The 57671-nt window shown below is 52.9% G+C and carries 44 protein-coding genes and 2 rRNA genes (2 of these 46 only partly in view); 21 read left to right on the top strand and 25 right to left on the bottom strand.

All coding sequences use genetic code 11. The features are described from left to right. Both HC248_RS02355 and rrf read left to right on the top strand, forming a co-directional pair. Positions 1 to 2610: ribosomal RNA gene (locus tag HC248_RS02355) — 23S ribosomal RNA — on the top strand; it begins 270 nt to the left of the window's first position. A gap of 224 nt (positions 2611 to 2834) precedes the next feature. Continuing rightward, positions 2835 to 2947, top strand: a 5S ribosomal RNA gene (rrf, locus tag HC248_RS02360). 152 nt (positions 2948 to 3099) lie between these two features. Here the strand turns inward: rrf and HC248_RS02365 are convergent. After that, positions 3100 to 4262, bottom strand: a protein-coding gene (locus tag HC248_RS02365) for an IS3 family transposase (RefSeq protein ID WP_168921100.1) whose coding sequence is annotated in 2 segments (ribosomal slippage) — positions 3100 to 4019 and positions 4019 to 4262 — 1164 coding nt in all. Because the reading frame shifts where the segments join, the coding sequence is not laid out codon by codon here. An 828-nt stretch (positions 4263 to 5090) separates the two neighbouring features. Here HC248_RS02365 and HC248_RS02370 point away from each other — a divergent pair. Continuing rightward, positions 5091 to 6071 (top strand): IS30 family transposase, encoded by a 981-nt coding sequence (locus HC248_RS02370; RefSeq protein ID WP_168920958.1) that lies wholly within the window; start codon positions 5091 to 5093, stop codon positions 6069 to 6071. 90 nt (positions 6072 to 6161) lie between these two features. Here the strand turns inward: HC248_RS02370 and HC248_RS02375 are convergent, their stop codons facing one another. The 7 genes from HC248_RS02375 to HC248_RS02405 all read right to left on the bottom strand — a co-directional run bounded on the left by HC248_RS02375 (position 6162) and on the right by HC248_RS02405 (position 12662). Further along, entirely contained in the window at positions 6162 to 6404 is a 243-nt protein-coding gene (locus HC248_RS02375; RefSeq protein ID WP_168921101.1) for a hypothetical protein, read from the bottom strand. A 13-nt stretch (positions 6405 to 6417) separates the two neighbouring features. Next, the gene (locus HC248_RS02380) at positions 6418 to 6633 is read right to left on the bottom strand and encodes a DUF6447 family protein (RefSeq protein WP_168921102.1); all 216 of its coding nucleotides are present in this window, start codon (positions 6631 to 6633) and stop codon (positions 6418 to 6420) included. Positions 6634 to 7029: 396 nt separating this feature from the next. Next, positions 7030 to 7233, bottom strand: a complete 204-nt coding sequence (locus HC248_RS02385; RefSeq protein WP_168921103.1) for a hypothetical protein — start codon at positions 7231 to 7233, stop codon at positions 7030 to 7032. Positions 7234 to 7240: 7 nt separating this feature from the next. Next, positions 7241 to 7462 (bottom strand): DUF6447 family protein, encoded by a 222-nt coding sequence (locus HC248_RS02390; protein WP_168921104.1) that lies wholly within the window; start codon positions 7460 to 7462, stop codon positions 7241 to 7243. Positions 7463 to 8021: 559 nt separating this feature from the next. Then, positions 8022 to 9932: a GGDEF domain-containing protein gene (locus tag HC248_RS02395; protein ID WP_238342695.1), complete on the bottom strand. Its 1911-nt coding sequence runs from the start codon at positions 9930 to 9932 to the stop codon at positions 8022 to 8024. 246 nt (positions 9933 to 10178) lie between these two features. Further along, positions 10179 to 11332 (bottom strand): IS3 family transposase gene (locus HC248_RS02400; protein WP_168921018.1). Its coding sequence is split into 2 segments (ribosomal slippage): positions 10179 to 11089 and positions 11089 to 11332, totalling 1155 coding nucleotides; the frame shifts between segments, so codons are not numbered across the junction. A 292-nt stretch (positions 11333 to 11624) separates the two neighbouring features. Further along, positions 11625 to 12662: a class I SAM-dependent methyltransferase gene (locus HC248_RS02405; protein WP_168921105.1), complete on the bottom strand. Its 1038-nt coding sequence runs from the start codon at positions 12660 to 12662 to the stop codon at positions 11625 to 11627. A 19-nt stretch (positions 12663 to 12681) separates the two neighbouring features. Here HC248_RS02405 and tnpA point away from each other — a divergent pair, with 19 nt between their 5' ends. The 3 genes from tnpA (at position 12682) to tnpC (ending at position 15239) form a co-directional block, all read left to right on the top strand. After that, positions 12682 to 13194 (top strand): IS66 family insertion sequence element accessory protein TnpA, encoded by a 513-nt coding sequence (gene tnpA / locus HC248_RS02410; RefSeq protein WP_168921106.1) that lies wholly within the window; start codon positions 12682 to 12684, stop codon positions 13192 to 13194. Continuing rightward, positions 13194 to 13550 (top strand): IS66 family insertion sequence element accessory protein TnpB, encoded by a 357-nt coding sequence (gene tnpB, locus HC248_RS02415; RefSeq protein ID WP_168921107.1) that lies wholly within the window; start codon positions 13194 to 13196, stop codon positions 13548 to 13550. Before tnpA ends, tnpB begins: the two co-directional genes overlap by 1 nt. A gap of 108 nt (positions 13551 to 13658) precedes the next feature. Beyond that, positions 13659 to 15239: an IS66 family transposase gene (gene tnpC, locus HC248_RS02420; protein WP_420372009.1), complete on the top strand. Its 1581-nt coding sequence runs from the start codon at positions 13659 to 13661 to the stop codon at positions 15237 to 15239. 22 nt (positions 15240 to 15261) lie between these two features. Here tnpC and HC248_RS02425 read toward each other — a convergent pair whose 3' ends face one another. From HC248_RS02425 to HC248_RS02475, 11 genes are all read right to left on the bottom strand, one after another. After that, the gene (locus HC248_RS02425) at positions 15262 to 16521 is read right to left on the bottom strand and encodes an O-linked N-acetylglucosamine transferase, SPINDLY family protein (RefSeq protein ID WP_202882406.1); all 1260 of its coding nucleotides are present in this window, start codon (positions 16519 to 16521) and stop codon (positions 15262 to 15264) included. 154 nt (positions 16522 to 16675) lie between these two features. Beyond that, entirely contained in the window at positions 16676 to 17776 is a 1101-nt protein-coding gene (locus HC248_RS02430; protein ID WP_202882407.1) for a transposase, read from the bottom strand. A gap of 420 nt (positions 17777 to 18196) precedes the next feature. After that, positions 18197 to 21193, bottom strand: coding sequence for a beta strand repeat-containing protein (locus tag HC248_RS02435; RefSeq protein ID WP_168921108.1), 2997 nt, complete (start codon positions 21191 to 21193; stop codon positions 18197 to 18199). Positions 21194 to 21369: 176 nt separating this feature from the next. Then, on the bottom strand, positions 21370 to 22686 hold the full coding sequence (locus tag HC248_RS02440; protein WP_168921109.1) for a tetratricopeptide repeat protein: 1317 nt from the start codon (positions 22684 to 22686) through the stop codon (positions 21370 to 21372). A gap of 50 nt (positions 22687 to 22736) precedes the next feature. Further along, positions 22737 to 24005: a FecR family protein gene (locus tag HC248_RS02445; RefSeq protein ID WP_168921110.1), complete on the bottom strand. Its 1269-nt coding sequence runs from the start codon at positions 24003 to 24005 to the stop codon at positions 22737 to 22739. 126 nt (positions 24006 to 24131) lie between these two features. Then, the gene (locus tag HC248_RS02450) at positions 24132 to 25106 is read right to left on the bottom strand and encodes an acyltransferase family protein (RefSeq protein ID WP_168921111.1); all 975 of its coding nucleotides are present in this window, start codon (positions 25104 to 25106) and stop codon (positions 24132 to 24134) included. Between the two features lie 57 nt (positions 25107 to 25163). After that, positions 25164 to 26543 (bottom strand): glycosyltransferase family 4 protein, encoded by a 1380-nt coding sequence (locus tag HC248_RS02455; RefSeq protein WP_168921112.1) that lies wholly within the window; start codon positions 26541 to 26543, stop codon positions 25164 to 25166. A 20-nt stretch (positions 26544 to 26563) separates the two neighbouring features. Next, positions 26564 to 27775 (bottom strand): glycosyltransferase, encoded by a 1212-nt coding sequence (locus tag HC248_RS02460; RefSeq protein ID WP_168921113.1) that lies wholly within the window; start codon positions 27773 to 27775, stop codon positions 26564 to 26566. A 78-nt stretch (positions 27776 to 27853) separates the two neighbouring features. Then, positions 27854 to 28963 carry a class I SAM-dependent methyltransferase gene (locus HC248_RS02465; RefSeq protein ID WP_168921114.1) on the bottom strand — a complete coding sequence of 370 codons (1110 nt, stop codon included), beginning with the start codon at positions 28961 to 28963 and terminating at the stop codon, positions 27854 to 27856. Further along, complete coding sequence (locus HC248_RS17780) at positions 28960 to 30183, bottom strand: ABC transporter ATP-binding protein (protein WP_168921115.1); 1224 nt, start codon at positions 30181 to 30183, stop codon at positions 28960 to 28962. Before HC248_RS17780 ends, HC248_RS02465 begins: the two co-directional genes overlap by 4 nt. A gap of 1 nt (position 30184) precedes the next feature. Then, entirely contained in the window at positions 30185 to 31024 is an 840-nt protein-coding gene (locus HC248_RS02475; protein WP_238342696.1) for an ABC transporter permease, read from the bottom strand. 412 nt (positions 31025 to 31436) lie between these two features. On the opposite strand from HC248_RS02475, the gene HC248_RS02480 reads away from it, so the two are divergent. The 11 genes from HC248_RS02480 to HC248_RS02530 all read left to right on the top strand — a co-directional run bounded on the left by HC248_RS02480 (position 31437) and on the right by HC248_RS02530 (position 45598). Further along, entirely contained in the window at positions 31437 to 32357 is a 921-nt protein-coding gene (locus HC248_RS02480) for a GDP-mannose 4,6-dehydratase (protein WP_168921116.1), read from the top strand. After that, on the top strand, positions 32341 to 33321 hold the full coding sequence (gene gmd, locus HC248_RS02485; RefSeq protein WP_420372010.1) for a GDP-mannose 4,6-dehydratase: 981 nt from the start codon (positions 32341 to 32343) through the stop codon (positions 33319 to 33321). The genes HC248_RS02480 and gmd overlap by 17 nt, the downstream gene beginning before the upstream one ends. 25 nt (positions 33322 to 33346) lie before the next feature. Continuing rightward, positions 33347 to 34117 (top strand): Crp/Fnr family transcriptional regulator, encoded by a 771-nt coding sequence (locus HC248_RS02490; protein ID WP_168921118.1) that lies wholly within the window; start codon positions 33347 to 33349, stop codon positions 34115 to 34117. A gap of 287 nt (positions 34118 to 34404) precedes the next feature. Beyond that, complete coding sequence (locus HC248_RS02495; protein ID WP_168921119.1) at positions 34405 to 35574, top strand: glycosyltransferase family 4 protein; 1170 nt, start codon at positions 34405 to 34407, stop codon at positions 35572 to 35574. Beyond that, the gene (locus tag HC248_RS02500) at positions 35571 to 36692 is read left to right on the top strand and encodes a glycosyltransferase (RefSeq protein ID WP_168921120.1); all 1122 of its coding nucleotides are present in this window, start codon (positions 35571 to 35573) and stop codon (positions 36690 to 36692) included. The genes HC248_RS02495 and HC248_RS02500 overlap by 4 nt, the downstream gene beginning before the upstream one ends. 5 nt (positions 36693 to 36697) lie before the next feature. Further along, on the top strand, positions 36698 to 38566 hold the full coding sequence (locus HC248_RS02505) for a CHASE2 domain-containing protein (protein WP_168921121.1): 1869 nt from the start codon (positions 36698 to 36700) through the stop codon (positions 38564 to 38566). Positions 38567 to 38654: 88 nt separating this feature from the next. Next, complete coding sequence (locus HC248_RS02510; RefSeq protein ID WP_168921122.1) at positions 38655 to 39263, top strand: hypothetical protein; 609 nt, start codon at positions 38655 to 38657, stop codon at positions 39261 to 39263. Next, complete coding sequence (locus HC248_RS02515; RefSeq protein ID WP_168921123.1) at positions 39260 to 41005, top strand: type I secretion system permease/ATPase; 1746 nt, start codon at positions 39260 to 39262, stop codon at positions 41003 to 41005. The genes HC248_RS02510 and HC248_RS02515 overlap by 4 nt, the downstream gene beginning before the upstream one ends. Before the next feature lie 44 nt (positions 41006 to 41049). After that, on the top strand, positions 41050 to 42801 hold the full coding sequence (locus HC248_RS02520; protein WP_168921124.1) for a type I secretion system permease/ATPase: 1752 nt from the start codon (positions 41050 to 41052) through the stop codon (positions 42799 to 42801). 51 nt (positions 42802 to 42852) lie between these two features. Continuing rightward, on the top strand, positions 42853 to 44220 hold the full coding sequence (locus tag HC248_RS02525) for an HlyD family type I secretion periplasmic adaptor subunit (RefSeq protein WP_168921125.1): 1368 nt from the start codon (positions 42853 to 42855) through the stop codon (positions 44218 to 44220). A gap of 4 nt (positions 44221 to 44224) precedes the next feature. Beyond that, the gene (locus HC248_RS02530) at positions 44225 to 45598 is read left to right on the top strand and encodes a TolC family outer membrane protein (protein ID WP_238342697.1); all 1374 of its coding nucleotides are present in this window, start codon (positions 44225 to 44227) and stop codon (positions 45596 to 45598) included. A 90-nt stretch (positions 45599 to 45688) separates the two neighbouring features. On the opposite strand, the gene HC248_RS02535 is transcribed toward HC248_RS02530, so the two are convergent. From HC248_RS02535 to HC248_RS02555, 5 genes are all read right to left on the bottom strand, one after another. Beyond that, positions 45689 to 46897, bottom strand: a complete 1209-nt coding sequence (locus tag HC248_RS02535) for a trypsin-like serine protease (RefSeq protein ID WP_168921127.1) — start codon at positions 46895 to 46897, stop codon at positions 45689 to 45691. A gap of 314 nt (positions 46898 to 47211) precedes the next feature. Then, positions 47212 to 47613 carry a GtrA family protein gene (locus HC248_RS02540; RefSeq protein ID WP_168921128.1) on the bottom strand — a complete coding sequence of 134 codons (402 nt, stop codon included), beginning with the start codon at positions 47611 to 47613 and terminating at the stop codon, positions 47212 to 47214. Beyond that, on the bottom strand, positions 47606 to 48544 hold the full coding sequence (locus HC248_RS02545; RefSeq protein ID WP_168921129.1) for a glycosyltransferase family 2 protein: 939 nt from the start codon (positions 48542 to 48544) through the stop codon (positions 47606 to 47608). Before HC248_RS02545 ends, HC248_RS02540 begins: the two co-directional genes overlap by 8 nt. 183 nt (positions 48545 to 48727) lie before the next feature. Further along, the gene (locus HC248_RS02550; protein ID WP_168921130.1) at positions 48728 to 50380 is read right to left on the bottom strand and encodes a DUF6311 domain-containing protein; all 1653 of its coding nucleotides are present in this window, start codon (positions 50378 to 50380) and stop codon (positions 48728 to 48730) included. Between the two features lie 535 nt (positions 50381 to 50915). After that, positions 50916 to 51263 (bottom strand): hypothetical protein, encoded by a 348-nt coding sequence (locus HC248_RS02555; protein ID WP_238342698.1) that lies wholly within the window; start codon positions 51261 to 51263, stop codon positions 50916 to 50918. A 456-nt stretch (positions 51264 to 51719) separates the two neighbouring features. On the opposite strand from HC248_RS02555, the gene secA reads away from it, so the two are divergent. The 4 genes from secA (at position 51720) to HC248_RS02575 (ending at position 57198) form a co-directional block, all read left to right on the top strand. Then, on the top strand, positions 51720 to 54476 hold the full coding sequence (gene secA, locus HC248_RS02560) for a preprotein translocase subunit SecA (RefSeq protein ID WP_168921131.1): 2757 nt from the start codon (positions 51720 to 51722) through the stop codon (positions 54474 to 54476). A 58-nt stretch (positions 54477 to 54534) separates the two neighbouring features. Beyond that, a complete protein-coding gene (argJ, locus tag HC248_RS02565; protein ID WP_168921132.1) occupies positions 54535 to 55776 on the top strand; it encodes a bifunctional glutamate N-acetyltransferase/amino-acid acetyltransferase ArgJ in 1242 nt (413 codons plus the stop codon). Between the two features lie 91 nt (positions 55777 to 55867). Continuing rightward, positions 55868 to 56737 carry an ATP-binding protein gene (locus tag HC248_RS02570; RefSeq protein WP_168921133.1) on the top strand — a complete coding sequence of 290 codons (870 nt, stop codon included), beginning with the start codon at positions 55868 to 55870 and terminating at the stop codon, positions 56735 to 56737. Beyond that, entirely contained in the window at positions 56737 to 57198 is a 462-nt protein-coding gene (locus HC248_RS02575; protein WP_168921134.1) for an NUDIX domain-containing protein, read from the top strand. Before HC248_RS02570 ends, HC248_RS02575 begins: the two co-directional genes overlap by 1 nt. A gap of 52 nt (positions 57199 to 57250) precedes the next feature. Here HC248_RS02575 and HC248_RS02580 read toward each other — a convergent pair whose 3' ends face one another. Next, a protein-coding gene (locus HC248_RS02580) for a lytic transglycosylase domain-containing protein (RefSeq protein ID WP_168921135.1) crosses the window boundary here: on the bottom strand, positions 57251 to 57671 show its 3' portion. The gene runs 221 nt beyond the window's last position; 421 of the gene's 642 nt are visible here — the last part of the coding sequence; its start codon lies off the right edge, out of view — the gene reads right to left on this strand; the stop codon is at positions 57251 to 57253.

Genomic DNA, 57671 nt, shown 5'->3' on the forward strand with positions numbered 1-57671 from the left:
ATAGCAAGAGTGTTAGCAAAGCAGCATGGAAAGGCTGACCATAGTGGGTGATAGTCCCGTATGCAAAAACACACTTGTGGTACTAAGCTTGCGAGAAGTAGGGCGGGACACGTGAAATCCTGTCTGAATATGGGGGGACCATCCTCCAAGGCTAAATACTCATCATTGACCGATAGTGAACTAGTACCGTGAGGGAAAGGCGAAAAGAACCCCGGGAGGGGAGTGAAATAGATCCTGAAACCGTATGCTTACAAAAAGTAGGAGCCTGGAAACGGGTGACTGCGTACCTTTTGTATAATGGGTCAGCGACTTACATTCAGTGGCAAGGTTAACCGAATAGGGAAGCCGTAGAGAAATCGAGTCCGAATAGGGCGACAGTCGCTGGGTGTAGACCCGAAACCAAGTGAGCTATCCATGGCCAGGATGAAGGTGCGGTAACACGCACTGGAGGTCCGAACCGACTAGTGTTGCAAAACTAGCGGATGAGCTGTGGATAGGGGTGAAAGGCTAAACAAACTTGGAAATAGCTGGTTCTCTCCGAAAACTATTTAGGTAGTGCCTCAAGTATTACCATCGGGGGTAGAGCACTGTTTTGGCTAGGGGGTCATGGCGACTTACCAAACCAAGGCAAACTCCGAATACCGATGAGTACAGCTTGGGAGACAGAGCACCGGGTGCTAACGTCCGGACTCAAGAGGGAAACAACCCAGACCGCCAGCTAAGGTCCCTAAAATTGGCTAAGTGGGAAACGAAGTGGGAAGGCTATAACAGTCAGGATGTTGGCTTAGAAGCAGCCATCATTTAAAGAAAGCGTAATAGCTCACTGATCGAGTCGTCCTGCGCGGAAGATGTAACGGGGCTAAGCCAGTTACCGAAGCTGCGGATGTGCAATTTATTTGTACGTGGTAGGAGAGCGTTCTGTAAGCCTGTGAAGGTGGTGGTGTAAACCCTGCTGGAGGTATCAGAAGTGCGAATGCTGACATGAGTAGCGTTAAAGGGGGTGAAAAGCCCCCTCGCCGTAAGCGCAAGGTTTTCTACGCAACGTTCATCGGCGTAGAGTGAGTCGGCCCCTAAGGCGAGGCAGAGATGCGTAGCTGATGGGAAACAGGTCAATATTCCTGTACCGATGTGTAGTGCGATGTGGGGACGGAGAAGGTTAGCTCAGCCAACTGTTGGATATGTTGGTTCAAGCCTGTAGTCGTGCCTGGTAGGAAAATCCGCCGGGCTTAGATGAGGGGTGATAACGAGTGTGCTTGCACACGAAGTGAGTGATACCCTGCTTCCAGGAAAAGCCACTAAGCTTCAGCTACACACGACCGTACCGCAAACCGACACTGGTGCGCGAGATGAGTATTCTAAGGCGCTTGAGAGAACTCAGGAGAAGGAACTCGGCAAATTGACACCGTAACTTCGGAAGAAGGTGTGCCTTTGGTAGGTGAACCATTTACTTGGGGAGCCGAGAAAGGCTGCAAAAAATCGGTGGCTGCAACTGTTTATTAAAAACACAGCACTCTGCTAAGACGAAAGTCGACGTATAGGGTGTGACGCCTGCCCGGTGCTGGAAGATTAAATGATGGGGTGCAAGCTCTTGATTGAAGTCCCAGTAAACGGCGGCCGTAACTATAACGGTCCTAAGGTAGCGAAATTCCTTGTCGGGTAAGTTCCGACCTGCACGAATGGCGTAATGATGGCCACACTGTCTCCTCCTGAGACTCAGCGAAGTTGAAATGTTTGTGATGATGCAATCTCCCCGCGGAAAGACGGAAAGACCCCATGAACCTTTACTGTAGCTTTGTATTGGATTTTGAACAGACCTGTGTAGGATAGGTGGGAGGCTTTGAAGCCGGGACGCTAGTTTCGGTGGAGCCAACGTTGAAATACCACCCTGGTGTGTTTGAGGTTCTAACCTAGGTCCATTATCTGGATCGGGGACAGTGCATGGTAGGCAGTTTGACTGGGGCGGTCTCCTCCCAAAGTGTAACGGAGGAGTTCGAAGGTACGCTAGTTACGGTCGGACATCGTGACGATAGTGCAATGGCATAAGCGTGCTTAACTGCGAGACTGACAAGTCGAGCAGATGCGAAAGCAGGACATAGTGATCCGGTGGTTCTGTATGGAAGGGCCATCGCTCAACGGATAAAAGGTACTCTGGGGATAACAGGCTGATACCGCCCAAGAGTTCATATCGACGGCGGTGTTTGGCACCTCGATGTCGGCTCATCTCATCCTGGGGCTGTAGCCGGTCCCAAGGGTATGGCTGTTCGCCATTTAAAGAGGTACGTGAGCTGGGTTTAAAACGTCGTGAGACAGTTTGGTCCCTATCTTCCGTGGGCGCTGCAGATTTGAGGAAGCCTGCTCCTAGTACGAGAGGACCGGAGTGGACGAACCTCTGGTGTACCGGTTGTCACGCCAGTGGCATTGCCGGGTAGCTAAGTTCGGAAGAGATAACCGCTGAAAGCATCTAAGCGGGAAACTCGTTTCAAGATGAGATCTGCCGGGGCCTTGAGCCCCCTAAAGAGTCGTTCAAGACCAGGACGTTGATAGGCAGGGTGTGGAAGCGCAGTAATGCGTTAAGCTAACCTGTACTAATTGCTCGTGAGGCTTGACCCTATAACTTTGAAAGTCTCGAATTGATTGTGGAGACACAGGCAGTTTGTGAATCAAGGTGTTATGCCAAGTTGACGCATTCAAGAAAACAAAAAGACACGCTGTGCAGCAGGCATGGTGTGCATTTACTACGACAAAAGCTAATTTGCTCTATAGATTCGATGGGCTGAGGGTGCGCTGCTGGTTAAACCCTGGTGCGCACGGACTCAGTCGATCAAAAAGTTATGCCTGATGACCATAGCAAGTTGGTACCACTCCTTCCCATCCCGAACAGGAAAGTGAAACGACTTAGCGCCGATGATAGTGCGGATTCCCGTGTGAAAGTAGGACATCGTCAGGCTCTTATGCCTAGACTGGCCCAGTTGATCTTGTGATCGACTGGGCTTTTCTTTTTTGTGCTCTCGACGTTCTGTCGACTAGTTCCGCAATCTCAGCAAACACAGATTAAACGTACCCTCAATAAAGACAAGATGGTTTGTGGACCTAGTCAAATTAATGGACAGCAGAGTCCTCTAAAGATTGGGAATACAGATTTTCAAAGTTAAGTGGGCTTAGCCAGCCAACGGTTGAATGCCTGCGAATGCGATTGTAATAAGCCTCTATGTATTCAAAGACTGCCTGCTTAGCTAGCTCTCGGGTTGCAAAGTATTCACCGTGAATAGCTTGCTTTTTCAGTGTGCCGAAGAACGATTCTGCTACGGCGTTAACTTGAATCTGCCAACAATTTCCGCGCCTACTCATGCTTTGAATAAGTAAACTTTCCCTGAGTATTTTGCGGTACGCGTTCGACACGTATTGCGATCCCTGATCGGTGTGAACCATCACGCCAGTAGGTTTTCCTCTGGTGAGAATGGCCGCTTGCAATGCATCACACACTAACTTGCTATCAATTCGCCCGCTCATCTGCCAGCCTACAACAGCGCGACTGTACAAGTCGATCACCGTGGCCAAGTACAGCCAGCCCTGCGCAGTGCGTATATAAGTAATGTCTCCAACCCAAACCTGGTTGGGTGCGCACACCTCGAACTGGCGCTCCAGCAAGTTAGGCGAGGCTAATTTGCCGTGATTAGAGTCAGTGGTGCGTTTAAATTTCTGACTGCCTTTAGCGCGTAAGCCCAAATAATGCATATGCCTACCGACGGTGCGCACGCAAGCGTTAAGGCCGCTACCAACGAGCTCGGCGTGGATGCTGGGTGCGCCCACTCTCGCTTTATGCGCTGTGTGGCAGGCACGAATGGCATCGTGCAGATCAGTTGCTCGCTGTGGGCGGGCAAGCCATGCGTAGTAGCCCGAGCGGCTAACCGACAAAGCCGCGCACAGAGCGGCCATGCGGTAGGCGTCCAAGTGAGATTTCATAAACGTGTACTTGGCAGACTTGGATTTTTCACGAAGTACACGTGCGCTTTTTTTAGTATGTCGTTGACCTCTCGTAAGTGCGCGTTCTCACGCTCAAGCGTACGAAGTCGTTGTTGATCTGTCGATAAGGCCGCGCTGGCGGTAACGCCGATGCTAGTGCGGTGTACACGCATCCACTTGTCTAACGTGGAGTAGCCAACGCCAAGCAGCTTGGCTGTGTTCGCAACGCACTGCCCTGGGTGATTTAAAACGTGTTCGACTGCTTGCTGCCTGAACTGTTCACTGTGATGTTTGCGCATGAATTTCCTTTTCAAGGTTTGATTTAAACCTTTAGAGGAACTCTTTGTCTACTTTTTTGACTAGGTCCACAGTGCCAAAGCTGCTTTCCGCCTGCGTGCGTTGAGCTTGTTGGACGGCTCAGCGCGCGTGTGCAGCCCGTACACGCGGTTTTGGTGGTATCAAGTGTGTGCATCGGGGGTGCTGCCAGCGCTGTACGGTGCGCTCGGACAAGCCAAATTGAGTACGAACCTGCACTAGGTACGCGCTGTCTGCTTAGACTTTTACGATTGTCTGCAACAGGTTTTAGCACTCATCATTCCGCCAGTACTTTGACGAACCTAAAGACCTATTAAGGTCGGCAGTCGCCGTTTCTAGCGTCTGTTTATCAAGCTGTCTGACATTGTTTAAGGCTGACGCTTTGAATCGACGCAGTGAATGTTTTGTTTTCTGTTTTTCTGTAGCGATGCTGGCGCATGTTCCGCTAAAAGTTAGGGGCGATAACCAGTCTGACAAAGGGGGCGCTTTTCCGGAAGGTAGAGCGCTATGCGCTCGACCAATGTATTGCATGGAACTACAGCGTCGATTTATTCAAGAAATACCTGCTGACGGGTATTTTTCACACTGAACTAAAGGTGTAAGGCGACTTCTTGCGTGCTACGTGTTTTATAGCGCTATGGGTTTTGTCGGGTGTTCTACAGTCATATATTGCTAGTAGTTATTCAGAGATTCTCTAGATGTTTAAAGATCCGCGGATTCAAGTCTGAAGTGCAACTTTGAAATTAACCGTACGGGTGGGTGAGATGTGAGAGCATCCAAGCTTCCCGACTACCAAGTCAAAGTTGCCCAGAATGATTTACACACACCTCACCCGTGACGAACGTTACCAGATTGCAATCCTCGTCAAAGCAAACTTCAATCAAAGTGAAATTGCAAAAATGATGGACCGTGATAAATCGAGCATCAGCCGTGAGTTGCGTCGTAACCGCGGTCTACGAGGCTATCGCCCTAAGCAGGCAAATGACAAAGCCCAAGAACGTAGACTTGCCTGCGCCAATAGTCCTAGAGTTGCTGACTCGACATGGGCTGTAGTGGAGGAAAAGTTGGCTGAGGCTTGGAGCCCCGAACAAATCAGCGGCCACCTCGAAGCTCGATGCCAACCCGGTGTTAGCTATGAGAGCATTTACCAGTACATCTACGCTGACAAACGCGCGGGCGGCAGCTTGCATAAAACACTGCGTTGCCAGAAGACGCGAAAAAAACGCAGCAGCGGCCGTGAACGGCGCGGCACCATCTCTCGCCAGGTCTCAATAGAACTGCGACCCGCCATCGTGCTTGAGCGTGCGCGCTTTGGCGACTGGGAGGCTGATCTGGTGATTGGTGCCGGGCAGAAGCAAGCCCTAGTGACGATTAACGAGCGTGTCTCTCGGTATTCAATAATTTTCCACGTGCCATTCAAAACAGCGCAAGCCGTAGGGGACGCGTTAATCACTTTACTTAAACCATTCGCTCATTGCGTGCACACACTCACGACAGATAACGGCAAGGAATTTTCTCAGCATGAACGAATAGCTTCTGCGCTGAGTGCAGATTTCTTTTTCGCCCATCCATACGCCTCGTGGGAGCGTGGGGCAAACGAGAATATGAACGGTTTGATTCGCCAGTTTTTCCCAAAGGGGATGCGCTTTAATTGCATCACCGACGATGACATTGCTTTAGCGATGCACAGGCTCAATCATCGTCCTAGAAAATGTTTAGGGTATCGAACGCCGCATCAGGTTTTTATGGAACAGTTAGAGTCCTATCAGCATACGGTTGCACTTCAAGCTTGAATCCGCCATCTCTAAACCTTACAAAAAGTGGTTGTTGAAGCTGAACAGTTCGCTGCATTACTTGCACCCTGCGCCAGCACGGGTAACTTATTAACCTGTTTTTTTATTGCCGCGTTTTATCCATTGCGTCCAAACGCCGCGTGACCAAGCTAAGGTGTAGAGCAGTGTTAGTAACCCGATACCCCACTGCTGCGAGTCCCACGCAGCGTAGAACCAAAAAGGCTGTCCAGCTAAACCAAACAGACAGGCGTAGCGTTGGCATGCCGGCCTGCGATCTTGGGAGAGGGTAATGGCGATCACTCCGAATAGGGCGATGCCCCACTGTTCATTCATTGGAGCTGACTTGTTAGCTGAACTTTATCGTATCGCCCATGGGCACAGCAGGCAAAGCTGTTTGCAGCGCTTTAGCGTAAGCCATGCGGGCGGTTTGTAATATGGCTGTTTGGGCGCTTAAGCGAGCCAGTTCAGAGTCTACGAATTGCAGGCTAGTGAGTTGCGCTTTGACTTCATCTGAGAGGTGATCGAGTTCGTATTCTTGGTTATCTATTTTAATTTTTGACATATTTGTATTCCTTTGTGCTTATTAAACGGGCTTAAGCCAATGCGTATTATCCACGCCGTACTTTGGCTTAATGGATTAAAACAATGCATGGCTATGTGTTCGCTTTGAGGTAAGGGTTAGGTTTTTTTTCAACGAATTTGATATTCAGGCGACCTAACAGTAGGTGGATGAAAAATTGATGCTGATCGGCCGCTCATAGTCTTGTGTCAAGATTTTGGTGGTAATCGTTGGCAATGACGCGCTTCGAGACATTCACACCCCTAAGGAGTAATTGACTTCATTGATGTGCGGTCAAGTCGGAGTTGCTCTGAAACCGCTGATTAAATTCTCTTTTCAACTGCACTGCGATAGCGCGCGGCTAATAATTAGTGACGAGAAAATTAAGCGGGAATCGACTCAAACTAACCACAGCACGTTCAAGCCCGCCATATCCGCATCAGCAATACCTACAACCTCTATGACTGAATCTAGAGCCGCACCAATCGGAGCGCCTCTGTGCAAGTAAACGTTCTGTCCCAACGGCAGCCAACCAATCGACTCTGCCTTGATGGCTTGGAGCTCATGCAGGTAATCGTCTTGACTGGTGTGCTTGAGGTTCATAGCAAGGTCAATTGAGTTTCATCAACTCAACCTCGCCATCCGGCGAAGCTGGTAAGGCCGCCTTCAATGCATTGCTGTAAGCCATGCGGGCGGTTTGTAAAACAGCGGTTTGGGCGTTAAGTCGAGCCAGTTCTGCATCTACAAATTGCAGGCTGCCTAGCTGCGCTTTAGCTTCATCTGCGAGGGTGTCAAGTTCGTAATCTGTGTTGTCTATTGTGATTTTTGACATGAGCGGTTCCTTTATGTGAAAAGTAGGGGGTTTGTCGTGAACTGAGCTTGGTTTTTACACGGTCTTCAAGGTAAAAACCGTAAGGTTGTTTTGGCCGTGAAATGCAGGGCACTTACGGCACTTACAGCAAAAGAGGCACAAGTAGTCACAGAGATTCAAACAATATAGGCGCTTGAATTGGCATTCGCGCCTTTGCACTGTCTAGTCGCCAAGCAGATAAAACTTGCATGGCTAAACGCCGTTAAGTCATAGCATTTAAGTACATCATATCCAATCTGAAATAGTCAAATCCGCTTTGTGCTTTCAGGTCACTTATGACTGCCTTCGTATTTCATCATCAAGTTGAAATTTTTTAATTTGTCTATGAGATCAACCAGAGAGCGTAGCAAATGTTCAATCTGCTTTTGTCGCGCAGTTAGGCACGGCTAAACGCTAAGCTGATTTTTGAATGGTCATAGTATTTGCCCTACAAAATCAGCAGCTAACAATCAACGCATGGTTAATAACGAGGCAGTCCATACAGCATCAAAAATACCCGCGATACAAAAACCGAGCGTGTTTAAAACACGCCACCCTCATTGAAGTTTGTGTTGTCACGCACCACCAAACCTTCGCCATGAATTTTTGCATCATGCTTTGCACGGGCCGCAACTGAAGCGACTTGTTCTGCACTGGTGTATTCGTCGCGGTGAATATTGACCGCACCGATTGACAGCGTGGTCAAAGGAAAAAATCGTGCAACTCCGTGCCTATCTTCCGCGTGAATGCCTCCAGCTTCGCGTGCCGGAGCATCGAATAGCTCAATCGCCTGTTGCGCAAATTCGCTGATGATTTGCTCGCACTGCAATTGCCAATCAGTGCTTTGGTACAAGATGACAAAGTCATCGCCTCCGACGTGACCAACAAAGTCGCGTTGTGGGTTGCAGTGGGCCAAGGCGAGTTTGGCTACCAGCCGAATCATTTCGTCGCCCCGCCAATAGCCATACTGGTCATTGAAGGGTTTGAAATTATTCAAATCAGCGTAACAGGCGATAAATTCGGCACCGCTTGCCAGTAGCCGCTCTATGTGCTGACTGATAGGAATATTGCCAGGCAAAAAGGTTAAAGGATTGGCGTGGCGGGCGGCCTCTATGCGTGTTTCCATGACGGAGCGAACCAGTTGATCGCCGGTTCCTAAGCCAACATAGCGACCATTTTCAGTCACGATAAATCCGTCGATGAGGTAGCGTTGATCGGTAGACGTAAGAATGCTTAGCAATTCCTCCACAGGGTGATTGCGCTCAATCACTCTAGGTTCAGGATTGATATGCGATGCACAAGGTTTTCGGCCCCAGAGCTCACGGTAATAGCTCTTGCTGTATGCGTTCATAAAATCCGTGCGATTGATGATGCCCACCGGACGACTGCCGTCCACAACCGCTATGGCATGCAGATCGGTGCGTGCCAACAAAATAGACGCCAGTTCATCGTTGGTGGTGTGCAAAGTCGCACAAGGCGCCTCGACCACAGAGACGCGCTGTTTTTGACCAACATGGGATACACGACGCAATTCAGGGTAGACCGCAACCCTGCGATCCTGTATCACCATCAACGCTTGTGGCTCTACGCTTTCGCGTGGCAAGAGTGCAGGGCGACCAAGAAAATAGCCTTGGCCATACGCAATACCCAAATCACGCAACACGCGTAAATCATCTTCTGTCTCAATGCCTTCTGCGACTAAGGTGGTGTCAAAGATTTCTGCAATTTGCTGCAACGCTTGAATCGTTTTGACTTTTTCTGCGTGCTTGCTGATGTCTTTGGTGAAGTACTTATCGATCTTCACAATCTCAGGCTTGAGCTGCGACCACAACCTTAAGCTTGAGCGGCCATCACCAAAATCATCTAACGCTAGACTCACACCGGTCTCGCGTATGTCTTGGACTATCTCGGCGAGATAGTCCATATCGCTAACCCGCTCGTGCTCGGTAATTTCCAGCACCAACATGCTCGGCAAAATTCCTAAGTCACGAATATAGGCCAGCAAAAGCTCGCGTCCACAGCGTTCATAAACTTGCTCCAAGACCTTGGCACTGATGTTGACAAACAATCGTCTTGACTCGTGCAGCGCGCTCCATTGGCCTAGTTCCACCATGAGGCAATGGTTTTCGAACTCTTCACTCAAACCCTCTTTCGCCGCCGCATCTAACAGCCTGTCAGGGGCGTGAAGAGCAGAGTCTGGTCTACCTCGTATCAAAGCTTCATGCGAGTAAATTGAACCGTCGCGCAGCGAAACTATTGGCTGAAAAACGCAGTAAAGCCCATTGCTGCGCATCAAGCTAGCCAGTGGCCCACGACCACGCTGTACCAAGTCTGAGTGCATGGCTGTGGGCACAGACTTGGCGTTGAATAGGCAACGTCGTTTTTCTAATACCGTCGAAAAAATACCCGCTGCAGGGTTTGCTCTTGCCGCAGCAAACTGAACGCTACTCATAAGGTGTGAAATATAAAAAATGAAGAACTCATCTTATGGGTGTTGCGTGACTCAGTCGTGACAAGTAACGCGAATTGCGAGCGCCATCATATTTTGGCGTGTGCCGAGGCGATAGACTTTTGCTGCGAAAGTGAAGATGAAAATTAAGGCCATAAAGTATGACGCTAACGATGGCGACTTAACTTAATCGTGCCGATAACGCAGAGTAACTTTTTTAAAATTTACTAAGCAGTGAACCTAGTCAGATTAATGGACAGCAGAGTCCTCTAAAGATTGGTAATACAGATTTTCAAAGTTAAGTGGGCTTAGCCAGCCAACGGTTGAATGCCTGCGAATGCGATTGTAATAAGCCTCTATGTATTCAAAGACTGCCTGCTTAGCTAGCTCTCGGGTTGCAAAGTATTCACCGTGAATAGCTTGCTTTTTCAGTGTGGCGAAGAACGATTCTGCTACGGCGTTATCCCAACAATTTCCGCGCCTACTCATGCTTTGAATAAGTAAACTTTCCCTGAGCATTTTGCGGTACGCGTTCGACACGTATTGCGATCCCTGATCGGTGTGAACCATCACGCCAGTAGGTTTTCCTCTGGTGAGAATGGCCGCTTGCAATGCATCGCACACTAACTTGCTATCAATTCGCCCGCTCATCTGCCAGCCTACAACAGCGCGACTGTACAAGTCGATCACCGTGGCCAAATACAGCCAACCCTGCGCAGTGCGTATATAAGTAATGTCTCCAACCCAAACCTGATTAGGTGCGCACACTTCGAACTGGCGCTCCAGCAAGTTAGGCGAGGCTAATTTGCCGTGATTAGAGTCAGTGGTGCGTTTAAATTTCTGACTTCCTTTAGCGCGTAATCCCAAATAATGCATATGCCTACCGACGGTGCGCGCGCAAGCGTTTAAGCCGCTACCAACGAGCTCGGCGTGGATGCTGGGTGCGCCCACTCTTGCTTTATGCGCTGTGTGGCAGGCACGAATGGCATCGTGCAGATCAGTTGCTCGCTGTGGGCGGGCAAGCCATGCGTAGTAGCCCGAGCGGCTAACCGACAAAGCCGCGCACAGAGCGGCCATGCGGTAGGCGTCCAAGTGAGATTTCATAAACGTGTACTTGGCAGACTTGGATTTTTCACGAAGTACACGTGCGCTTTTTTTAGTATGTCGTTGACCTCTCGTAAGTGCGCGTTCTCACGCTCAAGCGTACGAAGTCGTTGTTGATCTATCGATAAGGCCGCGCTGGCGGTAACGCCGATGCTAGTGCGGTGTACACGCATCCACTTGTCTAACGTGGAGTAGCCAACGCCAAGCAGCTTGGCTGTGTTCGCAACGGACTGCCCTGGGTGATTTAAAACGTGTTCGACTGCTTGCTGCCTGAACTGTTCACTGTGATGTTTGCTCATGAATTTCCTTTTCAAGGTTTGATTTAAACCTTTAGAGGAACTCTTTGTCTACTTTTTTGACTAGGTCCACAGATTCACTCAGCGTAAAACAAAGATAAGCGTGTCTCGCCACATGCGTCTTGATGACTGTCGTGCCGTAACAGTTCTTCACGCTGGGCCAGCACAAGAAAAAAGCAGTTTGAGCGTGTTCAGACTGACACAACGCAAGGCGATCTAATAACGCCGTCAAATGTGGTTAACTTTATTAACGTCGGTTTATCCGTAAGCACTGCACAAGAAGGTGATTTCTTCTTTATTGTGGCAATAAGTTGCCCGCCAGCGCCCGCAGTTCTGGCTCTGCCATCGCGTCTTTGACCGCCACTAGCCACAAGTCCAGCCCTAATTCCCGGCGCTTACCCGCTATGGTTTTGAAGCCTGCTGTTTGCAATGCGGTAGTCAAGGTTTTAAGCGTAAAACCACATTTGTGCGCCATGAAATGATGGCCAGCCGCCAACGCCGCACCATGACCGTACAAAATATCCAGTGGCGTGATGATGCCCGCCTGTGCGGTGTAAGCCGCATCCGTTAACTTATCTTCTGCCACCAACGCGCACACGGTCTGCAAGTCTGGACAGGTGATCACCAAGTAACCCGTCGGTTTTAATACCCGCAAGAACTCGGCCAGCACCACCGGCACCTCATGCGCGTAAACATGCTCAATGTTGTGTGCCGAGTAAACAGCGTCCATGCTTTGACTTTTTACCGCCGCCATGTCCAGCATAGAACCGATGATGTCGGGCTGATTCGCCGGGTCAATGTCTAGTCGAATTTCCTGCCAATCGTTGTTTTGAAATGCCGTCGGTAGCTTGGCACCGTTTTGACGGTGACCGGGGCCAACGTGCAATATGGTTTTAGTAGCGGCATTGATAGCGGCAATGGCAGGGGTTGGCATGACTGACTGGCTTTCAAATAGTTGAGCATTTAGATTTTTAAAACACGCTTCTAACTGCTGGACGAATGCTTTGACGTTCATCAACGGCGACGCAAGCATTGTCTGGCGTAGGCTAGACCTATAAAGCGCCAAACGCGCCTTGTCATTCGCCAGTTCTGTTGCGATACGCAGGTAATCAGCAGTGTCTTTGGCGGATAGTTCTGCCAGTCCGATAGTGCTTAAAAACGCATGCGTTTGACGGCTTACCGCTCTGCTTTGCGCTAAGGTGATCACTGGCACACCCATCCACAAGGCCTCGCAACTGGTCAGACCGCCGGTAAAGGGGAAAGGGTCGTAAGCGATCCAAGAACGCCAGACTTGAAAGACGAAGTCGAATTTGTCAAGCTTGGCCCATCTCAACTCAGATGGAAAAGCAACGATGCAAGCACAAACGATTTCATGGGAACAACACGTTACGACAGCCTGGCGCGAGGGCCTCACCATGGGTGCGTATGCCAAGAAGCACGGCCTTGCCGGCTCAACCGTGTACGGCTGGCAACAAAAACTGCGCTTGAGACAAGCCACTGCAATTGATGCTGGTGCCCCGGCAAGTTTCAATGCAGCGCCTCAGGACATTGAGCCCAGCGTTGCAGTTTGCGCGGGCAAGTTTCTAGCCCTGCGCATCACAAGCGGCAAGCCCGATCAGAGCGCGCAGTCCATCGTGCGCGCACCGGCGCGCTGTGCACTGCCTGCACCGCCTGCACCGCCTGCACCGCCTGCACCCTGTGCGCCGATTGTTGAACGCACTGGTGCTGCGTCCAACCCCAGCCATATTCACACCCCCCACAACTGGACGCTGATACTGCCGGGCTCCATACGACTACAAATGCAGGCACCCCCCGAGCCGGCCTGGCTCATTGCATTGAGTTGCTGCGCACAAGGCGTGCACTGATGCACCCCGGCTGCACCCTTGAGCAGGTCTACCTGTACCGCGAAGCCATCGATTTCAGGAAAGCCATCGACGGCTTGAGCGTTCTGGTCGAACAAGAGCTGGGCTTAAACCCGTTTGCCATTGCCCTGTACGTCTTCACCAATCGCCAGCACAACAAGATCAAAGCCTTGTACTGGCACCGCAACGGCTTTTGTCTGTGGCAAAAGCGATTGGAGGCAGACAAGTTTGCGTGGCCGCGTGATGAACAAGAGGCCACAAGAGTCATCAGCTTGCAGGAGTTTGGCTGGCTGCTCGAAGGCTTCGATTTGTGGCGAAATAAACTTCATAAAACCCTCGATTTTGCGTCCGTTTCATAGGGGAATTCGTTAAAATACAGCATGTCCTTTAACTCCTTGGAAACCCCCTTTACTCCTCTGAAGATCGTGTTTCCAAAGATCCCTGAATCGAGCGTTTTGCCCGCCAATATTGAGGCCCTCAACGAGGCTCTCAAAACGTTGCTGGTAGCCCAGCAAGCGGCCTGCGAGCAAGCGGCACAATTGGCCTACCAGCACGCCGTCCAGGCCATTCGGCTGGATGCCCATGAATACATTGTCCGCATGCTGGAGCAAGCCGTGCTGGCGCGCCAACGCATGTTCGGTGCCAGCTCCGAGCAGTTGTCCGCCCAGAGCCGCTTGTTTGATGAGGCAGAGGCCCTGGCGCAGTCGAGCACCGAGGCGCAAGACCTCGCCCCCATTGCGGCTGAAGTGCTGCCAGCCGTTAAGCTCGCCCGCGGCAAGCGCGCTCCTTTGCCTGCCCAGCTGGAGCGGGTCGATGTGGTGCACGATGTGCCCGAGTCCGATCGCACCTGCCCCTGCGGCACCCCGATGGTGGAAATCGGCCAAGACATCAGCGAACAACTCGACATCGTGCCCATGCAGGTACGCGTGCTGCGCCACATCCGCAAGCGCTACGGCTGCCCCGGCAGCTTGCACGCACCCATCACTGCCGACTTGCCAGCGCAGCCACTGCCCAAGAGCAACGCCAGTGCCGACTTCCTGGCCATGCTGATAGCCGTCAAGTTCGTCGATGGTTTGCCGCTGGCACGCTTTGAACACGTACTGGAGCGCCACGGCGCGGCGGTACCGCGCCAGACACTGGCGCGCTGGGTGATTGGCTGCTCACACCTGCTGCAACCGCTGCACAACCTGATGCGCGACATCTTGCTGGACGGCTCGCTGCTGTACATGGATGAGACGGTGGTGCAGGTGCTCAAGGAGAAGGGCCGCTCGCCCACATCGAACAGTTATATGTGGGTGCAGACTGGCGGCCCGCCGGACAAGCCGGTGGTGCTGTATGACTACGATCCGAGCCGAAGTGCCAAGGTGCCCGTGCGTCTGCTGGAGGGCTTCAAAGGTTATTTGATGACCGATGGCTACGCTGGCTATAACGAAGTCGAGCGCAGCCAGGGAATTGAGCGTCTTGCGTGCTGGGCGCATGTGCGTCGGCGCTTTGTTGATGCGATGCGGATCCAGTCCAAGGGCAAACGCGGCAAGGCTGATGAGGCCGTGGCCTTGATTGGCAAGTTGTACGCAATTGAGCGGGCGCTCAAGGATGCCAGTATTGAAGCCCGGTATCTGGTGCGCCAGAGCCGCAGCGTACCGGTACTGGCTCAGTTGCAGGCGTGGCTGCAGAAAACGCAGCCACTGGTGACGCCCAAAAGTGCGCTGGGTACGGCGTTGGCCTATATGGGCGATTTGTGGAGTCGGCTTACCGTTTACACGCAGCGTGGAGATCTGCCGATTGACAACAACCGCTGTGAGAATGCGATTCGACCCTTTGTGGTTGGTCGAAAGGCGTGGTTATTCAGTGATACGCCAGCTGGGGCGCACTCCAGTGCGGTGATCTATTCACTGGTGCAGACGGCCAAAGCCAATGGGCTGGAGCCCTATGCCTGGCTGCGCCGGGTGATGCGTGATTTGCCAGCGGCCAAGACCGTCGAAGAGGTTGAGGCGTTGCTGCCGTGGAATCTGCGCATACCCGATTTATCGGGTCATATCGCTGGTTGAAACACTGGGGTTTGTGGAGCGCTTACAAAGGGTCTAACGCAATATCAATATCGGCATATTGCTGGAGCATGTCCGCATGGAAAGACGGGCCACGCAAACTAAGGCGCTCAGGGTCAATGCCGCGCTCTGCGAAGGCCTCGGTCACCGACTGACGCAAAGCCTCGTCATTAAAGCTACGCCATTTAAGGATGAGCCGAGAGTTAGGTACAGAGACAAGAACTTGCGCCCAAACATCAAACACCCTGGAGTTGTATTTGCCCGTGTTGTTAAAACTGCCAAAAGTAACGAAGCCATTATTAAGACAAGGCGGGGGTGATAACGCTGGCGCGAACGGGACGGGTTGATAGCACAGACGGCCAGCCGGCAACCGCACCAAGGTTTCCACAAACTGCTGCTCGGCGCCCGGTGGGGCATGCCATTCGTCTAGCAGCACAGCATCCATATAGGCCAGACCGGTGGTGGCAAAGTAACCCAGCCACGAGACCTGAACCGGAGCCGGGCGATGCGCAAAAACCGTCAAGCGTGAACCCGCGGTGTGACCGGATAAATCAACTAAGACATCAATCCCATCTTGCCGAATCAACTCAGCCAGCGCTGTGTCATTTAAAGCCGCTACATCCCGCATCTGGCAACTGCCAGCAATAGCTGTCGTAACCCAATCCTTGAGCTGGCCCGCGTAGTAGGCAAAGACTGTGACTTGAGTCACATCATGGGATTGGAGAATATCTTTAACCAAAAGTCCGACAGTGTGCTGACAAAAATCTGCCGAAACATAAGCAATCCGCAAAGCACGACCCGATGCTGAGCGAACCAACGGACGCGGCCGAACGCCACCGGCTTGTGCCACAGCCCAGTCACCCCAGGCACGGGCAGCGGCCAAGCGGTCGGGGTCGGAAACTTCAGGGTCGTATTCCAGACTGACAACTGCATTGCGGCGAATCACCGGCTGCTGAGGCAGGCGCGCCAACAGCAGTGCATACAGTGCGCGAGATTGGGCATGCTGCCCACTGTCACGCGCAAGATTGGCCAGATTGACAAGCGAGCGCAAATCATCAGGGGCGATGACACGGGCACGCTCCAAGCATTCTCTGGCGGGGGTGAGAAAGCCAAAGCTTGACAGTAAAGCACTCACGTCCAGCAGGGCGCTGACATCGTTTGGGTATGCCGATGTGATGCTGCGGCATTCAGCCAATAACTCGGCAAAGCGCCCACCTTGGGCATGGGCTTGGGCGGCTTTTAGTAACGGCGGCAGAGCGCTCTTGGCGGGTATAAGTGTGGGCAAACTAAGTCGGTATCCTATGTTTCACAGTGCGCATTTAAATGATTGACGGACGCCATCGTCGTGAATGCTCAGTGTTTATTGAATCGCTAATGGTCGCTGGCTTGCGGCTTAACTCAGTGAGTGTCGTTTATCTTTTTTTGGTTTTCTACTAATGCTAATTAGCGAGGGTGTTGTTTGGGCTAACACGACTATTTTTTTCTAACCCGTTTTTAACCCCAAACACAAGCCGAGCAGCCGCCAAACCGCGCAAAGCACGTTGCTGGCGTTGCGCAGCGATTTCTAGTAGCTTGGCCGGCGTACCTACGGCGCTGGCAAAGTCTTTAAAGAAATGGTCAGCGCAGGCAATAAAAGCCTCCGCATTCATACCTAACCGACTTAGCAAGGACGGCGTATGCGCCGCAATCACCCCGCGTTTGCCCGGGTGAACAGCGCGGCCCATGGTGTCAACTAGCTCTAAATACTTTTCTAAGCCAAATGGCACGGCTTGCTCAAAGCGGCTAGTAACATCAAAAGGCATTAGCGGAGCTTGTGGCAATGCAGACAAAGCAGCCTCAGGCAAAAGACCCGACAAACTGGGCAATGCCGGTGCTGCCAAGCGAGCGCTTTCAACTTCACCCATAACCTCTGGCGCCACAACCGGTGCCGATATGGCTAGAAACTGCTGACCTTGCAGCTCAGCCAGACGCGCATAAATCGAAGTGTGCAGACTCTCAGACAAAGACTCTGCCATACCCGCACGAATCGGGTTCAGGTCCACATAAGCCATGGCCGCTAACAAAGCTTGTTCGTCCAACAAGGCCTGACTTTTAAAGCGGCCTTCCCAAAATCGACCCGTGCAGTCGTCTTCGGTATTGGCTTGGTGAGCAATTGACTCGTTAAGTACGCGCATAAACCACGACAAGTCATGCAGGCGCTGACGGTACAACTCAGCAAACGCCATCACCTTGGCGCATTCACTCTCACCCATCTGATCGCGCGCCGCAGACAGGTAGCGCTGCACCAATAGCGGCCCAGTAAAAAGCTGCGTCCACCGGCGCAACACAGCTTCATGATCCATCGACAACGCCCGCGCTTTATCAACACGAAGAACCACGTGGTAGTGGTTACTCATCACCGCATAAGCGGCCACGTCAATGGTGAAAACCGAGGCTAACTCACGAATCCGCGTTTCTATCCAAGCCCTGCGGTGGTCAAAGTTTTGCTGAGTAGTTTTGTCATGACCGCACAAAAAAGCCCGGCGAACACAGCGATTCACGACGTGGTACCAGGGCGTGTCTGACAGTGAAACAAGAGACGATCGGGATCGAGTCATGCTCGGAACTCTAACAGGCGGTTATCGGTGCTGGTGTTAGTTACCGTCGCTTACATGGGTGGCCTGTTTTTTTGTCTAAGTGGGATTCGGGGTCTGGGTGGGGCTGATTTACGTGGATGTCGCTTTTATGTCCTTGCCGCACGTTCATCCCCGCCATAAAGGCATCAAGAATGCCCATCACCTCAATCGCTATGGATTAGCTACATCTCACTAACGTGGATGTCTCTTTTATTTCTTTCATTTCGAAGTCAGAAGTCAGAAGTCGAATCCCAAAAGCAAAACCCCACTGCCTTGTGAGCAATGGGGTTTCGAGAGGGTTAGCTACACCCTACGCCGAAGCGCGGAATGCATATAAGGAAATACTTAAACGGTGTAAGTGATGTCAGTACCGCTGAAGGTTCCAGACAGACCGGTCAGGTTGATAACAACGTCGGTCGCAGCTTGGAAGCCCAGCGTTGCATCATTCACAACCAAGTACGTGCCAGCAGCGGCACCATTAGCGAATGTATAAACTTGAGCAACTGTAGCTGTACCCGCCGCATTCGATGCTGTCAGCGTAGTGTAAGCAGCAAGGGCTGAGTACACGTCAGCAATAGTAGCCACTGAAGTGGTATTTGCTACAGCGGCTGCCATAGTCGCGGTAGCTGCAGTACCTGTATTGATGGTAACGCCAGTCAACGTCGTATTCAAACCACCGCCTGACCCAGTAAAGTTGATCTTGTCAATACCGGCCACAAAGTCAGTGATTTTGTCAACGTTAGCACCTGTTGCACTGGTTGAAGTTGCAATCACCTCGTAGCGGACAATGTCCGCACCGGTACCCAGCGTAATAACGTCAGCACCAGCACCACCGGTGATGACGTCAATACCGGCACCACCGGTGATGACGTCAATACCGGCACCACCGGTGATTGTGTCAATACCAGAACCACCGACGATGGTATCGGCACCCGAACCACCTGTCAGCGTGCTGCCAATTGTCGAGCTACCCGTAATGGTGTTCGTTCCGGCTGTTTCAGTGATGCTGACAGCGGCCAATGCACTTCCGGCATTGATCGTGTCTCCACCCAGCAAGCTACCCTTAAACGTTGATGCATATTGCAACGCACCGGCGGTATAACTAAAGCCGCCAGCCTTGGTAATGCCGCTTGCGTCGATTGAGGTAAGAGCAGTACCGGCGAAGGTCAGTGCCAAACCGCTGGTACCCGCGACGGTAAGTGTCGTCATCGCCGTATCCACAATCGTCAACGTATCAGCGTAACCAACCGGGGTAAGTGCCGTATCCGTCGTTGTGATGTTGATAATTTCTACGTTAGGCGTAGTCAGGCTCCCAAAAGCAGTAATACCTACCGCGATATTATTAAGGCCAACCTTCAGCACATCCGCAGATCCCGAACCAGTGGTACCCGATGTTGTGATACCCGTGTTTGCACCGGTAATGTTGATGGATTCACCTGAAGCCAGGTTGCTGATATTTGTAGTTTGTGCGGCACCGGTAATGTTGACAGTGTCGAAAGTACCAAAGCCCTTGCTGTTATATGTCGCGCTAGCGCCAATACCCGTCAGTGACAACTGCTCGAAACCTGTCACAGCAGCTTTAAATGCGGTCTGAACAGCACCCGCCGTGGACAAGGTTGCAGCGTCAGCGGCAGTCAGTGACAGAATGTCAGCAGCACCTGTTCCACCATTAATTGAGCCACCCAGGCCAAGAGCCGTCGTGCCCGTGGAAAGGATAACTGTATTGCCAGCCGCAATAGCATTTGACACACCTGCAACTGCTGCAATAGCTGTACCACCACCCAAAGAAATAGCCTTGGTGGTCGCACCTACAGTAACGATGTCGTTACCAGCACCACCGGTTACAGCCGTTCCAGTACCCAAGACAGTGGCAGTAAGAACACCCGTTGTGCCCGAGGTATCAATTAAGGTGAGAACAGCATAATCTGTTGCTGCATTCGTTGTGGCCGTCAGGGTCAACCCAGCAGTTCCGGTGACATTGACTGTCGTCAGAGCGTTGTTCGTCGTGAGGGCGACCGTAGCCAATTTCGAACCGCTAACATTCAAAGTCGTAGCCAAGACAGCCGCAATCGTAGCTGATGTGTTTGCTGCGCTGGAAGTGTAGTTAACAGTAGTCGCTTTGGCAGCCGTAAAGGTGCCCAGAGTAGCAATACCGGTATTGTTGATCGACAGTGTCGTCGCAGTTGCATCTGTCAGACCGCCATGACCAACAGTACCAGCCGTATTGACGGTCAGCGCACGAGTACCAGCCGCCGCAGTTACTGTTGCCAAGCCAGCGTCGTTATTCAGAGTCACGCCAGTAATGCCATTGCCGGTAAGGGTGATAGCGCCAGTACTACCAGTAGCGGTAACATTCTTTAAGGTGTTGCCCGTGGAGGATGACGTAGTCGAGGTATCTGTAACAGCAACGGTGGTAAAGACACCCGTACCTGTTGCCGCAACCGTAACATCTGTCGCGCTATTAAGCGTTACTGCTGCGGTTGCGGCAGTCATATTAGCAGCAAGACTTGCTTCGTTATATCCAAGTGACGTTACGCCTGTTCCAAAGGTCGTGTTTGTGATTGCAACCGCGCCAGTACCGCCACCAGTTGCAGTACGGCTTACAACAATATTTTCAAGATTTGACAAAGTTACAGCAGCAGGCAAAGCAAAATTAACAGCGGTTGTATCCGCATAATTGAATACATCAGCACCAGCAGCACCGTTGATATTGTCAAACGAAGTCAAGGTCGCATTCGTCGCATTGAACGTGTCGTTGCCAGCAGTGCCAGTGAAGGTATCCACACCAGTAGTGAGCGTGAAAGTAGCACCAGCAGCACCAGCACCAGCAGTAATCTTAGCAGTAGCAGCAGTCACAGAAGCAGCAGTAGCATCCACACCCACCAAAATTGTCTGTGCACCAGCAACAGAGCCATTGCTCACGCCGTAGGCCAAAGCAACGGTACCTTTGTTATTGAACAAGCTCTGTGACAACAGGCCAGCAGCATCAGTACCTGTGTAGGTAGTAACTACTGCAATCATTTGTGAAATAACCGAACCTGGCGTAGCACCAGTAGCGTTCAGCTTGGCAGTCCAGAAAGCCAGACCATCGGTGTCAGCAGTGCGGCCCAACACGTTGACGTAGAAACTAGCAATGGTTTCTTGATTGGTGTTGAACGAAGGGAAGAATGCGCGCGCAGGTGCGGTAGCGAACATGGTGTCAGCAACCGAAGACACCGAAGTGCCGTTGGCGAGCAAGTTGGTCCAAAAGCCCAGGCCATCGCCATCAGGTGCGCGGCCGAACAAGGCCACATATAGATTGGATACATCTACGCGGTTTTGCGAGGTAATAGAAACAGCCATTTGAATTTTCCTTTAAATGCATTTAAAAAACAGTTTTCGAAAACTGACGAGCAAGCAGTGCAAGTGACTATCGAGTCGTGAGGGTAGTATGCATAAGGCGTTAATCTGAAAGTGTGACTTGCGTCACAAAGTACACAATTTAATCCAATTAACTAGGGATTTAGTGTCACTGGCTTTTAATTAAAGCGCTTAGCTAGTCCCAGCATCAGCATGCGGCCTTGCTGCTCGAACAAAGGCAAATTCGCCCGCTGCTGAAAAAACTCTAAATTGAGTCGGGCTTCCCAGTCGACGTTTAGGCTTTGGCGCAGGCCTAGGCTGAGGGTTTGGCGCTGCAGTTTGCGCTTGGCGTTGTCTTCTAGCAGCGGGCTGTAGCCGCTTTGGTCGGCTGTGGTGGCGATTTGCCAGCTTGCCTGCAGGCTTTGGCTGGGGCTTAGCATTTGCTCATAGCGCAGGGTTAATTCGGCGCTTTGGTTGTTGCCGCCGGGGCGGTCAGCTCTGGCTTGCTCAAAGCCGGTTTTAAGGTTGGCGCTAATGCTTTTGCTCCCGTCGCCGGGTAGTGGGCAGCTCAGGCCGGCGTTCAGGCTGTAGAGCGTGCCGCTTAGGCTGGGTACGCTCTGTTGGGCGCGCGTTGCTATCTCTGTGCCCAGTATGCGCTGGCAGCTGTGCCAAGGCTGGTTGCGCAGCACGGCCACGCGCAGACCGTTAAACAGGGTCTGGCCGCCCAAGCGGTAGTGCTGGGCCAGCAGATTGACTTGCCAGTAATTGTTCGGTGCCACTGTGTTTGAGTCCGGCCCAGCGGCTTGTTGGTAGACCAAACCGGGTTGCAGGTCTAGGCTGTTAAAGCCAGTTTCATGGGTGTATAGCTTGTTGCGCAGCAGCAACACAGGGCTGAGATTGCCCGGCCCGAATGCCCAGACTGGGCCACCCAATGTGGCGGCGAACAAAGAAAAGCTGTCGGCGCGTGGCAAAAAGGCTTTGTCCACATCAAACAATGTGCTGCCTGTGGGTAGGCTGAGCGGGATTTGCAAACGCGAAAGGCCGGTGTTGGCGTTGTTGTCATAGCCGGCGCTGAGCTGGATTTCCCCCTGCCAGCTGGACTTGGGCTGGCTGCGCTGATCGGTTTGAAGGTTTTGCGGGTTTTGCCAAAGGCTTTGCCATTGGTTTACTTGGTTTAGCAAAGCCGGCGTTAAGGGGAACTGGTTGCGCAAGTATTCCAAGTGCTCAACTGCAGCGGCGGCGTCGCCGCTGCGGTAGGTGGCTAGCGCTAGGTCTAGCCAAGCCCCGGCAAAACGCGGGTCTAGGCCAACGACTCGCTCTAACGCTTGTCGTGCCAGGTCGGGTTGGTTGTTGGCTAAGGCGTTTAGGCCGAGTTGGTAGAGCTGGTCTGGGTCTTGGCTGGCGTTAATTTGCTGCGTAAGACTGGATATGTTGGTGCTTGACGGTGGCTTTGGGTTGCTTGAGTCTTGCGACCAAGCCACGCCAGAGCTCAGCAATAGCAGTGCGATTAGCCGTGACTTTAGACGCCAGGGCTTAAGACGGCGGATCAGCGGCTCCAGCGCGTGGCACCGACCAGGTTTTGAGTGGGGCTCAAGCTGGCATCAAACAGATAGCCGGCTTCGTTGGCGTTGTTACTCAGGACGCCAGCCAAATTCATATTTGAACGGCTAGGGTCAACCAGCAACAGGCCTTGGCTGTGTATGCTGCCTTGGGCATTGAGCGGGTGGGTAATGCCCTGTGCGGTGACATTGAGCTGGGTTGAGAACTGGCGCTTATTGAAGTCCAACTGCAAGTTGGTGTTGCCCAATTGAGCCGGGGCGAGGGTTTGCGTCTGGCCTGGTTGGGTGGTTTGCAAATAGGCTTCGCCGCCTTGGTAGTTCATGCCGATTACGCCGGTGCTGGGAAAAGCGTTGGAGTTGCTGGGGCGGACCAAACCGAATAAGGCGTTGCCGAAGGTGATCTCGCGGTCGTCGGTCAACACACTGACGACAGTCGGTGTGTTGGGCAGGGCGACGTTGCTCCAGCGGCCCCAAGCAATTTCTGGGCGGGTTGCGGGCGGCAGGGGTTGAATGGGTTGTGTTGGTTGAACCGGCTGCGCAGTGGAGGTACGCAGCACCTCGCTGGCTAGGGCGGTGGTTTGTGCTAGCTCGCGCTCAGACAGTACGTGGAGTTCTTCTGGGCGGGGCGGAGAAGCTTTATTCGGACCGTCCTTGCCGCTTTCGGGCACCACGATGGTAGGTAGGCCGCCTTGGGCGCGTACTTCCATATAGGCTTGGGGAATGCCGGCTGCTAGCTCACGCGTGAGCGGGCCGGTGCAGGGGGATAAGGTGCTGAGTAGGCAGCTTGGGCCAAAAGCACTCATAGTTACTGCGCCTTTTAATACCGAGACGCGGGTGGCGTCTGGCAGGGCTTGGACCACATAGTCGGTGCCGCGCAGACCTATGGCGGCGACGGGGGTGTTAAAGCGGTAGTGTTCGCGTGCGGCTTCGCCGGCCTTGCCGGAGATGGTGCGGGCAACACCGGATTCGAGCATCAAGCCGACGCGGTTGGCGCTGGGGTCTTGCGGGGCGTAGGTGTAAGACTGAATTTGTAGCTTGGCCATGGGCCGCACGGCGATGAAGCCGTTGTCAATCATGCGTGCATGTATGTGGCCGTCTGGGCCGGTGAGCAGGCGGTCGCCTACTTTTAGGGTTTGGCCTTTGGTGAGGGGGGTGCTGCTGCCGTTGCGCTCTAGCCGGGTGTCGCCGACCTGAAAGGTGATGCTGCCTATGATGGGCGCTTCGGTGACCGCTTTTTGTGCGTTAGCTGTCTGCAAGCCAAGCAGGCCTAAGCAGAGGGTGCAAAAAAGTTGCTTGAACAGGGTTTTATATAGAGTGCGCATAGGTTTTAATCGATTTTTTAAGTTTATCACCCTTACTCAACATATCACTCAAGGCTTGATTTAATGGGTTTTTCTAAACCGGTGCCGCAGTTTAAGCAGGGATTGCTCTACCAAGCGTTGGCTTAAGCATGAAAGCGCCATGCTCAGGGCTAGAAAACCGGGCAGCTGGCTGCTGCTCACGCCTTGGGGGTAAAACGTCCAAATAATCAGAAAGTGATTCAAAAACACTCCGTAGGAGATGTCGCCAGCCAAGCCATCCCAGCGGGTGCGAGGGCGCGTGGCTAGGGCTTGCAATAGCAGCAGGCCAAAAATAAGGCCAAGCAGGGTTTCAAAGTTATACGGCTGACGCAGATTGCCGTTGATAAAGAGCAGGCCTATGGCCAACGTGGCCAGTGCGGCTACGCCTAGTGTCATGGCCTGTGCTTGGCGTTGCTGGCCTTGCTGATGCAGGCCTTGCAGCCAAGCGCCAAGTAAAAAAAACAGCAGTACGCCGGGCAGCAGACGGTAGCCAAACCAGTCGCTGTTGATGATGCCGGCCAAGGCGGCTAGGTAGACGCTTAGGCTCAGCAAGCCAAAGGCCAGCAGGCGTTTGGGCCAGACCAGTAGCCAAGGGGCGAGCAGGTAAAACTGTACTTCTGCACCTAAAGACCAAGCCGGCGGGATGAGGGTGTAGCCATCGCTGCCGTTGTACATGTAGTAGTTGAGCGGGATGATTAGTAAGTTGTTCACCAAGTCGCCCGCGCTAGGGGCGTGGCTAAGGAATTGGGTGTTAGCTTGGGTGAAGCCATACCAAGCCAGCGTGAGGCCGGCGTAGAACAGGTATTGCGGCAGCAAGCGAATGGCGCGGTCTAGGTAAAACGCCGGGGCTTGCGCGCCCTGGCTGTAATGGCGGCGGATAAGGCCGGCCATGACGTAGCCAGAAATCAGGTAAAAGCCAACCACCGCCATCACGCCGGGGTTTAGCCCGAACATGCGTAGATTGGTATGGCTGGCGGCAACCGCTAAGGCAAGCAAAAGGCGTAGCGTGCCTAGCATGGAGAAAGTCCTGTGGTTGAGTCGGTGGCTTGGGCTAGAGAAGGCTGCTTTTGGCTGTTAACTCTGGCTTAATGCGCAGGCATGGCGATAAATGTCCGCGGCGGTTTGACGCCACGGGTGGGGCGAGTAGCCGGCGCTGATGGCGGCGTTGCGCTGGGCAATTTCTTCTGGGTGGGTAATGAAAAAGCGTAAACGCTCTACCCACGCTGGCAAATCCCAGGGGTCTAGGTATTCGACCCATTGCTCACCGACTTCTGGCAGCGATGAGGTGTTGGCGCAGAGGCAAAATTTGCCGTAGGCCAGGCTCTCGGCAACTGGCAATCCCCAGCCTTCATACAAAGAGGGGTAGACCGTGAAACTGGCGTTCTGGTAGAGGTGGGCTAGCTCTATGTCGTTCACATGGTTCAGGGCGTGGATGCGGCCTTGGGTGCGCGGGTCTAGGGCTAGGTCGGCGTGCAACTCGCCAACGCCCCAGCCGGGCATGCCGACAAAAATTAATTGCGGCAGCGCCAGTCCTTCTTCGGCCAGTCGGGTGTAGGCGCGGTAGAGAATTTCGTGGTTTTTGCGGCGCTCTATGGTCGAGACAAAGAGTATGTAGGGCTCATTGGTGAAGCGGGAAATGCCTTCGCTGACAGGGCCGGTTTCGCCTTGACCCGGCAGGATGTCAGCGCCTAGGCGAATGACTTCGGTGCGCGGCTGAGGCACGCTCATATTGCCCAAAAAGCCAGTCAAGTCGCGCTGACTTGACTCTGAAATACACAAGATCAGGTCGGCGCACCAAGCGAGGTCGACAAAGTAATGGGCAAACTGGCGTGAGACGTCGGCCACACACAGGTGCGGCAGGCGAATAGGGATGATGTCGTAGCAAAACAAAAGCAGCTTGAGGTCTTGCGCTTTCTTAATGCGGTAGATCTGCGCCATGTCTTTGTAGTTCCAGTCAAGACCTAGCGAGATATAGGTGCTGCCGCGCGGGAGCTCAAAGAAGGTGTTGTCTTCGGCCGGCGTTTGAACGGCGGCATTGGATTTAAGTTTGCTGCGCACTCTGCGGGCTAGTTTTACCCATGTATGAATAATTGGTCTGGCCTTGAGCAACTGGCGATAGGCGCTGAGTCGCCAGGGGGCCGGTACAAAGGAGAGCAAGGACAAGGCTTTGCGGCGCAATCTTTCCTCTAAATTGGGCAAGGCTTGCTGCGCTGTTACGTGCTGTGCGGTGCTGTAGCTGTCGAGCCGGTCTAGGTGGGACTGAACGGCGCTGTGGGTGAGCTGCTTGAATTGCCCTTTTGAGCTGTCAAAGGCGACAAAGTGCAGATTGGGCGGCAACTCGCTTAGCAGCCAGCGACAGAGCTGCTGCTCTACTCTGACAATGCCGACAGCGGGACGCTGCCAGTGGATGAGCGTGGTGACGTCGACGCAGACGCTGGGGTTAGTTCCGGACATGAAGATAGGGGGTAGTTCGGTCAAGGTTGCGCACGGGCTGTGTCTTCAACGCAGGCTAGGGTGTTAGACCAGAGCAGGGTTTGACGCAGGGCTTGTGTGGCCGGGGTAGTGGCGGGTGAAGGGGTTTGTAGCAGCGTGGTGACGGCTTGGCGAAACGCTGCCGGCTGGGCGTGCTGGTGCACACCGGCAAGGGAGACGAAGTTGTCAAAGCCGCGAAAGCTCACTGGCGTACCTAAAACGTGAGAGCCAGAGTAAAGCGCCTCGGCGGTTTTGATATTTGAGCCGCCGCCTTCGGTAATCGGTAGAACGAATAGGTGGGCTAGGGTTTTGACGGCGGCCAGCGCTTGGTCGTCGATAAGGCCTAAGACTTGAATCCGCGACTGATTAAGCGGCAGCCAGCGCTGAAAGCGGGGGTGACTCAAAAGATGGGGGCCTACGCTGCCGACCACTACTAAACGCGTGTCTGGCGGGATAAAACCTAGGGCATCGCCAAACATATCAAAAAATCCGCTGATGTTGGGCGGGTGCGCGCTGGCGACGAATAAGGCGAACTTTTCGGTTGGCAGCTGCGCTTTCCAGTGCTTTAAGGCTGCGTCTTTGGCTTGCCAGGCTGCGATGCCATTGGCGGCCAGCAGGACTGGCTTGGTGGTGTAGCTTTGCAAAGTTTTGCGATCGGACTCTGAGACCGCTAATGTGAGGTCTGCTTCTTGGCAAGCTGAGCGCTCTAGTGCGGAGATTTCCTCGGCGACGGCCTCTGCTTGGGGTATGCGGTATTGGTGCAGTATGGAGGCTTTTAATGGGCCTTCAATATTTTGCGAGCCGTAGACCAAGCGGGTGCCGTTTAGCCGGCCTTCTTTGCGCCAACGCAGTACCAAGGGGAGTAACCAAGGCTGTTCAAAATGCAAAACATCAACCGATGAGGGCAAGTGCTGGCTGAGGGTTTTATAGGCATCTGGGTCAAGCGCGGCATAGTTGCCGACCGTGAGGTCGTCAATTAAGGGGATGGCTTGCGCATTCCATTGGCGAAACTGACTATGAATAGGGTAGATGTGATCGTAAGGGCCGTAGCGCTGATTGGCGTAAGAGGTTTCGTCAAACACGCTGCAGACGCGCACTTGCGCGCCGGTGCGTTGGTAGGCAGCGGCGATCTCTGCCAACCGAATTTGACCGCCATGCATAGGCGTTTGGCAGGGGTAGGAACCTAGGATGAAGATGTTGGCAGCTTGGCGCACGGTGTTTCCGTTAAATCGACTTAAAAGACAAGGTGGTTCGCACACGATGTGCGGCTATTGAATGGACTAATTGATTCGCTAATCGACAGGCAAATTTGCAGCTTGGGCCAATTGCGGTTTGACGGCGATCACGGCGTAGTCGCGCGGCCCGGATAGCAGGGCTTGGAGTGTGGCGTCCGGGGTGGGCGAGAGCTCGCCGGGATGCAGTCGGCGTATCTCTGCGTTGGTAAAACCCCTTTGCATCACCAGAAAATGCAGCAAATCTGGTGGCAGGGGTTTGATGTGGGTGGGGTCTATCCAGAAGTACTGGGTTGCCACCAGTATGTTTTCAGGGTTTGGGGTCTCGTAAATCAGCAGTCCGCCGGGTTTGAGTACCCGCAGTATTTCGTCGGTAAGCGCGAGTAAGGTGGCGAACGGGAGATGCTCGACCAAGTGAAAAGCTGTAACCGTGCCTAGGCTGGCCGGCGCTAGGCTGGCCAAATACGCGATAGCGTCGCCGGTGCGTACTTCTAAACCGCGTGAGCGGCAAAAGTGGCCGTTGATGGGGTTGAGGTCTACGCCGCTGGCGCTTATGTTTTCGCGGGCGAGTAAGGCTAGCCATTCGCCGCGGCCGCTGCCGATGTCGAGTACCGGGGTGAACAGGGCCGGGTCGGTTTGCAGCAGGCTGAGGTAGGGCTGGGCACGGGCGCTGATTTCGTCGGCCGTGCCGCGAAAGCGACGCTCTAGCTCTAAGTAAAAGCCTGCGCTGCGACTGTCTTCTGCGGTGGCGTTTGCAGGCGTGCTGTTTGCCAGCTCTGCTGGATTTGCTTGGCCTGCTGTGTGTTGCAGTCTGTCGAGGCGGTCGCTGAATGCGCCGACTTCGCTGTAGACAGCAGCGAAGACGTCTTGCGTGAGTTTGTCGAAGTGCTCTTGCTCTAGCTTTTTACCAATTGCGCTGACGATTTCTGGATACATCTGCTGCATCCAGGCGACGCTGGCGTCGTGGTTTTTCTGGAGTTGTTGCTGCTGGCCTGTCAGTTGCGAATGACTCGCTGTGAGTTTTTCGTTTTTGAGTTCAAGCTGCTGATGCTTCTGCTCCAAAGCCGTCATGCTCACTTGAACTGCTTGCATCTGGGTTTTGAGCAGACGCGGCAAGGCTGCTGCACGCTTAAGCGTTGCTATAAGTTCACTGGGTGGCCAAAATTTCATAACTTGGTGATGGTTTCTTGCCGAAAAGTCAGCGGCATGTGGCAAATCCCAATGGTGTGAATGCCTTCTGCTGGCATGACTTGAAATACTAGGGCGCGTTCCCACCAGTCGTAATTGCCTGCCAGATGGTCAGAGCTGGCATGAGCGGCGAGGGTAATGCTGTAGTGGCCGGGGCCTAAAGCTAGGCTGGGGAAGTCAAAATATATCTCTTTGTTTTCACCGCTTGTGACCGGGCCTAGCGCTTGCTCCATATGGTGGGTATTGGTTCCAAAAACGTCATTGCCTAAGCGGTCTTTAATCAGCAGCCCGACGGTGAAGTCGTCGAGGTTTTGCTGAACGTGTAAGTCTAGGTGAATACTGAGAGATTGCCCTGCAACCAGCGCGCGCATGCTTTTGCCTTTGCTCAGCATGTCTGCATGGCGTATACGCACCGCACCGCTGCCGGAACGTATGCCGCTGCCGTCGGGTGTGCCTTCACGGATGGCGTTGTCTATGGCTTGCGGGGAAATCAGTGCGTTGTAGTAATCCAGCACGTCGGCGGGTTTGCCGTCAAGAACGACTTGACCGCCCTCAATGAGCACGGCTCGATCGCACAAACTTTTGACTGCGCCTGGGTCGTGAGAGACAAACAGCAAGGTGGTGCCCTGTTTGCGGTAGGTGCGTATGCGGTCAAAGCATTTGTGTTGAAAGTAGGCGTCACCCACGGCCAATGCTTCGTCAACAATCAAAATATCAGGCCGCAAGGCGGTGGCGACGCTAAAGGCCAGGCGAACTTGCATGCCGCTGGAGTAGATGCGGACTGGGCGTTCTAAGTAGTCGCCGATTTCTGCAAATGCCGCAATGCTGGGCATGAGCTCATCGATTTGCGCTTGACTCAGGCCTTGCAGATAGCCTTGCATATAGACGTTTTGTCGGCCGGTAAATTCGGGGTGAAACCCCAGACCGAGTTCTAACAGCGCAGATACGCGGCCGGTCAGTTTGGCCGTGCCTTCTGTGGGTGCGCTGACGCCGGTGATGAGTTTTAAAAGTGTGCTTTTGCCGGCTCCATTACGCCCAATCAGGCCTACGGATTCACCCGGCTTGATTTGTAGATTGATGTCTCTGAGTACCCACGTCAGGGTGTGCCGAGGGCTAGCACCTAGCCATTCGAGTATGCGGCCGCTGGGGTGTTTGTATTGACGGTAGGCTTTGCCTAGACCGTTGATGTTGAGAGTTCCCAATTTACAGCTCGTCCACTAGTTGGGATTGGGCTGCGCGGTATATCCACGCGGCGATCAGCAGCAGCACTAGCGTTAGCAGGGTCAGGCCGGTCAGGTTTTCCCATTGCGGCAAGCCTTGGCCCAGAAAAATTCTATGGTAGCCGTCAAACAGTGGCATGACGGGATTCCAAGACAGGTAGTTGCGCGCCCATTCTGGCAATGTGCCTATGGGGTAGATGATGGGAGTGAGCCAAAACCAAAATTGAAGAATGATGCCGACGGCCTGCCCAATGTCGCGAAAGAACACGTTTAACACACCTAGCGTGATGCCTAGGCCGATCGCAAAAGCGCTTTGCAGAAGTAAAAGCGGTATCAACCCGAGAATATTCCAGCCCGGCCAACGTCCCATGATCAGCAGAAAAATCATAAACAAACCAAAAATCAGCGCAAAGTTGCAAGCACTGGCGATGAAGGAGATCACTGGCAGTGCCAAACGAGGAAAGCTGGATTTTTTTATCAGCCCGCCGTGGTCGACAAAAATGCCAACATTGCGTGAGAGCAGTTCAGTAAACCATTGCCAAGGCAGCAAACCGGCGCAGAGGTAAATACTGTAGGCAAAGGGCTCTGCACTGCCGGCTAGGCGGGCATGCATGATTTGCGAAAAAACCAAGGTGTAAACCAAGATCATCGCGAACGGCGCTAAGACTAGCCAGACCGAGCCCAACATGGTGTTGGCGTAGCGGCTGCGAAATTCACGTGCAACGCTGCCGACAATAAACCGGCGGTAGTGCCAAAGTGATCGCAGGGCGTCCATGCCGGCTTCGCGACTGCTGGCGCGCACTTGGGTAACTTCAGTGCTCATGAATTGGCTAAGCGTTTTGGCTTTGCGTTCCTGTTCCTATGACTTGATAAGGGGCACATCTTGAGGCTTGGTTGGGAAAAGGCTGTGAAAAATGAAATGCGGTTTGAGGTGGGATAAATATTATTCATGTCGGCTTAGTCAGCGCTTCTAAACAGCACGTACGCTATTTGAGGGCTTTGCTTGCATGGGTGACAATTTCAAAAATTCGATTGTATAGCTAGCAATTTTGCCTTCTTGCGTCAAGCGTGAGTCATGTGAGTTATGTAAAGCTTTGAGTCTCTAAGCGTCCCGTAAAATCTTGTCGATATCAATGAGTGTGAGTGCTTGTTTGTCGCTGCTGGGCGCCGGACGTAATCGGTCCGCAACAAGTTGTGATGACTCAAAAGAAAAGAAAAAAGGACTGAAAATTTCGATGCTACAACCCCCAAAGACTGCCCAGTTATTGATCACAGGAGATAAGGGCTTTGTTGGTCAACACGGTTTAGCTTGCTGGCCAGGCGCGACTGGACTCTCAACACTTTCAAGCAATGTTGATATATGCGAGAAGGCCAGTTTGATTGACTTGTTGCAAAAATTCAAACCTGATCGCGTCCTGCATTTGGCTGCTTTGAGTTTTGTTCCTGACTCTTTTGCCGCGCCAGAAAAAACCTTTGAGGTGAATTTTTTAGGCACGCTGCGTTTGCTTGAGGCCTTGGCAGAAACCGGTTTTAAGGGGCGTTTTTTGTTGGCGGGAACTGGCGATGCTTATGGGTTGGTCGGTGCAGAGAGTTTGCCGATTCGGGAATCTCACCCGCTGCGCCCGCGTAACCCGTATGCGGTTAGCAAAGTGGCAGCGGAGGCCTTGTGCTATCAGTGGAGTCAGACCGGACCGTTTGAAGTCATGATGGCACGGCCTTTTAACCATATTGGAGCGGGTCAGGCACCGACTTTTGCCTTGTCCGACTTTGCCTGCCAGATCGCGCAAATAGCCGCTGGTTTAAAGCCGCCGGTGCTGACCGTGGGCGATATTGATGTCACCCGCGATTTCAGCGATGTCAGCGATGTTTTGCGAGCTTACGAGTTAATCCTATCAAACGGACAAAACGGTGCGGTCTATAACGTATGCTCCGGCACGGAGTGGTCAGTGCGAGCCTTGCTTGAAAAGCTGTTGATAATTGCCGGCGTGAAGGCCGAAATCGTGCAAGACCCGGCTCGCTTTAGGCGATCAGAGCAGCCCCGGGTGTGTGCTAGCCATGCAAAATTAACCGAACACACGGGCTGGCTGCCGCAGGTGGCGATTGACGAGACACTTTTGAATTTGTACAGCTATTGGGAGAATAAATTTGCAAAATAAGACAGCTCTGATCACCGGTATTACCGGTCAGGATGGCGCCTATCTGGCGAAACTGTTGTTGGACAAGGGCTATGAGGTGTTTGGCCTGCATGCGCGGCGGGCAACTGACACGCTGTGGCGCTTACGCCATTTAGGTGTTGAGTCGTCGGTTAAGTTGCTCGATGGTGATTTGACGGATTTGTCCTCCTTAATTCGGGCCATGGAGAAATCGCAAGCCAGCGAGGTCTACAACCTAGGCGCTCAAAGTTTTGTGGGCACATCATGGGAACAACCCATTTTGACTACACAGGTGACGGGTGTGGGCACATTAAATGTGCTCGAAGCGATACGCATAGTGAACCCAAAAGCCCGCTTTTACCAAGCGTCGACCAGCGAGATGTTTGGCCTGATTCAAGAGTCTATGCAAAGCGAGACAACGCCTTTTTATCCGCGTAGCCCTTACGGCGTGGCCAAGCTTTACGGCCACTGGATGACGGTGAACTACCGCGAGAGTTTTGGTCTGCATGCGTCAAGCGGCATTTTGTTTAACCATGAGTCACCACTGCGCGGGATTGAGTTTGTCACGCGCAAAGTGACGGATGCGGTGGCACGGATTAAGCAGGGCAAGCAAAAAGAGCTGCGCTTGGGCAACATTGACGCCAAGCGGGACTGGGGTTTTGCAGGCGACTATGTTGAAGCGATGTGGTTGATGCTGCAGCAAGACAAGGCCGACGATTACGTGATTGCCACTGGGCTGACGACGACGGTGCGGGATATGTGCACGATTGCTTTTGCGCATGTGGGCTTAAAACACGAAGACTACGTGGTGATTGACCCCTTGTTTTATCGCCCCGCTGAAGTGGAGGTTTTGCTGGGTAACCCTGCCAAGGCAAAAGCCAAACTGGGCTGGGTGGCAAAAACTGACTTGGCCACGCTCATTACCGGTATGGTGGATGCCGATATGGTCAGAGTGAACAAGGAATAAGATACAGTTTTGTAAAAAAACCACTATGACAAACACCAGCGCCCTACCTTTGCCGGAAGCTGAAAGGCTAGGGGCCGAAAGCCCGCCAAACCAAGTCATCACCATCCAGTTGAATAAACTGCCGCTGCTAGCGGGTGTTGACGAGGAAGCGTTGAGAAAGATTGCGGCTGTACTTCTGGTGCGCACAGCCCAAAAGGGGCAAGTCATATTGCACAAAGGCGGTGCCGGTGAGCATTTGGTTTTTCTGTTGTCTGGCCGTTTGCAGGTCATGGATATTACTGAAGATGGGCGCGAGATTGGTCTTTCTTTTCTTGTGGCGGGAGACTATTTTGGTGAGTTGTCGGTGATTGATGGTCTGCCTCGCTCAGCCACTGTGGTGGCTTGTGAGACTTCTTTGTACGCTTTGCTGCCGCGCGCCCATGCGCTGGAGTTAATGCACAACAACCCCTTTGTTGCCGATCGCATGCTCAAAAAAATGGCGCTCAGCATAAGGCGAGCGTCTAATTTCAGAACCATCTTAGGAATACCTAACGCTTTTCATCGGGTCTATGCCTTGCTTGACCATTTGGCGAAAATAAGTCCGGGTGGCTTGGTGGTGATTGAAAGTCTCCCGACCCAACAGGCGATTTCAATCATGATCAACACCAGTCGTGAGACTGTCTCAAGAGCCATACAGGTGTTGATACAAAGTGGTGTGCTGGAGAAAGACTTGCGGCGGCTAATTGTGCGCCAGCCCGAGGCCTTGCGCGCAGAGATTAATTCACCCAAGCCACCGATTGATCAACTCAGCTCGTAGCTTTGTTTTTAACAAACTTCAGGCTTGGCTGTGAGCGCCAAGCCTGACCGCCATGGCGGGTGTCTCGGTAAGGCTAAGATAATTGCTTAACTTTTTTAACTTGACTACTGAGTGCGCTGTTTAAGCGTTTAGAGCCTTTATGGTCGAGTCGCGACGGCCAACGACCGGCTAGAACGAGATGCTTTTCGGCTGATTTGAAATAACGAAAAAGTATGGTGGGAAATTTAATTGCCACTCTTGCCGGTTTGCCATGCGGCTTTGTATTGTCTGAACTATTTCTGTAACTGATGAAAATTCTTGTTAACGGCACCTCTTTGTTGGCTCCCCTGACCGGTATTGGTCAATACGTTCGCCACCTGTTTACCGCCATGGATAAGCGGACTGATGCTGACATTCGTATGTATTACGGTGCTTATTGTGAGCAAGGAGTGAAGCTGCCTTCGGCGACAGCTTCTCTGGCCGCGCAACGCGGCTATGGCTTGGCGCAGCGGTTTTTGCCGCGGCCGCGGGCAATTAAAAAGCTCGCTGAGCGGGCGATGTTCAAGTACCACACACGCGGCTCTTTGGGCGGTGATGAAGTGCTGTATCACGAGCCAGCTTATCTTCCTTTGCCTTACAAAGGGCCGCAGGTCATTAGCGTTTGCGACATGTCTTGTTTTGACCATCCGCAAACCCACCCAGCGGAGCGGGTCAGGGTTATGCAAAGGGATATGCCGCTAGCGCTTGAACAGGCGGACCACATCATTGTGATTTCCGAGGCGTCGCGTAAGGCTTTGCACAAATGGTTCAACATTGATCCTGCGCGTATCAGCACGACTTATTTGGCGGCGGATCCGCGATTTCAGCCGACTGGCTTTGATGCAATAGCACCTGCTTTGGCCAGTCTCGGGTTAACGCCAGGCGGCTATGTATTGAGTGTGGGTACCTTGGAGCCGCGCAAAAACCTGACGACGCTGTTTGCTGCCTATGCCGGTTTGCCAGTAGAGCTGCGCAAGCGCTACCCGCTGGCGGTGGCGGGCATGAAGGGCTGGGGCACTGAGGGTTTGATGAAGTCGGCAGAGGCGCTAATTCAGCGCGGTGAACTGCGGCTGCTTAACTATGTAGCGGATGATTTGATTGCACCTTTGTATGCTGGCGCTGCGGCTTTTTGCTACCCCTCGCGCTACGAAGGCTTTGGCCTGCCGGCACTGGAAGCCATGGCTTCCGGCGTGCCAGTGGTCACATCGAATCAAACTTCTTTGCCGGAAGTAGTGGGGGATGCTGGCATCATGGTGGACCCGGACGATGTGGACGGCATGCGCGACGCGCTGCGCCAGTTGTTGGAAGACCGGGCTTATGCGCAAGATTTAGGTCAGCGCGGCTGGCTGAGGTCTAAGCTGTTTAGCTGGGATCGCTGCGCCGATGAGACCTTTGCCGTGTATGAAAAAGTAATGCTTAAGCGGGGGCTTGGGGCGTGAAAAAACTTCGCGTGCTACACCTTTACCGTACTTATTTCCCGGAGACGCAAGGCGGGCTGCAGGAGTCGATTCGCCAACTTTGCTTGGCGACCCAACCCTTGGCGGTCGAGAACACGGTGTTTGCATTGGCGCGCCAGCCAGAGCCCGCCGTCATGGAGTTGCCTGAAGGTCGGCTGATTCGCGCCAAGTCTTGGTTGGAGGTGGCTTCCTGCGATCTAGGTGCGTGGACGGCTTTACGCCGTTGTCGTGCGGCGGCTGATGAGTGCGACATCATTCAGATTCATTACCCTTGGCCTTTCGCCGATATGTTGCTGCCGTTTATTCGCCGGCGTAATCAGCCGGTGCTGGTGACTTATGTGTCGGATATCGTGCGGCAAAAGGGGCTGGGCATGTTGTATTCGCCGCTGCGTCGTTACTTGCTGAGTAAAGCCATGCATGTGGTGGCATCGTCTCCGAATTACGCGGAAAGTAGCGAGATTTTGCAGGACTATCAGGATAAGCTGAAATGTATCCCGCACTGTCTAGGGCCGGTAAGTCCGCCGGCTGAGTCGCTATGCGCCCAATGGGCGGCGCAATTAGGCCGAAATTTCTTTTTGTTTGTTGGCGTCTTGCGCTATTACAAAGGCTTGGACTTTTTGTTGACTGCGGCACGTCAGGTATCGGCGCCGATTGTGATTGTCGGTGACGGACCTGAGGGCGAGCGGCTTAGGCATGAGGTGGCGGCCAGAGGCATAAGCAATGTGCATTTCTTGGGTGCGGTGTCTGATGCTGACAAGCATGCGCTGTTTACACTCTGCCGGGGCGTGGTTTTTCCTTCTCATTTACGCTCTGAGGCGTTTGGTATGACTTTGCTGGAAGGCGCTCAGGCGGCCAAACCTTTGATTTGCTGCGAGATTGGTACCGGGACGAGTTGGATTAATCGGCATGGCGAGACCGGCTTGGTCGTTCCACCGAGTGACCCCGACGCGCTGGCGCAGGCTATGAATACCTTGGCCGACGACGATGCACTTTGCCAGCGCTTGGGCCACGGCGCTAGAGCGCGCTGGGAGCAATTTTTCACGCCGCAAGTCGTTGGCAATGCCTATCGACAGCTGTATGACGAGATGTTGTCGCATTAACCGAGATGCAAAAAAAGACCAGCCGTTTTTCTAGGGGGACTGCGACGCTGGTGGCGATTGCTTTACTGGCGTTTGCGCTGACGTTGTTAATTGAGTGGCAGCGTCCCGCTTTGGTGACGCGCTTGGATGAAGGCTTACGCGACACCTTTTTGCGCTGGTCAGCAAGCGAGCAAGCGGAAAACCGACTGGTGGTGATTGACATCAACGAAGCCGCTTTAGAGCAGATAGGTCCATGGCCATGGCCGCGTCGACAAGTGGCCGACTTGACCGAGTTGTTGTTGGGGCCGTACGGCGCGCGCATGGTGGGTTTGGACATCGTTTTTGCTGACGCCGGCGATCCACAGGGGGACGCCCGCATGGCGTCTCTAGCGGCTCACGCGCCGCTGACATTGGCGCAAATTTTTGACTACACGCCGCGTAATCCGCCGATTTTGCAAGGCACTCTGGCTGGCGGTCTGAGTGCGTTAAATATGCAATCAGCCAGTCAGCAAGGCTCAGGTGAACAGAATGGTTTGAGCGCTTACGGCTACATCGCCAACCATGCGGGGCTGGCAAAAAATGCGCGCTGTATTGGCAATATTGGCTATAAGCCGGATGCCGACGGGGTGCTAAGGCGCACACCGGCGCAGACCCGCTTTGAGGGGCTTAATTATTTAAATTTTGCCAGCGCGCTTCACGCTTGTGTCGATCCACTTGCGCTTGCACCGTCGGGCAATGCGCAAGGTCAATGGCGAATTCCTTACCGCCTCGCCCTGTCGGCTTATGCCGTCATCAGTGCTGCTGACATACTCAGCGAGCGTGCGCCGCGTACGCTGATTGCGGGGCGTTATGTGCTGGTGGGCTCATCGTCATTGTCCTTGGGTGACCGCGTCAGTACGCCGCTGGCGCCATTAAGTGCCGGCATTATGGTGCATGCAGCCAGTCTTTCTGGTTTGCTAGACCTGTCAGAAGGCCGGGCAAGACCAGCTTGGTCGGGCCGGACTTGGATATTGGTCTGGAGTTTTCTCAGCATAGCCCTGGCCATTGTGTGTATTGCCAAACTGCCGGCATGGGGTAGTTTGTTGGTGCTGTTGGGTATGGTTCCGGTTTGGTTGGGACAGGCATTTGCCGGCGTTGCACGGCAGGCGGAATGGTCGGTGACTGCGCCGTTGTGGGCTTATTTTTTCTTGCTCATGGTGGCTGTCCCTTATGAGTGGTGGCGCACACAGCGTAAAAGCCGGCGTTTGCTGACTACTTTTTCTCATTACGTGGCGCAGCCAGTACTCGATGAAATCGTGCGCCTAGACCTGCAGCACAGCCTCAAGCCCATGCTGCGCGATGTCACGGTGTTGATTGCTGATATGGAGGGCTATACCCGCGCCACTTCGTCTCTAGGCTTGGAGGATGCGGCCACTCTCACCAAAGACTTTTTGGCTTGCCTGACGCGTCCGGTGCTAGAAGGCTTGGGCACGCTGGATAAATATACCGGTGATGGTTTGGTAGCGTTTTGGGGTGCGCCGCTGCCTTGTGACGATCAGGCGGATAGAGCGGTAAGTGCTGCGCTAGACATGCTGGCTGAAGTTGATGCGCTGAATGCCCGTCGCGCGCAGGAGAACTTTCCGCCCGTGCGGGTGCGCATCGGGATTGAAAGTGGCCCGGCGCTGGTGGGTGACTTGGGGACTTCGTTTCGCAGCACTTACACAGCAGTCGGTGACTGTATTAATTTTGCTTCGCGGCTAGAGGCGGCGGCGCAAAACTTACCGACACAATTGGTGATTGGGATTAAAGCCAACAGCCAGTTGCTTAGGCACAAGACCCACTCACTGGGGGAAATTACGCTGCGGGGAACCCAGCATGCGACCGAAGTTTTCACCACGCAGCGCGGGCAGATTTGATCTTTTTAGCCAACTAAAGCAGTTCAAAACAACTCATTTTGCTGACGCTTCAAAAGTTCATATATGAGACCCTATAATAGTTTCCTATATGAATTCCGTATTACGCATTCCACTGAACAGCTCACCGGAGCAGTTCGCCAGTCTTCGCGAGCTGCAGCAAGCGTTTGCGCAGGTCTGCAATGCATTAGCGCCGCTGGTTCAGCAGACACGTTGCTGGCATAGGGTCACGCTTCACCACCTGGCTTATAAGCAGTTGCGTGAGCAGTTTCCGGCCATGGGTTCGCAAATGGTTTGCAATGCTATTTATTCCGTGTCGCGCACCAGTCGGCTGGTTTATCAGCACCCTGCTAGCCCATTTAACTTGAGCCGCTTGGGCGATAAGCCGCTGCCGCTACTGCGTTTTGCCGATACCTGCCCGGTGTACTTTGACCGCCACACGCTTAGCGTGAAGAACGGCCAGTTGTCTATGTACACGCTGGAGGGCCGGATTCGTTTTCACCTAGCCTTGCAGCCAGAGGACGAAGCGAGTTTCCATGAGAAAAAATTGGGCGAAATAGTATTGTCCCAAACGGCGACAGACCGCTTTGAGTTGTCTTTCCTGTTTTTAACGGCGTCAGAAGGCAATGAAGTGTCCGCTGACAAAGAGCTAGACCCGGGCGAAATTCCCGAATACGTGATGATTGACGAGGCCGCATGAGTACCCTGAAACCCCATTCCGAGCTGCGCCAAGCAGTCACATCGCTGCGCCCTTATTTTGTGCGCGCGGCCTGGTTTAGCGTGCTCTCATGCCTGCTAATCCTCGCGCCTAGCGGCTACATGTTGGAGGTCTACGACCGCGTGGTTAACAGCCGCAACCACATGACGTTGGCGATGTTGACCTTGGTGGTGTTGGGCGCTTACATGCTGATGGAGGTTTTGGAGTGGGCGCGCTCTGAGATCTTGCATGAGGCTGGCCTAAAGCTGGATGAGAAGATGCGCAACCGTGTTTTTAGCGCTATTTTCGACGCCAATCTCAAGCGTGTGCCCGGCGGCAGCTTGCAGCCGCTGAACGACTTTCGAACCCTGCGCGATTTTCTGGGCTCGCCGCCCCTGACGGCGCTGATGGAAGCGCCGGTATCGCTGGTGTTTTTGGTGCTGGTGTTTGCGATTAACCCGCTGCTGGGCTGGTCTGCGGTGGTGGGCTCTTTGCTGCAAGTGTGTATTGGCTGGCTTAATGAGCGCAATACGCAGCCGCCGCTGGTCGCGGCGAATCGCTCCGCCATTGCCGCGCAGCAGTATGCGGACGGCTCACTGCGTAATGCGCAAGTGATTGAATCTATGGGCATGCTGCGTGACGTTCATTTCCGTTGGATGGGTAAGCAGCGCGAATTTCTGGGTCTGCAAGCGATTGCCTCAGACCGTGCCGGCGGCTATCAAGCGCTGACTAAGTTTTTGCAAACCACTATGGGCTCGCTGCTGCTAGGTCTGGGTGCGTGGTTGCTGTTGCGTAATGAGCTCAACGGTGGCGCGGGCATGATGATTATTGGCTCGATCCTGGGCGGTCGGGTGCTCGCGCCGCTGGTACAAATCGTGACGCAATGGCGTATGGTGGTGAATGTGCGCGACGCATGGCAGCGTCTTGAGGGCTTGTTGGCGTCGGCGCCTGTCAAGCCGGTATCTATGACGTTGCCCGCGCCGCACGGCTCGTTGTTGGTTGAAGCGCTGGTGGCCGGTGCGCCCAATGGTGGCGTGGCGATTGTCAAAAATGTGGCGTTTAGCCTGACGCCTGGTCAAGTGTTAGCGGTAGTCGGCCCTTCTGCGTCGGGCAAGACCACTCTGGCTAGACTGCTTGTGGGTTTGTGGCCAGCGGCAAGCGGCAAGGTGCGCTTGGATGGTGCGGACGTTTTCACTTGGGATAAAAGTGAACTTGGCCCTTATCTGGGCTACCTGCCGCAAGGCGTTGAGTTGCTCGACGGCACGCTGGCAGAGAATATTGCGCGTTTCGGTGAAGTCGAGATGGCCAAGGTTAAATCAGCGGCCCGCTCGGTTGGCTTGCATGAATTCATCATGGGCTTGCCTGACGGCTACGACAGCCCAGTCGGTCGGGACGGCGCCATGCTTTCGGGTGGACAGCGGCAGCGAGTTGCGCTGGCACGCGCTATTTATGACGACCCGGTGCTGGTGGTGTTGGATGAGCCCAACTCTAGCCTAGATGAGGCGGGTGATGCCGCGCTGGCCTCGGCCATTTTGGAGCTCAAAGCGCGTGGCACGACTTTTGTCATCATGACGCACCGCACCAGTGTGTTGGCAGTTGCAGACAAGATGTTGGTGATGCGCGATGGCGTGATGCAGGCCTTCGGTCCGCGCGATGAAGTTTTAAATGCCTTAAAGCAGGCCAACGAGCAAGCCGCGGCTCAGGCCGCAGGTCAATCTTCTGGCGCCATGAGGCCAGTGGCCTAAGACTTCCATACAAGCCACTAACGAATAACGCCTTTAACAATGCTATGAAAAAACCTTCATTCTTTAATCGCAGCGAGTTGACTGCTACTTTGTGGGCTTTCCGCAAGGAATTCTTCATCGTCGGCGTACTCAGCTTTCTGACCAATCTGCTGATGCTGGCACCGACTATCTACATGCTGCAAGTGTTTGACCGCGTGCTAACTAGCCAGAGCGAGTTAACGCTAGTGGCAGTGTCTTTGATCACGTTGTTTTTGTTTGGCGTGATGGCTAGCTCTGAATGGCTGCGTTCCCGCGTGCTGGTCCGGGCTGGCATGCGTTTTGACGAGCAACTGAGCACCCGTGTATTTAATGCGAGTTTTGATGCTTACCTAAATCAGTCTTCGCGCTCACCTTCGCGCTCTTTCGGGGACTTGATTCAAATTCGACAATTCCTCACCGGTAACGGAATCTTTGCGCTCTTTGATGCGCCATGGGCACCGATTTATATTGCCGTGACCTTTTTCTTGCATCCGTGGTTGGGTATTTTGTCGCTGGTGTTTGCCTTGATTCAGGCGGCTTTGGCTTGGTTTGGTCACCGGCATACCGTGGCCCCTGCGGAAGAGGCGGCCCAAATCGGTAGCGAAACCACTAGCTATCTGCAGAGCAAACTGCGCAATGCCGAAGTGCTGGAATCCATGGGCATGATTGGTAACCTGCAAAAACGCTGGAACCAAAAGTATCAAGCTTGGATGGGTAAAAACTCCTCCGCACAAGGCTTGACTCACCGGGTTACCGCTTGGAGCAAGTTCATACGTTACAGCCAGCAGTCGCTAGCCCTGGGTGCGGGTGCTTTGCTGGTGATTGACGGTCAGTTGTCGCCCGGCGCCATGATTGCGGCGAATGTGTTGATGGGGCGTGCATTGGCACCGATTGACCAGTTGGTGGGTACTTGGCGCAGCTTTGTCACCAGCCGGTCAGCCTTTGAGCGATTGGAAAAGCTATTGGCCGATTACCCTGAGCGTGACCCTGCGTTGAGCCGGGTGGCGCCAAGCGGTGCGATCACTTTGCGTGGTGTCGTGGCCAGTGCGGAAGGGCGTACCTCGCCGATTTTGAAAAATATTTCGTTTGAAGTTGCTGCGGGCACTGTGGTTGCGGTGCTAGGCCCGTCGGGTTCTGGTAAATCAACCTTGGCGCGCGTGATGATTGGTATTTGGCCAGGTGCGGTCGGCGAGGTGTTGCTAGACGACATGCCGCTAGAGCGCTGGGAGCGCACTGAACTAGGTCCCCATTTAGGCTATTTACCGCAAGACGTAGAACTCTTCGATGGCACGATTGCCGAGAACATTGCGCGGCTTGGTCAAGTCGATTCGGCCAAAGTGATTGAGGCCGCCCGCTGCGCTGGTATGCACGAGATGATTTTGCGGTTTCCCAAGGGTTACGACACGACTATTGGCGAGGCCGGCAATTTATTGTCTGGCGGTCAGCGTCAACGCATTGGCTTGGCACGGGCGATTTATGGTGAGCCAGCTTTAGTCGTGCTCGACGAGCCGAATGCCAATTTGGACGATGCTGGCGAAGCCGCTTTGATGCGTACCGTGGTGGAGCTCAAAGCCAAGGGTAAAACGGTTTTCCTGATCACCCATCGCCCAGGCGCGATTGCGGTGGCTGACCGGCTCATTCTTTTGCGTGATGGCGAAATCTTCGCTGACGGCCCCAAGGAAGCGGTTCTGGCTTCGCTCAGAAATACCAGTCCATCGTCTGGATCCACACCTGCTGCGCCAGCCGCGCCGTCGCTTGGTTCGCCATTGCCAGCTTAAAGCTGAGCGCGCGCCTTTTTTTCTATTTCCTCCTTTTTATCAAAATCTGCCATGGCAACACCCGATATCTTGAAACGTCTGACTACTCCTTCAACACCGGTCTCAATAGGAGAGACCGAGTCCGGCCTAGCGCCTTCTTCGGACATGGGCCATGCAGGACGCATTGGCTTGTGGGCTCTTGGCATAGGTTTTGGTAGCTTTTTGCTCTGGGCTGCACTCGCCCCGCTGGACGAAGGTGTGCCCAGCCAAGGACATGTGGCGATTGATACCAAACGCAAGTCGGTTCAACACTTGAGCGGCGGCATCATCAAAGAAGTGCTGGTTGGTGAGGGCGACCAAGTCAAGGAAGGTCAGCTCTTGATCAAGCTTGATGACGCCGCGGCGAAAGCCAATTTTGAAGCGATACGCCAGCGTTATTTGGGTCTGCGTGCTATGCAGGGACGTTTGCTGGCCGAGCAAGCCAATCAAAGCACGATTACCTTTCATCCTGACTTGATGGCTGCGGCCAGCGATCCGCTGATCAAGCAGCAAATGATGAATCAAGAGCAACTGCTGCGCTCACGCAAAGGCGCTCTGCAGGCTGACTTGCAGTCGATTCAGGAAAGCATTCAAGGTCAACAAGGTTTGTCTAAAGCTTACGAAGGCATGATGCTTAGCCGGCGCAATCAGCTCTCGCTTCTCAATGAAGAGCTCACCGGCACCCGTGGACTGGTCAAGGAAGGTTATGTCCCGCGCAATCGCCAGTTGGAACTCGAACGTCAGGTCTCAGAGTCCAACGCTTCTATTGCCGAGCTTCAAGGCAATACCGTTCGTTCTATGAGCAGCATTGCCGAGTTGCGCCAGCGCGCAATTTCGCGGCAGCAGGAATACCGCAAAGAAGTCGAAACACAGCTCGCTGACGTGACGCGAGAAGTGCTGGGCGATGCGGGTAAATTCGTTGCGTTACAAGATGACTTGGCGCGCACTGAAATCCGCTCACCGGCGACTGGACAAGTAGTGGCAATGGCTGTGCAAAGCGTCGGTGGTGTGATTGGCCCTGGACAAAAGGTGTTGGACGTAGTGCCGGCCAATGAGTCGTTGCTGCTAGAGACCCGCGTGCAACCGCATTTGATCAACAGCATTCATACGGGTATGCCGGTTGATGTGCGGTTTTCGTCTTTTGCGCGCTCACCGCAATTGGTGGTGCAGGGCAAACTGACATCGATCTCGGGCGACTTGCTGACCGACCCACAAAACGGCGCTGGTTATTACTTGGCGCGGGTTGCGGTGACGCCTGAAGGACTCAAGAAGTTGGGTAAACGTCAGATGCAACCGGGTATGCCGGTTGAAGTGGTTTTCCGCACTGGCGAGCGCTCTATGTTGACTTATTTGTTGCATCCGCTGACCAAGCGTATTGCGGCATCCATGAATGAGGAGTGATACGGTGAAATCAGTATTTTCTGCCACCAAGCTTGGGCGCATAAGCGGCCGCAGATTCGCGCTAATCGCCAGCTTGGCCTATGCACCGCTTTGCACTTCAGCTTGGTCGCTTGACTTGTCACAGGCCTATCAAGCGGCCATGTCGCAAGATGCCAGTATTTTGGCCACACGAGCTGCGACTGATGCCAGACTTGAGCGTTTGCCGCAGGCACGCTCCCAATTGCTGCCCAACATCGCGTTGAGCGCGTCGCGGAACAACAACTCGTTGGAAAGCATAGGACCCGATTTTGCGGGGCGCGCGTCGGTTAGCAACCGAAACTACAACAGTAGCTCTTTGGCACTGACGATTAGGCAACCGCTTTTTCGTAAATTCCAATTCGCCGACTACAAGCAAGCAAAAGCGCAGGTTAATGATGCGAATGCTATTTTGGACCGGGAACTGCAGAACGTCGCGGTGCGCGTTAGCGGCGCTTACTTTGAGGCTTTGTTAACAGCAGAGCAGCTAGCGTTGGTGCTGTCACAAAAAAAGGCTTACACAAGCCAGTTTGAAGCTGCCAAGAAACGTTTTGCCGCCGGCGCAGGAACGCGTACCGATATTGACGAGGCGCAAGCCGCACTTGACCTCAACGTAGCGCAAGAATTAGAAGTGCGCCAAAACGTGGACTACACCCATAGGCAGTTGCAAGTCTTGGTCAACCAACCGGTTGATAATCTCGCGACGCTAGACCCTGAAAAGTTGCAGCTACTAGAGCCAACACCGAATCGGGTTCAAGACTGGATAGATCGCGCAGAAGACAGCAGCCCTGAGATCCGTTCACTCAAGGCTCAAGTTGAATCCGCCGGCTATGAAGTTGAAAAGGCCGAGGCGGGTCACTACCCTACGCTAGACGCTGTTGCGCAGATATCGCGTGATGCAAGCAGCACGGTGACTAGTGTTAACAACAGCTTTAACAACAACTCTATTGGTCTACAGCTTAGTATTCCGATTTTTTCTGGTGGCAACGTGAACTCCAACGTACGTCAGGCATTGGCTGAAAAAGCGCGTGCTGAACAGGCTCTTGAGGCGCTGCGTCGTGATTTGGGTGTGCGTGTGCACCACGAGTTTCGGGGTGTCACTGAAGGCGTGCTCAGAGTCAAAGCGTTAGAGCAGGCAGTGCGCTCGACAGAGCAAGTTGCCATGTCAAACCGCCGCTCTTATGAGGCCGGTAGCCGCACCTTGATTGACACACTCAATGCCGAACAACAAAAAGTTAGCGCCCAACGTGACTTGGCACAGGCCCGTTTTGTTTACCTGATTTCAAGGGTCAAATTGCAAGCGCTGACAGGTGGTCCTAAGACCGAAGTGATTGATGAGGTCAACGGCTGGCTAAAGCCTTAATTGGGTTGCCGGGCATCAGCGTATTTGTGCATAAGCGCTGCACGACTGATGCCGGCTAGTCGAATAAAGGTGCGGAGTTCAGCTGTGGTTTTAGCCCATAAAACCATCGTTATCGAGTATGGTTCGCACAGCGGTTAGTTTGACTACGCCCTCGCCAAAACTTCCACCTACTGGATTGGTGACGTCGAGATAGAAGAACTCAGTTGGCTCGGGTACTGTGTCGCCAATGATCTCAACCGGAATGACCGCTTGGTTCTCACCAGGGTAGAGATTTAACCTTCCGTGGACTTCAATGTAATCACTGTTAGCCATTGCCGTGCCGTCTCGCGTAGCGTAGTCAACACTCAAGGTTTTGCTTGCGTCACTACGCACGCCGGTAAACTGCAATAAAAAGTAGGCATAGCTGGTGCCGCTATTGCCTTCCACAACAGTTTTTTGAACGTCCTCTGGCTTGATGGGCGCATTAGGTAGTCGCGAGCGTATGCTTTGATCAATCCATTGTTGGTAGTGGCTAACACGTTGCCAGGCGGCAATTTCACCAAAACTGCTGTTAATAACTGAATCTATGTCGGGGCTGGTGCCATTACTACTGATCAAACGGGCGGTGTAGCTCGCCACACCGGCGAGCAGCCCCGAGAGAAATGCCGGCCCACCACTGTCACCTGGGGCAATCAAGCCTTCGTTCAGGCCTAGTCCGGTGTTGTTGACATTGATCAGTCGCCCTAAGGCGTCATGCGTTGTTGTACCGTCGTCAAAATCTGCAATCAGTTGCGAGCCGGGCAATGGCGAAAAAGCCATGCTGGCGCCTAGACTTGCTTTTAGGCCTGAGGCGTCATCATCGAATTGGTTGGCGGCCTTCAAGCGTATAGGCGTACTGCTGCTATTACTACTGGTTCCTGTACTGCCGGTACCGGTTCTACCGTAGCCCACCAAGGTGAATACTTGGCCAATCTCATTGCTGTCTCGATAAAGGTTGTAGCGGTTGGCGTCAGTCGGTGGTGAGCCCGATAGCCAGACTAACGCCAAATCGTTATTGACTTGCGAGCCGACGTAATCCGGGTGAACTATTACATTGCTGGCGTTAACGGCTTGCGTGCCACTACTGGTTTCAAAAGACACCGTGGCGTTGCCGCTACGCCCTTCAAATAAGTGGGCGGCAGTCAGCACGGCGCGGCCGTCAAACAGCAAAGTTCCGCTCCCGAAGAATCCATCAACGCTGACGCGTACTACACCATCAAAGCCTTTTCCGGGCGAGGTGCTGTAGCGCGAGTCTGAGGGGGAGGCGGTGGTGGTGACCATGCAAACAATCTAAAAGGTGGCAAACGATAGGTGTAAACGACTAATTTTCCTCGGTTAATGAGATCCCAAGGTAATCACAAAACACTAGTTGTTCTCGCAACTTACTTAAAGCGAAACAAATAACACAATTTTATCTTTTTAGAGTTTGACCGTTGGCGCTAATTTGAAATTAACGCTAGGTTTTTAAGGAATTGAATCCAATAAACACAATTAAGCGTATCCAAATTTCTTCTTGTTTCTTGTTGAGAAACTCGTTGTTTTAGGCGTTTAGACGTAGGACTTACTCATAAAGGTGTAACCAAACGGTGAGGTGTTTATGGCGTTTGGCCAAACGCATATGCCTTATGAAGCAGGAATGTCAGCACGGGTCCCAACAACATAACCAGAGCTAAGCCCACGAGATAGTGCCAACCCATGGCTTGCGCAAGTGCAGCAAAAAATACGGTGAGTGCCAAGCTCAGCAAAGATACCAAGAGAAACCGCCAGTAAAGAAACAGACTTGGACGTCTCTTGTAGGTAAAGAAAGAATTGGCGAAAAAAGAAAATGTATTGGCCAGACCAAAGCCAATAATATTTGCCGGTATGGATGTAGTGAGGGCTTTTTCCATCAGGCTGATAACCGTCACAGAATGTAGCAAGGTATTGGCAATACCGATCACGCCAAATATTAAGGGTTCGCGATAAGCCGGTGAAAGTTTATTAAAAAAATTAATCATCAATCGGATGCTCTTGTCTAACGACATAAACCGGACGCCGTTTGACTTCGCTGTAGATGCGGCCAATATATTCTCCCAAGACGCCAATGCCAATCAATTGAACGCCACCGAAGAACAAAACTGCCACCATTAAGGAGGCATAGCCAGGCACATCGACGCCATAGACCAGCGTCTTGATGATGATGATTGATGCGTAGAGCAGTGCGATAGCCGACGAAAAAACACCTAAATAAGTCCAAATACGTAAAGGCGCGGTACTAAAACTGGTGATGCCTTCCAGTGCAAAATTCCACAGTTTCCAAAAATTAAAACTAGAGGCACCTTGAAGTCGTGGCTCAACGTCGTAGTCAATCGTCACGCTACGAAAACCTACCCAAGCAAACAAGCCCTTCATGAATCTTCTGCTCTCAGGTAACTGCTTTAGGATGACGACTACTTTTCTATCCAAAAGACGAAAGTCACCCACGTTGGGTGGAATATCTATATCTGAAATTAGGTTGTGAATTTGGTAGAAAAAATTTGCCGACAGCTTTTGTATGCGGCCATCTGTTGCACGGCTTTTGCGTCTAGCCAATACGACCTCAGCACCCTCACGCCACTTGGTCAGCATTTCTATGATTAATTCGGGGGGGTGCTGTAAGTCTGTATCAATCGGAATAACGGCGTCACCACTCGCACGTTCAAGGCCGGCGGTTAATGCCGCTTCTTTGCCAAAGTTTCTAGAAAAATCAACTATATGCACATAGCCATAGTGTTCGCGCGCATCTATCAATGCGTCTAAGGTTGCGTCACGACTTCCGTCGTTGATGGCAATTATTTCAAAACGGTAATCGGGTAACTTGGAGAAAACTGCGGCTACGCGTTCAAAAAATATTTTTGTGCCAGCTGCTTCGTTATAAAACGGAGCTATCAAAGAAACAAGTGTCGTCACGTTTTCACTCCATTTGCTATAAGAGTAAAAAGTTTTTTAATAGATGACGCATTAGTTTTTACATACGAATTAATCGGCGTGTTTTTTAATTGAACTCTAATATTTTTCATACTCTTTAAGCAAAACGATAAAAAATAAAGCTGGAGACATTACTGATGAATAAAGAGTTTGAATTTGATGGTATCAATTTAAAAGTCCAGCTGGTAGTACAAAGCGGCCGTCAAGTTCAATGACCTTGGAACGGTAATTCAGTGGAACATATTTCAACCCAGCAATCTCTGGGAAAACATAAAGTGTTTTTGGATCGTAATGTCCGTCTGCAAGTCGGTTAGCTTCACCTTCTATGTAAGTTTCTGTGCTGGCTGTACTGGTTCGGGCTAGATGCGCTGCATTAGTCGCTAAGTGGTGGTGTGCAGCAAGATTGGCGAAGGGGATATAAATTTTCTCCATAGGAGGATGGGGAGGAATTACGATGAGGCGCTTTGCTGCACTGGCTAATTGCGCCCATTGTTGATCCTTCAGTGGTGTCTGCCACGCCATGCGCTGGCTCATTAAACCATTGAGCTCATGGTATTTTTTGCTTTGGTCTGTAAATTGAAGTAGTAGCCCTGCACCAATAACAACGAGTGCTGCGCGGTAAGGGAGCTTGCGAATGAGAATCGCGATGATGACAAAATTAAGCAGGTAAAACAGTGGCCAGCCTAAGCGACCACTAGCGCGGAAAATTGAAAGAATTTTGATCAGAAATTGAGGCAATGGAAAAGTAACCAGATGGATGTTGCCAAGCATGACTTTGTTAGATAAGGCAAGAATCCAAAATAGTGTCACAACAACTATCAGTGGCCAATATTTTTTCAACAGAGGCTTTAAAGTCGGTTCAACTGCTGATAGTTGGAGTGCAAAGGCAACTGCAGCGAGCACAATCATTCCTGCGCCTAAATACAGAAATCCTTCGTACTGCCCAAAGGGATTGAAATCCTCATTAAATGTATTTTGCGTAAGGAAACGAGAGGCGCTGAAAATGGGGTCAAACAGGGAGAGGATGTTCATGGAGAAGTAGCCGTAGCCTTCGGCCGCCAGTCCGCCTTGACCGCTAAAAGATCCTGCGGACCAAAGTAGTCCTATTACTACAGCAAATATGCCGGTGGTTTCGCGTAGTAATTGCATCAGTGTTTTGTCGCGCTTGACTTGCAATGCGCTAACAGCACTTGCAGCGAGTAGTCCTAACACCATTAATAATAGGTAAGGATGGCTAAGTGCCGCTATAGCACTCCAAGTGAGCCAGCGTGGCCAGCTCCAACCACGCAAATAGGTATCAATCCCCGCTATTAGCAGCCAATGCGCCATAAGTGATTCATGTCCATGGCCGCGAAAAAGTAAAGGCGGACTCAGAATAAAGAATCCTGCGCCCATCAGGCGCAGCCATGTTCGGTCTGTCAGCGTGGCGAGCAGCCGCAAACCAAAAAACCCAATCAGTACATAACAGGCCAGCATCCATGCGCCGAAATACTGAAACGTATTTGGCAGCCATGTTGAGAAGGGTTTGAGCAGCAGGGCTAGTAGTGGAATGGCGTCGGTGAAAGCCAAAGCGGTCCCGTCTGGTATGCCAAGACCTAAAATGCGACCGGGTGGAAACTGCCAAGATTCATTGCGAAAGAATTGCCAGCCAAGGTAGTGTTGTGCCGGGTCGCCAGACAACATCCATGCGGTGGCTTTGGGATCGAGAATTTGCCAGCCGAACACATAAAGAAAAAAAAGCGTTGCTGCCAATATGACGAGCGCGCTTTCTACAAGTTTGGGCGTGGGGTGCGCGTTACCGTAGGCTCGGGTGTGCATGTGTATAGAAGTGGTGGTTGCGACTTGATTTGACTGTTGCCAGTTTAAAAAAATGGTTGGCAGAACAAGTTGAATACTTGATGTACAAATCTTATCGCACCAAGCCAGTGTTTTTTAATGCCCGAACTACGGACAGATGAGTGTGACCCCTTTGGCTTAAAGGAGTTCGTGCATTGTCTCTGGTGTGTTCAATATCAGCTCAGCGCTAAACGGCGCTGCCAAATGCAATTGAACCGATTGCTTTAGTTCGTTGCGTTTGGAGCGGCGTGCTTTGCTCGCATAAGTTTTAACATTCGTAGCAAGGCCTCTCTTGTTACAGACGCATTTTTTTATGAAATGAATTAGTGGAAATTGCCGTCGAGAAGAACTTAAGCTAGTTCAGCTATTTACCTTTTGCTGCGTGACGTTGAAAGTAAGACTACTGCTGTAGTGCTATTGCAAGTCGTCGATAGTGACTGGTTTAGATGGCGCAATCGTAAGACTACTTATTAATACTTGGGTGGCTTGATCACGACATCTAAACCTGCTGCGACCGTCAACGCCACGAATCCCGATGTGCCATGAGAATTTTCAGTCGGATCGATGTGACCTTTAAATCTTTTTCAGCCAAACGCTTGAGCATGACTGGCAACAATTGGCGAATTTTTGCTGCGGCTGCGCTGCCGCTGACTAATAAACACCAACTCCCGCCGTCGATAGGGCCGGCCTTCACGGAAGGGCGTAGCGCTTGTGGGATGAGCGACTCAATCGCGCTAAGCCTGGCGTTGGACTCTTTAACTAGCGCGGCTAGGTGACCTAGGCTGGGGGACTTTTGTACGGCTTGGTGGGCCGTCATCACTTGCATGGCGGCGCCGGTCTTGCCGGGGCGAATGTAGCTGTTCATGGCAGTGGGTTTTGACCGGCTTGGATCACAAAGGGTTTATAAATAATTTGAGGCATTTCATTATCATGGATTGGTCTTTCAAGCTCGCTTCTTGCTTCTTGCTTCTTCTTGCTGATCCGTGCCGTGCCATACCGATTTTTGCCTCGCCTAGTGAAGACGTTTATGCCGCGTGAGCGAGCTGCTAGCCTTTCAAGCCGCGTGACGTCGCGGTGGTGCTGGTCTTGAGTTGTTTATTATTTACTTGTTCTTAACGTTGTCTTTGCTGAAAGAGGGCAATAAAAAGTTATTTGCGGCAACTATGCATCTACCTTGGGCAAAGCGGTGCTGCGCAGAAGGTTAAACTCCCACGATATTGCAGACGCTTGAACTTTGACGTGCTGCCCATACCTGAATCGAATCAATAAGGGATTTCGGCCGCGTTGTTAGCTCGGGGAGCTGCAAGGCGGTCTTGCATTTATGGCCTCCAACATTCTCACTTCAATCTTTGGCAGCCGCAACGACAGGCTGCTTAAAACATACCGTAAAACCATTGAGCGTATAAACGCGCTCGAACCTCAGTACGAGTTGCTCACGGACGACGAGTTGCGCGGTAAGACCGCTGAGTTTAAGGGCCGGGTAGGCGCTGGTGAGACGCTTGACGCGATTCTTCCTGAGGCCTTCGCTTTGGTGCGGGAAGGCAGTAAGCGCAGCATGAAAATGCGGCACTTCGACGTGCAAATGCTGGGCGGCATGTCGCTTCACCATGGCAAGATTTCTGAGATGGGTACGGGCGAAGGTAAGACTTTAACGTCAACCCTGCCGGTCTTTCTCAATGCACTGACCGGCAAGGGCGTGCATGTGGTGACGGTTAATGACTATTTAGCCAGTCGAGATGCGCGCTGGATGGGGCGTCTTTACAGCTTTTTGGGCATGACAGTGGGTATCAACCTGCCGAGCGTGTCACGTGAGGAAAAGCAAGCGGCTTACCAAGCCGACATCACTTACGGCACGAATAACGAATACGGTTTTGACTATCTTAGGGACAATATGGTCTACGAAGTGGCCGACCGCGTTCAGCGCGGTTTGAACTTCGCCATCATTGACGAGGTGGATTCGATTTTGATCGACGAGGCGCGCACGCCACTCATCATTAGCGGACAAGCTGAAGACAATACCGAGATGTATCTGGCCATGAACAAGGTCGTGCCCACCCTTACGCTGCAAGAAGGCGAAGCCGATCCACGTACTGGCGAAGGTGTGACCAAGCCGGGTGACTTCACCCTCGACGAGAAAACCCAGCAGGTGTTTTTGACCGAACAAGGTCACGAAAATGCTGAGGGCATACTCTATAAGCTAGGCCTGATACCCGAAGGCGCCACGCTTTATGACCCGTCGAATATTTCGCTGGTCCACCATCTTTACGCCGCGCTGCGCGCCAATCACCTGTATCACCGCGACCAACACTATGTGGTGCAAGACGGCGAGATCGTGATTGTGGATGAATTTACTGGGCGCTTAATGTCTGGTCGGCGCTGGAGCGACGGTCTACACCAAGCAGTTGAAGCCAAGGAAGGCGTCGCCATTCAGGCTGAGAACCAGACGCTGGCGTCGATTACTTTTCAGAACTATTTCCGCCTCTACGCCAAGCTCTCGGGCATGACCGGTACGGCTGATACTGAAGCTTATGAGTTTGCTGAAATCTACGGTTTAGAGACCACTGTGATTCCGCCTAACCGCAAAAGTCAGCGTGGCGATCAGTTAGATCGCGTCTACAAAACCACCAAAGAAAAATACGACGCAGCGATCACGGATATACGCGAATGCTACGAGCGTGGCCAGCCAGTTCTGGTGGGTACGACCTCGATTGAAAATTCGGAAATCATTGATGAGTTACTGATTAAGGCCAACTTGCCGCATCAGGTGCTCAACGCCAAGCAACACGCACGCGAGGCGGATATCATCGCCCAAGCCGGTCGTTCCGGCATGATCACCATCGCCACCAACATGGCTGGCCGCGGCACTGATATTGTGTTGGGCGGTAATCTTGAAAAACTCACTGAGCCAGTAACGTCTGACGAATCGTTGGACGAGGCGGTAAAAGCGGCTGAAGTCGTTAAGCTAAAAGAGCAGTGGAGCGCCGAGCACGAAAAAGTCAAGGCTCTGGGTGGCCTGCGCATCATCGCGACAGAGCGGCACGAGTCGCGCCGCATCGACAACCAGTTGCGCGGCCGTTCGGGTCGTCAAGGTGACCCAGGATCTTCCCGCTTCTATCTCAGTCTTGATGATCCGTTGATGCGAATTTTTGCCGGTGACCGCGTTAAGTCCATCATGGATAGATTGAAAATGCCCGAAGGCGAGGCCATAGAAGCCGGCATCGTCACGCGCAGTATTGAGTCGGCCCAGCGAAAAGTTGAAGCGCGCAACTTTGATACCCGCAAGCAATTGCTGGAGTACGACGACGTTGCCAATGACCAGCGCAAGGTGATCTACCAGCAGCGCAACGACATCATGGATGCCAGTAGTTTGCGCGAGCAAATCTCCTCCTTGCGTGAAGGCTGTTTTATCGACTTGACGCGCCAGTACGTGCCTTTTGAAAGCGTTGAAGAGCAGTGGGATATTGCCGGCCTAGAACGCGTCTTGCGCGATGAATGGCAGATAGTGCTGGAACTCGCCGACGAGATTGAAGGCTCTAGCGTGATCACTGATGAGGACATCTTAGAAAAAGTCGATAAGGCTGCGAATGCAGCGTTCGATGCCAAGGTTGCCGCTATCGGCGAAGAAAACTTTTTGCAGTTCGAACGCATAGTGCTGCTGCAAAGTATAGACACCCATTGGCGCGAACACCTGAGCTCGCTCGACTATCTGCGCAAAGGCATACATCTGCGCGGCTACGCGCAAAAGCAGCCCAAGCAGGAATACAAACGCGAAGCTTTTGAGCTTTTCGGCCAGTTGCTTGACAGCGTTAAAAACGATGTAACCAAGATTTTGATGACGGTCAAAGTGCAGTCGGCTGACGAGTTAGGTCAAGCTGCTGCGGCAATGGAAAACCGTGCTGAAAACATGTTTAACGTCAGCTATAGCGCGCCTAACGAAGACGGCGATGCGCAAATTCAAGATGAAGACGACCCACGTCAAAAGCCGCTGCCCGTGGGTACGCCAACTGTCGGCCGCAACGAGGCTTGCCCTTGCGGCTCGGGCAAGAAGTTCAAGCAGTGCCACGGCAAGCTTAATTAAAATTTAAAACTTAAAAAATCGGCCGCACTTGCGGCCTTTTTAATTCTGGAGCATCTCTATGGCTGTCAACCTCATCGCCACGCCTGCCGCCAATCTTTATCCCGTTGCCGGTCTGCGCTGGGGCATTACCCAAGCCGGTATCCGTAAAGCGGATAGGAAAGACCTCGCCGTGCTGTTGTTAGACCCCGGCGCATCGGTCGGTGCAGTCTTCACACAAAATCGTTTTTGTGCGGCACCAGTACAAATTTGCCGTGAGCATTTGGCGCAAAATAACGGCGCTAGCCACGGCATACAAGCCATGCTAATTAATACTGGCAATGCCAATGCTGGCACGGGCGCAGATGGTCTGGCGCGCGCACATGCCTGCTGTATTGCGCTGGCGCGGGCGCTCAATTTGTCGCCTGAACAAGTCTTGCCTTTTTCGACCGGTGTGATCATGGAGCCGCTGCCGAATGACCGCATCGCCGCCGGACTTGACGCAGCCCTTGCGGACGCCAAGTTAGACAACTGGGCCAACGCAGCCGAAGCCATCATGACCACAGACACGGTGGCCAAGGCTTTTTCGCGGCGTATCACGTTGGCGGGTAAAACCGTGACGATTACCGGCATCAGCAAAGGCGCTGGCATGATACGGCCGAATATGGCCACCATGCTGGGCTTTTTGGCGACCGATGCTTGCATTGACCAACGCTTGATGGCGCAGTTGGCTAAAAAGCTGGCGGAGGGATCTTTTAATCGTGTGACGATTGATGGCGACACCTCAACCAACGATTCCTTTGTGGTGATCGCTACCAATCAAGCCGAACACGCCAGCATCACTTCGCTCGACAGCCAAGACGGTCAAGCCCTGTTTGCCGCCATGCTCGATATCGCCAAGCAACTGGCCCAAGCGATTGTGCGCGACGGCGAAGGCGCGACCAAATTCATCACCGTAGCGGTTGAAGGCGGCAAAACCGAAGCGGAATGCCGATTGGTAGCCTACGCCATCGCCCATTCACCGTTGGTGAAAACTGCATTTTTTGCCAGTGATCCCAATCTCGGCCGAATTCTGGCCGCCGTCGGCTATGCCGGGATTGATGATTTAGACCAGACCAAAATCGACCTTTATTTGGATGATGTGTTGGTCGCTAAAGACGGTGGCCGTTTCATTGATTACCAAGAAGCTGATGGCCAGCGTGTGATGGCGCAAAGTGAAATTAACGTGCGCGTGCTACTAGGCCGCGGCCAAGCCAGTGACACGGTGTGGACTTGTGATTTGTCTTATGACTACGTCAAGATTAATGCGGATTACCGCAGCTAAATTGCAGCCACATCGCAGCCACATCGCAGCCACAACGAACTTGCATTGCTGCGACTCCAGAACCATTTAAAAACAAATCCTACGTATACCTATGAATGAACAGTTTGAACGCATGCTGGGACGCGTGGAGTCCTTGCTCACACGCATTGAATCGATATTGCCCCAGCCCTTGGGCGCGCCCGACTGGGCTAGCTCGATTGCCTTTCGTTACCGCAAACGCGGTGCCCACGGGCAGCTAGAGCCGGTGCGCCACATAGGCGCGATGGCGCTCGGTGAGCTGAAAGAAATCAATGATCAGAAAGAAAAAATTCAGCGCAACACTGAGCAGTTTGTTAACGGTCGGCCAGCCAATAACGTGCTGCTTACCGGTGCCCGCGGTACGGGAAAATCTTCATTGATTAAGGCTTGTTTGAACGCGTATTCGGCGCGCGGTTTGCGGCTGATAGAAGTTGATAAAGCCGATCTGGTTGATCTGCCAGACATCGTTGACGTGGTGGCAGACCGGCCTGAAAAATTCATCATTTTTTGCGATGACTTGAGCTTTGAAGAAGGCGAGCCGGGCTACAAAGCGCTTAAATCTATTCTCGATGGCTCAGTCGCCGCCGCCTCGCCGAATGTGCTGATTTACGCGACCAGCAACCGGCGCCACCTGCTGCCCGAATACATGGCGGAGAACATGACCTACACCCATACCGATGACGGTGAGGTTCATCCCGGTGAAGTGGTGGAAGAAAAAATTTCTTTGTCTGAACGCTTTGGTCTGTGGGTGAGTTTTTACCCTTTTAGCCAAGATGAATATTTAACCATTGCAGCGCAGTGGCTGTCATCTTTCGGCTTGGATGAAGCGGCAATTGCGGCTACGCGTCCGGCTTGTTTAGTCTGGGCTTTAGAGCGCGGCTCGCGCAGTGGCCGTGTCGCCTACCAATTTGCGCGCGACCACGTCGGCCGCATCGCTGCTTGATGACGAATAAGCCAGTGCTTGTTGCCGATGGCGAGTTGCCGCGTGAAGGCGGCGCAGCGCGCCCAGTCGTCGATGTCGCCGTCGGTGTGCTGCTGCGCCCTGACGGCAGTTTTTTACTCACCTCGCGGCCACCCGGCAAAGTCTATGAAGGCTATTGGGAATTTCCCGGTGGCAAACTCGAAGCGGGTGAGAATGTTGAGCAGGCTTTGCGGCGCGAGTTGCAAGAAGAAATCGGCATCACCATAGGCGCGGTACAAAGCTGGAAAGTCGAGTTGGTCGACTATCCGCATGCGTTGGTCAGGCTAAACTTTTGCAAAGTGTTTGACTGGAGTGGTGAGCTGCAAATGCGTGAAGGCCAAGGCTTTGCATGGCAGAGTTTACCCGTCAGTGTGCAGCCGATTTTGCCTGGAACTGTGCCCGTGCTGGCTTGGTTTGCCGAGGAGCGCGGTCTGCCGGTGTAACTTTTTTTAGCCTGGTTTGTGAGTCGGTAAATGGGCTAATGCAAAGCGTTTTCTAACCTTTAAATTCCCAGTTTTTCACCGCACCCAAGACCGCATCTGGATAAGCTGACTTACCACGCGAGCCGTTGTAGCGGCCCAGTCCCATGAATAGATTGCCGTTTTCGCGGTCTAGGTAGTGGCGCAATATTACGCAGCCGAAACGCAGGTTGGTCTGCATATAAAACAGCTTGCCCGCATCGCCATCGCCAATCACCCGAGTCCAAAAAGGCATGACTTGCATATAGCCGCGCGCGCCGACTGGGCTGACGGCGAATTTGCGGAAATTGCTCTCGACTTGAATCAACCCCAGTACCAGCGCCGGATCTAGCCCCGCGCGTTTTGACTCGTACCAGACGGTTTGTAAAAATTCTTGGCGTATCTGGGGTTCGGGCTTTTTTTTCCTGAGTCTGTCGCTCATATTGCCCAGCCAGCGC

Origin of the sequence: Polaromonas vacuolata (assembly GCF_012584515.1) — a bacterium.
GTDB lineage: Bacteria > Pseudomonadota > Gammaproteobacteria > Burkholderiales > Burkholderiaceae_C > Polaromonas > Polaromonas vacuolata.

Excerpts from the sequence above, each read along its gene's own strand:
- HC248_RS02370 (WP_168920958.1), top strand. The coding sequence starts at position 5,091 with ATGATTTACACACACCTCACCCGTGACGAACGTTACCAGATTGCAATC.
- HC248_RS02375 (WP_168921101.1), bottom strand. The coding sequence starts at position 6,404 with ATGAATGAACAGTGGGGCATCGCCCTATTCGGAGTGATCGCCATTACC.
- HC248_RS02380 (WP_168921102.1), bottom strand. The coding sequence starts at position 6,633 with ATGTCAAAAATTAAAATAGATAACCAAGAATACGAACTCGATCACCTC.
- HC248_RS02385 (WP_168921103.1), bottom strand. The coding sequence starts at position 7,233 with ATGAACCTCAAGCACACCAGTCAAGACGATTACCTGCATGAGCTCCAA.
- HC248_RS02390 (WP_168921104.1), bottom strand. The coding sequence starts at position 7,462 with ATGTCAAAAATCACAATAGACAACACAGATTACGAACTTGACACCCTC.
- HC248_RS02395 (WP_238342695.1), bottom strand. The coding sequence starts at position 9,932 with ATGAGTAGCGTTCAGTTTGCTGCGGCAAGAGCAAACCCTGCAGCGGGT.
- tnpA (WP_168921106.1), top strand. The coding sequence starts at position 12,682 with ATGCAAGCACAAACGATTTCATGGGAACAACACGTTACGACAGCCTGG.
- tnpB (WP_168921107.1), top strand. The coding sequence starts at position 13,194 with ATGCACCCCGGCTGCACCCTTGAGCAGGTCTACCTGTACCGCGAAGCC.
- HC248_RS02435 (WP_168921108.1), bottom strand. The coding sequence starts at position 21,193 with ATGGCTGTTTCTATTACCTCGCAAAACCGCGTAGATGTATCCAATCTA.
- HC248_RS02450 (WP_168921111.1), bottom strand. The coding sequence starts at position 25,106 with ATGCTAGGCACGCTACGCCTTTTGCTTGCCTTAGCGGTTGCCGCCAGC.
- HC248_RS02455 (WP_168921112.1), bottom strand. The coding sequence starts at position 26,543 with ATGTCCGGAACTAACCCCAGCGTCTGCGTCGACGTCACCACGCTCATC.
- HC248_RS02465 (WP_168921114.1), bottom strand. The coding sequence starts at position 28,963 with ATGAAATTTTGGCCACCCAGTGAACTTATAGCAACGCTTAAGCGTGCA.
- HC248_RS02475 (WP_238342696.1), bottom strand. The coding sequence starts at position 31,024 with ATGAGCACTGAAGTTACCCAAGTGCGCGCCAGCAGTCGCGAAGCCGGC.
- HC248_RS02480 (WP_168921116.1), top strand. The coding sequence starts at position 31,437 with ATGCTACAACCCCCAAAGACTGCCCAGTTATTGATCACAGGAGATAAG.
- HC248_RS02490 (WP_168921118.1), top strand. The coding sequence starts at position 33,347 with ATGACAAACACCAGCGCCCTACCTTTGCCGGAAGCTGAAAGGCTAGGG.
- HC248_RS02495 (WP_168921119.1), top strand. The coding sequence starts at position 34,405 with ATGAAAATTCTTGTTAACGGCACCTCTTTGTTGGCTCCCCTGACCGGT.
- HC248_RS02505 (WP_168921121.1), top strand. The coding sequence starts at position 36,698 with ATGCAAAAAAAGACCAGCCGTTTTTCTAGGGGGACTGCGACGCTGGTG.
- HC248_RS02510 (WP_168921122.1), top strand. The coding sequence starts at position 38,655 with ATGAATTCCGTATTACGCATTCCACTGAACAGCTCACCGGAGCAGTTC.
- HC248_RS02515 (WP_168921123.1), top strand. The coding sequence starts at position 39,260 with ATGAGTACCCTGAAACCCCATTCCGAGCTGCGCCAAGCAGTCACATCG.
- HC248_RS02520 (WP_168921124.1), top strand. The coding sequence starts at position 41,050 with ATGAAAAAACCTTCATTCTTTAATCGCAGCGAGTTGACTGCTACTTTG.
- HC248_RS02525 (WP_168921125.1), top strand. The coding sequence starts at position 42,853 with ATGGCAACACCCGATATCTTGAAACGTCTGACTACTCCTTCAACACCG.
- HC248_RS02535 (WP_168921127.1), bottom strand. The coding sequence starts at position 46,897 with ATGGTCACCACCACCGCCTCCCCCTCAGACTCGCGCTACAGCACCTCG.
- HC248_RS02540 (WP_168921128.1), bottom strand. The coding sequence starts at position 47,613 with ATGATTAATTTTTTTAATAAACTTTCACCGGCTTATCGCGAACCCTTA.
- HC248_RS02550 (WP_168921130.1), bottom strand. The coding sequence starts at position 50,380 with ATGCACACCCGAGCCTACGGTAACGCGCACCCCACGCCCAAACTTGTA.
- HC248_RS02555 (WP_238342698.1), bottom strand. The coding sequence starts at position 51,263 with ATGAACAGCTACATTCGCCCCGGCAAGACCGGCGCCGCCATGCAAGTG.
- secA (WP_168921131.1), top strand. The coding sequence starts at position 51,720 with ATGGCCTCCAACATTCTCACTTCAATCTTTGGCAGCCGCAACGACAGG.
- argJ (WP_168921132.1), top strand. The coding sequence starts at position 54,535 with ATGGCTGTCAACCTCATCGCCACGCCTGCCGCCAATCTTTATCCCGTT.
- HC248_RS02570 (WP_168921133.1), top strand. The coding sequence starts at position 55,868 with ATGAATGAACAGTTTGAACGCATGCTGGGACGCGTGGAGTCCTTGCTC.
- HC248_RS02575 (WP_168921134.1), top strand. The coding sequence starts at position 56,737 with ATGACGAATAAGCCAGTGCTTGTTGCCGATGGCGAGTTGCCGCGTGAA.